Annotated in this window: 60 protein-coding genes, 1 tRNA gene and 1 pseudogene (2 of these 62 cut by a window edge); 12 read left to right on the top strand and 50 right to left on the bottom strand. The window is 40.8% G+C overall.

Features of this window, described 5'->3' with window-relative positions:
• From VXK47_RS08540 to VXK47_RS08530, 3 genes are all read right to left on the bottom strand, one after another.
• On the bottom strand, positions 1-852 hold the 5' portion of the coding sequence (locus VXK47_RS08540) for an ATP-binding protein (protein WP_435548353.1). Its footprint begins 633 nt before the window's first position; the window shows 852 of its 1,485 coding nt (coding positions 1-852); its start codon is at positions 850-852; the stop codon falls past the left edge of the window.
• Between the two features lie 10 nt (positions 853-862).
• Positions 863-1,912, bottom strand: a complete 1,050-nt coding sequence (locus VXK47_RS08535) for a GGDEF domain-containing protein (RefSeq protein ID WP_435548352.1) — start codon at positions 1,910-1,912, stop codon at positions 863-865.
• A 215-nt stretch (positions 1,913-2,127) separates the two neighbouring features.
• Positions 2,128-2,204, bottom strand: a tRNA-Pro gene (locus VXK47_RS08530).
• Positions 2,205-2,495: 291 nt separating this feature from the next.
• Between VXK47_RS08530 and VXK47_RS08525 the strand changes: the two genes are divergently transcribed.
• Positions 2,496-3,344, top strand: coding sequence for a hypothetical protein (locus VXK47_RS08525; protein ID WP_435548351.1), 849 nt, complete (start codon positions 2,496-2,498; stop codon positions 3,342-3,344).
• 149 nt (positions 3,345-3,493) lie between these two features.
• Here the strand turns inward: VXK47_RS08525 and galT are convergent, their stop codons facing one another.
• From galT to VXK47_RS08500, 5 genes are read right to left on the bottom strand one after another with little or no spacing between them, the layout of a single operon-like run.
• Positions 3,494-4,501, bottom strand: a complete 1,008-nt coding sequence (gene galT, locus VXK47_RS08520) for a galactose-1-phosphate uridylyltransferase (protein WP_435548350.1) — start codon at positions 4,499-4,501, stop codon at positions 3,494-3,496.
• 23 nt (positions 4,502-4,524) lie between these two features.
• Entirely contained in the window at positions 4,525-5,739 is a 1,215-nt protein-coding gene (locus tag VXK47_RS08515) for a glycosyl transferase (RefSeq protein ID WP_435548349.1), read from the bottom strand.
• Between the two features lies 1 nt (position 5,740).
• A complete protein-coding gene (locus VXK47_RS08510) occupies positions 5,741-6,991 on the bottom strand; it encodes a glycosyltransferase (protein ID WP_435548348.1) in 1,251 nt (416 codons plus the stop codon).
• Entirely contained in the window at positions 6,988-7,812 is an 825-nt protein-coding gene (locus VXK47_RS08505) for an HAD-IIB family hydrolase (protein ID WP_435548347.1), read from the bottom strand. Before VXK47_RS08505 ends, VXK47_RS08510 begins: the two co-directional genes overlap by 4 nt.
• A gap of 33 nt (positions 7,813-7,845) precedes the next feature.
• Positions 7,846-7,980: a hypothetical protein gene (locus VXK47_RS08500; protein WP_435548346.1), complete on the bottom strand. Its 135-nt coding sequence runs from the start codon at positions 7,978-7,980 to the stop codon at positions 7,846-7,848.
• A gap of 73 nt (positions 7,981-8,053) precedes the next feature.
• Between VXK47_RS08500 and VXK47_RS08495 the strand changes: the two genes are divergently transcribed.
• The 3 genes from VXK47_RS08495 (at position 8,054) to VXK47_RS08485 (ending at position 10,613) form a co-directional block, all read left to right on the top strand.
• Positions 8,054-9,403 carry a glycerate kinase type-2 family protein gene (locus VXK47_RS08495; RefSeq protein ID WP_435548345.1) on the top strand — a complete coding sequence of 450 codons (1,350 nt, stop codon included), beginning with the start codon at positions 8,054-8,056 and terminating at the stop codon, positions 9,401-9,403.
• 8 nt (positions 9,404-9,411) lie between these two features.
• The gene (locus tag VXK47_RS08490) at positions 9,412-9,777 is read left to right on the top strand and encodes a hypothetical protein (RefSeq protein ID WP_435548344.1); all 366 of its coding nucleotides are present in this window, start codon (positions 9,412-9,414) and stop codon (positions 9,775-9,777) included.
• Between the two features lie 245 nt (positions 9,778-10,022).
• Positions 10,023-10,613 carry a hypothetical protein gene (locus tag VXK47_RS08485; protein ID WP_435548343.1) on the top strand — a complete coding sequence of 197 codons (591 nt, stop codon included), beginning with the start codon at positions 10,023-10,025 and terminating at the stop codon, positions 10,611-10,613.
• Between the two features lie 72 nt (positions 10,614-10,685).
• Here VXK47_RS08485 and VXK47_RS08480 read toward each other — a convergent pair whose 3' ends face one another.
• The 36 genes from VXK47_RS08480 to VXK47_RS08305 form a co-directional block, all read right to left on the bottom strand.
• Positions 10,686-12,140 (bottom strand): class I adenylate-forming enzyme family protein, encoded by a 1,455-nt coding sequence (locus tag VXK47_RS08480; protein WP_435548342.1) that lies wholly within the window; start codon positions 12,138-12,140, stop codon positions 10,686-10,688.
• Complete coding sequence (locus VXK47_RS08475) at positions 12,134-13,567, bottom strand: B12-binding domain-containing radical SAM protein (protein ID WP_435548341.1); 1,434 nt, start codon at positions 13,565-13,567, stop codon at positions 12,134-12,136. Before VXK47_RS08475 ends, VXK47_RS08480 begins: the two co-directional genes overlap by 7 nt.
• Positions 13,564-14,751: an FAD-dependent oxidoreductase gene (locus VXK47_RS08470; protein WP_435548340.1), complete on the bottom strand. Its 1,188-nt coding sequence runs from the start codon at positions 14,749-14,751 to the stop codon at positions 13,564-13,566. The genes VXK47_RS08475 and VXK47_RS08470 overlap by 4 nt, the downstream gene beginning before the upstream one ends.
• Positions 14,752-14,754: 3 nt before the next feature.
• Entirely contained in the window at positions 14,755-16,074 is a 1,320-nt protein-coding gene (locus tag VXK47_RS08465; RefSeq protein ID WP_435548339.1) for a hypothetical protein, read from the bottom strand.
• Between the two features lie 5 nt (positions 16,075-16,079).
• A complete protein-coding gene (locus VXK47_RS08460) occupies positions 16,080-16,334 on the bottom strand; it encodes an acyl carrier protein (protein WP_435548338.1) in 255 nt (84 codons plus the stop codon).
• A 164-nt stretch (positions 16,335-16,498) separates the two neighbouring features.
• A complete protein-coding gene (locus VXK47_RS08455) occupies positions 16,499-17,185 on the bottom strand; it encodes a hypothetical protein (RefSeq protein ID WP_435548337.1) in 687 nt (228 codons plus the stop codon).
• 10 nt (positions 17,186-17,195) lie between these two features.
• Positions 17,196-18,239 carry a beta-ketoacyl synthase chain length factor gene (locus VXK47_RS08450; RefSeq protein ID WP_435548336.1) on the bottom strand — a complete coding sequence of 348 codons (1,044 nt, stop codon included), beginning with the start codon at positions 18,237-18,239 and terminating at the stop codon, positions 17,196-17,198.
• Between the two features lie 17 nt (positions 18,240-18,256).
• Entirely contained in the window at positions 18,257-19,423 is a 1,167-nt protein-coding gene (locus VXK47_RS08445) for a beta-ketoacyl-[acyl-carrier-protein] synthase family protein (protein WP_435548335.1), read from the bottom strand.
• Complete coding sequence (locus VXK47_RS08440) at positions 19,420-19,716, bottom strand: phosphopantetheine-binding protein (RefSeq protein WP_435548334.1); 297 nt, start codon at positions 19,714-19,716, stop codon at positions 19,420-19,422. Before VXK47_RS08440 ends, VXK47_RS08445 begins: the two co-directional genes overlap by 4 nt.
• A 24-nt stretch (positions 19,717-19,740) precedes the next feature.
• The gene (locus VXK47_RS08435) at positions 19,741-20,685 is read right to left on the bottom strand and encodes a hypothetical protein (RefSeq protein ID WP_435548333.1); all 945 of its coding nucleotides are present in this window, start codon (positions 20,683-20,685) and stop codon (positions 19,741-19,743) included.
• Positions 20,686-21,420, bottom strand: coding sequence for a glycosyltransferase family 2 protein (locus VXK47_RS08430; RefSeq protein WP_435548332.1), 735 nt, complete (start codon positions 21,418-21,420; stop codon positions 20,686-20,688).
• A complete protein-coding gene (locus VXK47_RS08425) occupies positions 21,407-22,780 on the bottom strand; it encodes a lipid biosynthesis B12-binding/radical SAM protein (protein WP_435548331.1) in 1,374 nt (457 codons plus the stop codon). The genes VXK47_RS08430 and VXK47_RS08425 overlap by 14 nt, the downstream gene beginning before the upstream one ends.
• Entirely contained in the window at positions 22,777-24,051 is a 1,275-nt protein-coding gene (locus VXK47_RS08420) for a B12-binding domain-containing radical SAM protein (protein ID WP_435548330.1), read from the bottom strand. Before VXK47_RS08420 ends, VXK47_RS08425 begins: the two co-directional genes overlap by 4 nt.
• 34 nt (positions 24,052-24,085) lie before the next feature.
• The gene (locus VXK47_RS08415) at positions 24,086-24,757 is read right to left on the bottom strand and encodes a hypothetical protein (protein ID WP_435548329.1); all 672 of its coding nucleotides are present in this window, start codon (positions 24,755-24,757) and stop codon (positions 24,086-24,088) included.
• A gap of 7 nt (positions 24,758-24,764) precedes the next feature.
• A complete protein-coding gene (locus VXK47_RS08410) occupies positions 24,765-25,889 on the bottom strand; it encodes a beta-ketoacyl synthase N-terminal-like domain-containing protein (RefSeq protein ID WP_435548328.1) in 1,125 nt (374 codons plus the stop codon).
• Entirely contained in the window at positions 25,883-26,386 is a 504-nt protein-coding gene (locus VXK47_RS08405; RefSeq protein ID WP_435548327.1) for an acyl-CoA thioesterase, read from the bottom strand. The genes VXK47_RS08410 and VXK47_RS08405 overlap by 7 nt, the downstream gene beginning before the upstream one ends.
• Position 26,387: 1 nt before the next feature.
• A complete protein-coding gene (locus VXK47_RS08400) occupies positions 26,388-26,759 on the bottom strand; it encodes a hypothetical protein (RefSeq protein ID WP_435548326.1) in 372 nt (123 codons plus the stop codon).
• Complete coding sequence (locus tag VXK47_RS08395; RefSeq protein ID WP_435548325.1) at positions 26,756-27,424, bottom strand: hypothetical protein; 669 nt, start codon at positions 27,422-27,424, stop codon at positions 26,756-26,758. The genes VXK47_RS08400 and VXK47_RS08395 overlap by 4 nt, the downstream gene beginning before the upstream one ends.
• A complete protein-coding gene (locus VXK47_RS08390; RefSeq protein WP_435548324.1) occupies positions 27,425-29,833 on the bottom strand; it encodes an MMPL family transporter in 2,409 nt (802 codons plus the stop codon).
• Complete coding sequence (locus VXK47_RS08385) at positions 29,823-30,548, bottom strand: LolA family protein (protein WP_435548323.1); 726 nt, start codon at positions 30,546-30,548, stop codon at positions 29,823-29,825. Before VXK47_RS08385 ends, VXK47_RS08390 begins: the two co-directional genes overlap by 11 nt.
• Positions 30,545-31,603 (bottom strand): SPASM domain-containing protein, encoded by a 1,059-nt coding sequence (locus tag VXK47_RS08380; RefSeq protein WP_435548322.1) that lies wholly within the window; start codon positions 31,601-31,603, stop codon positions 30,545-30,547. Before VXK47_RS08380 ends, VXK47_RS08385 begins: the two co-directional genes overlap by 4 nt.
• A gap of 58 nt (positions 31,604-31,661) precedes the next feature.
• Positions 31,662-32,294 carry a lysophospholipid acyltransferase family protein gene (locus VXK47_RS08375; protein ID WP_435548321.1) on the bottom strand — a complete coding sequence of 211 codons (633 nt, stop codon included), beginning with the start codon at positions 32,292-32,294 and terminating at the stop codon, positions 31,662-31,664.
• A gap of 291 nt (positions 32,295-32,585) precedes the next feature.
• Positions 32,586-32,840 (bottom strand): acyl carrier protein, encoded by a 255-nt coding sequence (locus VXK47_RS08370; RefSeq protein ID WP_435548320.1) that lies wholly within the window; start codon positions 32,838-32,840, stop codon positions 32,586-32,588.
• A 21-nt stretch (positions 32,841-32,861) separates the two neighbouring features.
• On the bottom strand, positions 32,862-34,085 hold the full coding sequence (locus tag VXK47_RS08365; protein ID WP_435548319.1) for a beta-ketoacyl-[acyl-carrier-protein] synthase family protein: 1,224 nt from the start codon (positions 34,083-34,085) through the stop codon (positions 32,862-32,864).
• On the bottom strand, positions 34,082-35,584 hold the full coding sequence (locus VXK47_RS08360) for a phytoene desaturase family protein (protein ID WP_435548318.1): 1,503 nt from the start codon (positions 35,582-35,584) through the stop codon (positions 34,082-34,084). The genes VXK47_RS08365 and VXK47_RS08360 overlap by 4 nt, the downstream gene beginning before the upstream one ends.
• A gap of 33 nt (positions 35,585-35,617) precedes the next feature.
• On the bottom strand, positions 35,618-36,352 hold the full coding sequence (gene fabG, locus VXK47_RS08355) for a 3-oxoacyl-ACP reductase FabG (protein ID WP_435548317.1): 735 nt from the start codon (positions 36,350-36,352) through the stop codon (positions 35,618-35,620).
• Between the two features lie 566 nt (positions 36,353-36,918).
• A complete protein-coding gene (locus VXK47_RS08350) occupies positions 36,919-39,633 on the bottom strand; it encodes a DEAD/DEAH box helicase (RefSeq protein WP_435548316.1) in 2,715 nt (904 codons plus the stop codon).
• A 51-nt stretch (positions 39,634-39,684) separates the two neighbouring features.
• Positions 39,685-39,900: a DNA-binding protein gene (locus VXK47_RS08345; protein WP_435548315.1), complete on the bottom strand. Its 216-nt coding sequence runs from the start codon at positions 39,898-39,900 to the stop codon at positions 39,685-39,687.
• On the bottom strand, positions 39,900-41,534 hold the full coding sequence (locus VXK47_RS08340; protein ID WP_435548314.1) for a site-specific DNA-methyltransferase: 1,635 nt from the start codon (positions 41,532-41,534) through the stop codon (positions 39,900-39,902). Before VXK47_RS08340 ends, VXK47_RS08345 begins: the two co-directional genes overlap by 1 nt.
• Before the next feature lie 107 nt (positions 41,535-41,641).
• Positions 41,642-43,456 (bottom strand): GmrSD restriction endonuclease domain-containing protein, encoded by a 1,815-nt coding sequence (locus VXK47_RS08335; protein WP_435548313.1) that lies wholly within the window; start codon positions 43,454-43,456, stop codon positions 41,642-41,644.
• 233 nt (positions 43,457-43,689) lie between these two features.
• Positions 43,690-44,394, bottom strand: coding sequence for a hypothetical protein (locus VXK47_RS08330; protein WP_435548312.1), 705 nt, complete (start codon positions 44,392-44,394; stop codon positions 43,690-43,692).
• A 406-nt stretch (positions 44,395-44,800) separates the two neighbouring features.
• Positions 44,801-44,995, bottom strand: coding sequence for a hypothetical protein (locus tag VXK47_RS08325; RefSeq protein ID WP_435548311.1), 195 nt, complete (start codon positions 44,993-44,995; stop codon positions 44,801-44,803).
• Positions 44,996-45,216: 221 nt separating this feature from the next.
• Positions 45,217-45,516, bottom strand: a complete 300-nt coding sequence (locus VXK47_RS08320) for a type II toxin-antitoxin system RelE/ParE family toxin (protein ID WP_435548310.1) — start codon at positions 45,514-45,516, stop codon at positions 45,217-45,219.
• Positions 45,513-45,737, bottom strand: coding sequence for an addiction module protein (locus VXK47_RS08315; RefSeq protein ID WP_435548309.1), 225 nt, complete (start codon positions 45,735-45,737; stop codon positions 45,513-45,515). Before VXK47_RS08315 ends, VXK47_RS08320 begins: the two co-directional genes overlap by 4 nt.
• Positions 45,738-45,931: 194 nt before the next feature.
• Positions 45,932-46,342 carry a PIN domain-containing protein gene (locus tag VXK47_RS08310; protein WP_435548308.1) on the bottom strand — a complete coding sequence of 137 codons (411 nt, stop codon included), beginning with the start codon at positions 46,340-46,342 and terminating at the stop codon, positions 45,932-45,934.
• Positions 46,339-46,584 carry an AbrB/MazE/SpoVT family DNA-binding domain-containing protein gene (locus tag VXK47_RS08305; protein WP_435548307.1) on the bottom strand — a complete coding sequence of 82 codons (246 nt, stop codon included), beginning with the start codon at positions 46,582-46,584 and terminating at the stop codon, positions 46,339-46,341. The genes VXK47_RS08310 and VXK47_RS08305 overlap by 4 nt, the downstream gene beginning before the upstream one ends.
• 377 nt (positions 46,585-46,961) lie before the next feature.
• Between VXK47_RS08305 and istA the strand changes: the two genes are divergently transcribed.
• The gene (gene istA / locus VXK47_RS08300) at positions 46,962-48,503 is read left to right on the top strand and encodes an IS21 family transposase (protein ID WP_435548306.1); all 1,542 of its coding nucleotides are present in this window, start codon (positions 46,962-46,964) and stop codon (positions 48,501-48,503) included.
• Complete coding sequence (istB, locus tag VXK47_RS08295) at positions 48,493-49,245, top strand: IS21-like element helper ATPase IstB (RefSeq protein WP_435548305.1); 753 nt, start codon at positions 48,493-48,495, stop codon at positions 49,243-49,245. The genes istA and istB overlap by 11 nt, the downstream gene beginning before the upstream one ends.
• 341 nt (positions 49,246-49,586) lie before the next feature.
• Here istB and VXK47_RS08290 read toward each other — a convergent pair whose 3' ends face one another.
• The 4 genes from VXK47_RS08290 to VXK47_RS08275 all read right to left on the bottom strand — a co-directional run bounded on the left by VXK47_RS08290 (position 49,587) and on the right by VXK47_RS08275 (position 50,892).
• On the bottom strand, positions 49,587-50,360 hold the full coding sequence (locus VXK47_RS08290) for a nucleotidyltransferase domain-containing protein (protein WP_435548304.1): 774 nt from the start codon (positions 50,358-50,360) through the stop codon (positions 49,587-49,589).
• 94 nt (positions 50,361-50,454) lie between these two features.
• Entirely contained in the window at positions 50,455-50,523 is a 69-nt protein-coding gene (locus VXK47_RS08285; protein ID WP_435548372.1) for a hypothetical protein, read from the bottom strand.
• Positions 50,514-50,678, bottom strand: a complete 165-nt coding sequence (locus VXK47_RS08280; RefSeq protein ID WP_435548303.1) for a type II toxin-antitoxin system HicA family toxin — start codon at positions 50,676-50,678, stop codon at positions 50,514-50,516. The genes VXK47_RS08285 and VXK47_RS08280 overlap by 10 nt, the downstream gene beginning before the upstream one ends.
• Complete coding sequence (locus VXK47_RS08275) at positions 50,671-50,892, bottom strand: type II toxin-antitoxin system HicB family antitoxin (protein WP_435548302.1); 222 nt, start codon at positions 50,890-50,892, stop codon at positions 50,671-50,673. Before VXK47_RS08275 ends, VXK47_RS08280 begins: the two co-directional genes overlap by 8 nt.
• A gap of 297 nt (positions 50,893-51,189) precedes the next feature.
• Between VXK47_RS08275 and VXK47_RS08270 the strand changes: the two genes are divergently transcribed.
• Together VXK47_RS08270 and VXK47_RS08265 are read left to right on the top strand one after the other, a co-directional pair.
• Positions 51,190-51,429: an AbrB/MazE/SpoVT family DNA-binding domain-containing protein gene (locus VXK47_RS08270; RefSeq protein WP_435548301.1), complete on the top strand. Its 240-nt coding sequence runs from the start codon at positions 51,190-51,192 to the stop codon at positions 51,427-51,429.
• Entirely contained in the window at positions 51,413-51,892 is a 480-nt protein-coding gene (locus VXK47_RS08265) for a type II toxin-antitoxin system VapC family toxin (protein ID WP_435548300.1), read from the top strand. Before VXK47_RS08270 ends, VXK47_RS08265 begins: the two co-directional genes overlap by 17 nt.
• Here the strand turns inward: VXK47_RS08265 and VXK47_RS08260 are convergent.
• Both VXK47_RS08260 and VXK47_RS08255 read right to left on the bottom strand, forming a co-directional pair.
• Positions 51,879-52,100 (bottom strand): type II toxin-antitoxin system HicB family antitoxin, encoded by a 222-nt coding sequence (locus VXK47_RS08260; protein WP_435548299.1) that lies wholly within the window; start codon positions 52,098-52,100, stop codon positions 51,879-51,881. The two genes, VXK47_RS08265 and VXK47_RS08260, sit on opposite strands and share 14 nt — an antisense overlap.
• A gap of 251 nt (positions 52,101-52,351) precedes the next feature.
• Positions 52,352-52,408: pseudogene (locus VXK47_RS08255) on the bottom strand (hypothetical protein); the annotation flags it as partial.
• Positions 52,409-52,578: 170 nt separating this feature from the next.
• Between VXK47_RS08255 and VXK47_RS08250 the strand changes: the two are divergent.
• The 4 genes from VXK47_RS08250 to mtaB form a co-directional block, all read left to right on the top strand.
• Entirely contained in the window at positions 52,579-55,242 is a 2,664-nt protein-coding gene (locus VXK47_RS08250) for a DEAD/DEAH box helicase (protein ID WP_435548298.1), read from the top strand.
• A 96-nt stretch (positions 55,243-55,338) separates the two neighbouring features.
• The gene (locus VXK47_RS08245) at positions 55,339-55,764 is read left to right on the top strand and encodes an NIL domain-containing protein (RefSeq protein WP_435548297.1); all 426 of its coding nucleotides are present in this window, start codon (positions 55,339-55,341) and stop codon (positions 55,762-55,764) included.
• Complete coding sequence (gene mnmA / locus VXK47_RS08240) at positions 55,765-56,829, top strand: MnmA/TRMU family protein (protein WP_435548296.1); 1,065 nt, start codon at positions 55,765-55,767, stop codon at positions 56,827-56,829. It begins immediately after the preceding gene.
• Positions 56,822-57,671, top strand: the 5' portion of a protein-coding gene (gene mtaB / locus VXK47_RS08235; protein ID WP_435548295.1) for a MiaB/RimO family radical SAM methylthiotransferase. Its footprint extends 452 nt past the window's final position; the window shows 850 of its 1,302 coding nt (coding positions 1-850); its start codon is at positions 56,822-56,824; the stop codon falls past the right edge of the window. Before mnmA ends, mtaB begins: the two co-directional genes overlap by 8 nt.

Raw genomic sequence — 57,671 nt, 5'->3', positions numbered from 1 at the left:
AAAGGGATTCCTGATGCTGTGCGCCATACCGGCGGCAAGTTGTCCTACAAGTGCCATCTTTTCTGTCTGCAGAAGATGCTCCCGGCTTTTTTCAAGCTCAATGTGTGTATGATCAAAATCATTTATCAACTCTCTTACATTTTTGGCAAGAACTGCAATCTCATCCTGGGAACTGCCGAGATTTGCCTGCCGGCCTGCCTCTATCGCCAAGCTGTATATAGGCCTTAAGATGCTGTTAATCAAAATAAAGCCTATTGATATAATAAGAACGGTAATCAGAAGAAGAGCGGTTATTGCAAAAAATCTTAATTGTACAGCTTCGTTATGGCTTATCTCTTTTGCACGTACAACCCTGTTTCTGTGAATGTTTTTATAATCATCACAAAGCTCGATAATTTTAAAAAACCGCTTGCGTACTTCCTTGTGAAGTTTTTCCCCGGCAACAGGTTCACCTGCCTGATAGAAAGCTATAACACGATCTTTTGATTTAACATAAAGGTCATACTCATGATCTATATTGGCTATAATTTTTTTCTGGGGCTCATTTCCCGATAACAGTTTTGCCTCTTCAAGCTTTTCTTTGAATATTTGCCTGTATTCTCCCAGTTGTTTCAGCCAGTTCGGATCCTTATCAAGAAAATAGTAAGTCACAAGTCCTTTCTGATTGATAATGGCCATTTCAAGCGATTCAGCTTTCTCTAAAGCTGCCACATCCTTTTCGATCAAATGCGACATAACGCTTTCTATTCTGAAAGTATACCAGAGCATAACAAAACCGCCCATGAGTGTTAATATAACAAGGGCAGTTAAAATCATATATATTCTGATGCGAAGGCTGAATCTGTTCTTCATTGATTTTTATTCATCCCTGCCAAACAATCCGGTTACGACCACTTTGCTTTGCCATATAAAGTCTTTTATCAGCCAGCTCAATAAGATTGCGGGCATCTACTTTTTCCAGCTCTCCGGCTGACGCAACTCCGATGGATATAGTTATATTGATACGCCGGCCATTATATACAAAATCGGTTTTTTCAACTTTTTTTCGCAATCGTTCAGCAAACTCCCGGCCATTATGGATACTTCCATGAGAAATAGCATAAAATTCCTCACCTCCATACCTGCCGATTTCATCTTCGATTCGTTTTACGGATGTAATCACTTCGGATATATTGCTGAGAACATAGTCGCCCGCCTGATGCCCATAAGTATCATTAACCGATTTAAAACGGTCTATATCAATCATTAAAAAGATAAAATCATTCAGATGGTTTCTGTTTACCTGACCAATATTGATTTCAAATATTCTTTGGAGTATTTTTCTGTTCGGAAGTTTTGTCAGCTCATCAATGTAGCCGATCTTTTCAAGCAAATCTTTTTGCTCCATCTCCTTTGTTACATCAGTAAGACATCCAATGGAAATGCAGGTGTTATCTTTTGAATATGTTTCTATATTAGCCCGGTCTTTGAGCCAGATAATATTATTATCATTCAGGGCAACCTTATATACAGCCTCAACAATACCGGACCGCTTACTTTCTTCCCTTAAACCGATCTGACAAACCAGCAATTCATCCCCTGATATGATTTCCTCTTTAATTTCCCTATTATAATCAAGATATTTATAGACCCTTCTGTCTATTATACGGTTGCGGAAAACCTCTGCTATTTCATTTAAATCACATTTAAGCAGTTTAATAAATTCTGATCCTGCAAATTCATACCAGATAATTTTATCATTTTCGTTCCATGCAGCAATGTATGGTATTACCGGAGCACCGGAATCTTCAAATGCCTTAAAAGACATAATATATCCAGCTACTTTTTCCTTAAGCTCAGCAGAGTAATCCCCCACCAATATTCTACCGTAATATTGCCAATCAGGAATATAAAATTGACCATTTCCGGCCATAGAAATGCCTCCGATAAGAAATGAAAATTGAGAATAGAAACAACGGTGTTTCATTGGGTTTGAATATCCCGGCTTGAAGCAAATTGTCAAGATCAAAGGGGAGTTATAATATATTAATCTTTATAACCAACGGATATCATAAGCAGGATTATAGCTATTAAAAAAACCCATAAAAAAAAGGGCTACGGAAAAACCGTAACCCATAATTTTCTTTCTGGTCGGGGCGAGAGGATTTGAACCTCCGACCCCTTGAACCCCATTCAAGTGCGCTACCAGTCTGCGCCACGCCCCGACAAGGGTTACTCATTTAACACTTTGAAATCGGCGTGTCAATAGGTGAATAAACCAAAATCATTGTAAACGCATTTGAATATTTATGCTCGGTGAATAAACAAAAAAATAATACAGGTGTTGAAATTTATCTAAAAATTAATGTAATAACGTCGGGAAGCTTTCTTGCCGGCAAACATTTAGCCGTATTGATTCCGGAATGAAGCAATCTGAGATAGTCCATGATTTATCTATCTGCAAATTATATCGAATAACACATATTTATTATTGAATGTATGCCAAAAGGAGCAGGATGCTTACGCTTGAAGATATGGATAAAACAGCACCGGGCGGTGTTTATCTTTGTCAGGTAAATGATAATGTGTCCTGCGGTGCATGCTGTGGCTTATATAATGTTGCTGATTTGTCCCGCGAAAAATTAAACCAAATGCTTTCGGACAGAACGGATACATTTTTAAACATAGCGCGCGAAATTGATGCTATTGTTGAATTTGGGGAAAATATACTGGCGGCACAAACCAAAACAAGGCCGTATCCTGAATTTTATCACTGCCCTTATATCGGCTTTATCGGAAAAAACGGAAAGCGCGTCGGATGCCTGTTGCACCCGGCGGCAGAGGGAAACAAAAACGTTGATTACAGGGGGCTTGGTTACTATGGAAGCATGACCTGCAATATTTATTTTTGTCCATCGTACACAAATGTTTCTGATAATTTTAAAAGGTTAATCCGTGATGCATCGCAGGACTGGTATTCTTACGGACTTCTCATAACAGAATCTGTTCTCATAAATGCCTTTCTTACAGAAGCCGAAAAACGCATTCAAAGAAAAATTGATGAAGAAAATATAAGACTCAACCCGGACTTTGCCGGTGTAGTAAGAGAATTTATAAACCTGAAGGCATCCTGGCCTTTCAGGCCGGCTTCTGATACGCCGGCAAATTATTTTTTCAAAGATAAACTTTATGCAAAAAAGGATAACGATTATTCCAAAACAAGATCCTCCTCTTTTACTTCCAGGTTTGATACAATTTTAAAGGAGCTTGGCTCATCTTTTCAAACGGATGAAGAAATCAAACAAGCTGAAGCGATGATAGAATCGCTTTTGAAAAAATTTCAGGAATCTACTGCAAACGTTTGAAAGAAACCCGGCGATCTCAAACCAACCCATATGCCCGGGGCAGGCACAACGAAGCATGAGGAGACAGGAGACAGAGTAACCATGGTATTTTTTTTCTTCTGTCTTCTGTATTCTGACGCCTGTATTCTAATATAAAATGCAACAATGGTCTATCCGTTTAGAAAGGCGGCATCATCTTCAGGAAGCGACGGGTTTATACGGATACCGGATCCCATTTCAAAACCGGCTGGGGTGGTCAGGCGCGGCTGGATATGGACATACCAGTGCAATGCTTGTGCCTCCAGCACTTCAGCAAAAGGGATAGAGTGGATGACGAAGTTGTAGTCCGGATCATTTAGCTTAAAACGAAGGCATGCAATGACCGATTGAAGACTTTCAGCCAAACCGGCCTTTTCATTTTCCGAAATATCTCCGAAATTGCCCCGGTGAGTCTTAGGCACAACCCATACCTCATAGGGAGTTTCGGCTGCATAAGGTACAAAGCCGATAAAATGGTCGTTCGCAAAAAGTATGCGCCTGCTATCTTGAATTTCATCGTCTATAAGCCTGCAAAACAGGCATCGGCCTGAAGTATTGAAGTAAGAAAGGGCTTGCCTTTTACGATCCATAATTAACCGCGGAACAAACCCTGCGGCGATAATCTGAGAGTGCGGATGAGCAAGGGACGTTCCGGCTGTGGCCCCATGGTTGCGAAAGATCAATACAGTCCTGATACCTGGACCGGCGGCCAGATCGCGATATCGCCGGTTATAGACTTTGATGAGGGATTGCGCCTCCTCTATTGATAATAAACCAATTGGGCGGTCATGGTACCGGGACTCGATGATTACCTCGTGTTTTCCGATCCCTCTCATAACCCGGTAAACCCCTATATCTGATTCGATGCTGTTTCCTTCAGGAGTCAGCGCAGGATAGCGGTTCGGTACAACCCTTACCGTCCAGTTATTGGAATTGTCTGTCACCTCAAGAAGTATTCCAGGCAACATATGTTCATTGCCCGGACAAAATGGACAGGATGGCTCATGGCTTAAGACCGGCGGTGTATGAACTCCGGTCTGAGACCTCATCTCGTCAGGTCTCGTCCGCCGGGAGGTGGCATAAATCACCCATTCGCCGATAACCGGATTGTATCGCATCTCATTGGTTGTCTTATTCATAATGCTATGATTCTGTGGCTTGCTTAATCAAAAGTATTGTCGCGCTCAACGCATTCTTTGAGCCTGTCCTGAAAATCTGGTATAGCCGCTGAAACCCTTGCCCAGGCAGGCAGCATCGGAATACCAACAGGGTCATCAACAAATTCACGTATCGCGCAGCGCAATGAATCTACAAAAGCTTCAACCGCTTCGATTTCGGTGTGCCGGTCATAGATGAGACCGTTGATTAACGATAAGGCATGATACTTTTCAATCGATATCCGAGCCTCCTGAATATAGGAAGTGAGCAAAGTTCGGAAAAAAGCGGTGCTTAGTACAACTCCATCCTGGGAAAGAACACGGAACAGGGCTTTGGCTATGTCGCTTGCCATGCGGATCAGTCCTTCAGCAGGGCGGTTTTTTTTCAGTATCTGATGTTTGTGTTCGTAGTAATCGGCAATTTCCACCTGGCAGATTCGGTTTACCGAAGCTCGCTGGTATATCTCACTCAGCAATGAAACTTCGAGTCCCCATGTAGGAGAGATTCTGATACCCATGGCAAGGCTGGCGATCATTGCAAACTCTCCGGACAGAGCATATCGAAAATTGTCCAGATAATAAAGAAATGGGGTTTTCCCTAAAATATGCTCAAGCGTATGGATCAATGGCGTGTAAAAAAGTCGCGTGACTCTGCCGTATAGTCTGTCGGTAACCCTGGCATAATACCCCTTGCTGAATTCAAAGTCAGTGCCGGGGTGGATTACAGGGTAAATCAGGCGGGCAAGCATCTCCCTGCTGTAATTAACGATATCACAGTCGTGAGTGGCAATTGCATCCACATCGCGTTCAGAAAGAATATAGCCCAGCGTCATCCAGACAGACTGCCCCTTACCGGGGTTATCGAGTCGAAAATCAGCATTTCTCAGTTCCTGATAAAGCGCCTGCATTCCAGGGCCGTCGTGCCAGATAATCCTGACCTCAAAAGGCAGGGTGGACATGAATGCGCTGGCCTGCCGGAACTGAACAGCATCCGCACAATCAAGCGAAAGGACTACCATATGCAGGTAGTTCACTTTTTTTAGCTCTTTAATGATCCCGAAAATAGCCTCAGACTCGAATTCCGAATAAAGAGCGGGCAGCAAAAGAACTATATTTTTTCGTTTTGCGATCTTCATGATTTCAGTTTCAATATCTTCAAGAGGCCGGTCTCTTAACCGCTGCAAAACAGTAATTGCGCCATGTTGCCAGAAATCCGCCATATTAAGCACCTTTCTTCCAGATATTGAGGAGATACCCTTTCATCTTTTCAAAAACGATGGCATCTTCATCGAAGTGCTTCTCGCATTCTTTCTGGTTCTTCTCCTGCAGTTCGTTTATCATGGAAGCCACACGCGCATAATACAGAGGTATCATCGTGTCAAATATCTTCATCCTCTGCCGGGGAGTTACCTGATAGGCGGCAGCATAGCGGTACACTGTCCGCACCCAGGATTCTATCGGCAAACGAAAATCATCATTCCCATTGCTTTTAACCAATGTTTTATAGACTTCCAAATCCCGCTCTTCCAGAATATTTCGCCAGATGCTTTCAAAGTTTCCGAATCCCAGCCGGAAATATTCAACCAGGCTTTCCCTGTCGATTTCGAAAGAAGGCGGTTCCTCCAAAACTACTTCCCCCAGGATGGGAACCTCATGTGATTCTTTTACTTCTTTCCAGAATGATTCATATGTATCCATTAATGTAAAGATTGTACCTACTACCTGGCGAAACATGGGCCCGAGATCCCCTGCCGGATCCTTATGGCCGTGAATCTTAGGACCAAGCCTGCTCTGGCAGATTTTATATCCATTGATAATTGCCGTTGTTGTCATGTAGATATCGATTCCGAACTTTGCCACATCCGTTTCCCATACATCCTGATCCAGATAATGCTTGGCCAGAGAAGGCGATATTCCGAAATCACCGCCTATGGGCTGGCGGATTTTCAGACCGAATAAGGCTCTGGTCAGGTTGTAGGCTATGGTGTTGGTGATCGTTCCGTCCAATTTGTAGCGACGGTAGTGAGGAGTTACGAAATCATATCCCTGGAAAACCGGTTGCAACATGCTTTTGATCCATGAAGGATTGATTGATTTCAGGTCAGAATCAAATACCGCAATTGCTTTGGCTTTCAGAAAATTAGCTGCTTCAAATACAGCTCTTAGCCCGGAACCTTTTCCGGGAAGACCGCGGTATATGGTGACAAGCTTTTCTATGTTGAAGGAGTTGATCTCCGTTCGCCGGGCAATTTCACGTGTATCATCTGTGGACCCGCCGTCCGAAACCATAATAAGCGATTTTGAATCGGGGTAGTGCATTTCGATACCTTTGGCAATCGTTTTAAGTACATGCGTCAGGAATGCGGCGCTTTGATAACATGGCACACCCACGACGATATCGACGCTACCAAGACTTTCTATTGTTTCTCTTGCGTGCTCCCTTAATGCGGATGAAAACCGTGAAGCATTCATCTGTCTATACTCCTTTCATTCAGGTTTTTTAATACATTCAGTATAGCGTCATTCCATCCTCTGCTCCCCGGCTTATCGGCTTTAATAAGGTTATGAATATCAATTTCTTCAAATGAACCGTCGATGCGCGGGAGAAGAATGGGAATATCAACACTCTCAAGCATCGTGATGTCGTTAGCGCTGTCACCCAATCCTACCGTGACTGTTTTCCCGCCGATGTTTCGTGAAAATATCTCTTTACATATTCGGACGGCGAAACCTTTGTCTTGCCGATTACTGATAAGATGGAAAAACCGACCGCCGGAAGTTATCTTTAATCCCTGTGATGCTGCGATCGGAACCAACTCTTCAATCATTGATTCATCTTCTATAAGAAATGGTTCGGTAAATTCCCGCTGCCTGGCCATTAAAGCCTGCTCAGGGGTTAACCCTGTCAGAAGTGCGATTTCCTCAACACTTAAATCGCCAAACCCTTTTAAATTGAATCGATCCTTTATGGAGCGCATAAACTGCCTGATTTCGCTATACTCAGATCCCAGTTGAACAACAGTGTAAGGAAAACGTCTAATACCGGCGTCAATTTTAAAGTTCAAATAATTGTCCGGGAAAAAAACAGCCGCTCCATTTTCAGCAATAAACGGCTCACGAATCTGCATGTAGCTTTGCAGCGCCTCGATTTCCGGACGTGTTTTACTGCTGGTAAAGATCAGTGGTATCTGCCGGCTGCGAATCTTTTCCAGCGCAGGATGAGCCGCCTCGTAAGAATAGTCTTTATGATTGAGCAGTGTTCCGTCTAAGTCTGTAAAAACCAACAAATCCAAAATACTGTGCCTCCGCTTTTATCTGCTTGTAAATTATGCCTGGCGGTCAACCGGATGTTTTTTGGCTATTGTTTGTTCTTTCAGTGCTGATCTCTTTTCAGGGTATATATCTTCAGACCAGGCAAAAATGTATTTATTTATATTATTTCTTAATGTAATATTTATCATATTGTAATGCCAATAACAACCCATAAATTATGTTTAAATAAACACTGTGGCGCCGGAGAATCTTAAAAAGGATATGAGCTTTAAAATGCAAGCAGATGCCAGATTGATATGGGAAGCCGGTTTAGGCGCTGTTGATCCAGAACGGTTGGCCACCGGTGCCGTATCGGTTGTTGCCGGTAAACTTATCATCGGTGCCCACTCATTTGAACTGGATGCGATAGAGCGTATCGCAGTAGTAGGCGCCGGCAAGGCAGGCAGAGCTATGGCGGAGGCAATAGAATCCATTTTAGGTCCGGAGCTGATCGCAGAAAAGAATCTGAGCGGAATAGTCAATGTCCTGGACAAGGATGCCGGCAAGCTGTCCCGAATCGTGCTTAACGGAAGCCGCCCGACAGCATCGGCGTTTCCTACGCCTGAGGGCCAGGCAGGTACAGAATCCATGCTGGACATAGTTAAGTCCTTGCATGATAACGATCTGGCTATCTGTCTTCTTAGCGGTGGAGGCTCTGCCATGATGCCGGCTCCTGTAACGGGTGTAAGCATAGACGCAAAACGGAAAGTTACTAAACTTCTCAGTGAAGCCGGCGCTACTATCTCACAGTTGAATACAGTGCGAAAGCACCTTTCGAGGGTAAAGGGCGGACGGCTTGCAGAGCAATGTTCGGCCGGCGCTCTCGTAAGTCTTATTATCAGCGACGTCGTAGGCGATCGGCTCGATACCATAGCATCCGGACCAACTGCTGTTGATAAGACTTCGTTCGCTGATGCATTACGTATTGTCGAAAACCCCGCCATTTTCGACAGAGTTCCCAAAGAAGTACTTAATCACATCACAAAGGGCGCGAATGGAGCGATACAGGAAACCCCGAAGTCACTGCCCCCATCGATCATAAACCTCGTGCTCGGCAACAATGTTGTTGCCCTTGCTGCTGCTGAAGAACAAGCAAGTCGGCTCGGGTACAATGTTTTGAACCTCGGTAGCCGTATCGAAGGTGAAGCCAGGGAAGTGGCAGTTGTACTTGCAGCGATTGCCTTGAGTATCAAGCATGAAAGTAAGCCGCTCCGGCCGCCTGTTTGCATCCTGGCGGGCGGTGAAACTACCGTATCGGGAGTGGCTCCCGGCGGGAAAGGAGGTCGCAACCAGGAACTGGTGCTCGCAGCGCTGGAGCATCTGTCCGGGTGGGGAATGGACGGAATACTGATCTGGTCAGCCGGTACAGATGGCGAAGATGGCCCAACCGATGCGGCCGGCGCATTTGCAGATGAGAGCATTATGAATGCTGCACACAGACAAGGCCTGATTCCTCAACACTACCTGGCTGAGAGTCGCTCCTACGATTTTTTTGGAAAAGCCGCAGGTCATATCAAAATTGGCCCCACGGGAACCAACGTCATGGATATCTGCATAATTCTAGTAAGTTGAATGGAACAATGACAGTAAATATAATAATTACAATTTGCGCTTTATTGATTTTTGCATACATTTTTGATATTACTTCTTCAAAAACAAAAATGCCTTCCGTCATATTACTATTGATATTGGGATGGTTAGTGAGGCAAGGTGTAAATTTGTTTGAATTTTCAATCCCTGATTTATCGCCTTTACTTCCTGCTTTAGGTACAATCTGTTTGATTTTAATTGTGTTAGAAGGTTCATTGGAGTTAGAGCTAAATCAATCTAAATACACAATAATAGGAAAAACTTCAATAATTGCTTTGTTGCCGATGTTATTCATGAGTTTCTGTTTAGCATATGTTTTCAATATGTTGAAGGTACTACATTCAAAATTGGATTAATAAATGCCGTTCCTTATACAATAATCAGCAGCACTATTGCTATACCGACTGCCAAATACTTAATTGCTTCAAATAAAGAATATATCACCTACGAAAGCAGTTTATCAGATATTTTTGGCGTAATATTTTTTAATTTCATTACACTTAACGATAATATCTGCACTCAGTCTGTCGGGCACTTTTTATTACAATTGCTAATTATTTTAATTATTTCAATTGGTTGTGCATTATCACTTGCATTTCTGTTGAGCAAAATCAAACACCACGTAAAATTTGTTCCGATTATTTTACTGATTATTTTAATTTATGCTATTTTAAAAACATACCATTTACCGGCATTGATTTTTATCTTGTTTTTCGGTCTGTTTATTGGAAATTTAGACGAACTGAAGCGTTTTAAATACATTGATAAATTGCACCCGGAAATATTAAATAATGAAGTAAATAAATTCAAAGAATTGACCGCCGAAATGACTTTTTTAATTCGTTCATTGTTTTTCTTGTTTTTTGGCTATTCTATAGAAACTTCTGAATTATTAAATACAGACACTTTAATTTGGTCAATAGCTATAACAGTTGGAATATTTGTTTTGAGAGCTACGTTTTTAAAACTATTCAAGTTACCTGCAAATCCATTACTATTTATAGCGCCAAGAGGGTTAATTACTATTTTATTGTTTATGTCCATACCATTGAACCACTCTTTAAAAATAGCCAATAAATCTCTTATCATTCAAGTAATAATTTCAACCGGATTTATAATGATGTATGGTTTAATTAAAACCAAAAAAGTTGAACCAAAAATTGTAGAAAATGAAAGCAACCGGTCTATTTAAAGAATATTTTACAAGCAAAAAATCAGGTGAAGTAATATCAGCAGGTCATCCTAATGGTAAAATATTTGACCGTTATGCATTGCCAACAGCTCCCCATCTTTTTAATTTACCGCTTGCTGTTTTTTCAAGTATTTTTACCGGATTAATTTCTTTTGGAACCTTGTATGAAGGAAGCATACTATAACAAAATCTGCGTATCTCGTTTGTATCAAAATCTGAATTTACCTCATCTTTAAATACAATATCTGCACAGGGAAGTTCACCATATCGCGGGTGTGAAACACCGTAAACAAAGGATTCCTTAACAGCCGGATGCCGGTTCAAAACGGATTCCACCTCTTCGGGGAATATTTTCATGCCGGTAAAATTAATGACATTTTTATCTCTTCCCGATATGTTAAGAAAGCCGTCATTATCGATACTTCCAAGATCTCCTGTTTTAAACCAGCCGTTTAACAAAACTTCTTTTCTGTTTTTCCATGGGGAGAAATAGGCATCAAACAATCCCTTGCCTTTAATAAAAAGTTCTCCTGTTCTATTTCCATCCGGGTTTTCGATTTTTATATCATAATCCGGCAGAACCTTTCCGGCAGAACCTCTTTTTGCTTTAATGCCGGAAAGGTTGACAAACGGAAGGCCGACTTCAATTATGCCGTATGCTTCACAAAGCTCAAACCCGAACCTGTCATAAAATTCCGACGCCGTTGATTGGGGCAGTTTCATGGCGGTCGATATAGCAATGCGAACCGTTGATAAAAGATCAGATGAGAGGTCATCCGAATTTGCAAGTACGTGGTAATGAAAAGGAGATGCATAAATAAATGTCGGCTTAAATATTTTTATACTATCAAAAAACGACTCAGGAAATAAAGAGCCGCAGAGAACTATTGTTGAAGCCCGCCTTAAAAAAAGAAGGATTGTTACAACAAAATGGTAGCTCATGGAAAGCACCCATATGACGATATCTTCAGAAGTCATGCAAAGCGCTTTGTCGGCAGCATCCGTTCTTTCAATTATGGATTCATGGGAAAGCACGACCCCTTTACTTTCGCCCGTTGTGCCGGATGAAAATCTTATGAAGGCAGGATTTATAGCATAGTAATCATCTGAAACATTATCTTCAGAATTTCTTCTGTGTATAAAAAACTTTTTACCATTTTTGAATCCTGAAAAAATGATCTTAGAATCTTTAATTAAATACGGCGAGTTATCAAATATCAGGTAATTAATATCTATCATTTTTAAAACAGTTTCCGTTTCATCCCATGAAAGAGATGGCGATACCGGGACAACCACTGCTCTGGCGGAAAGTATTGCAAGGCTGATAATAATATAATCAATGCTGTCATTGCAAAGCATAGCAACCCTGTCCAACGGTTTTATGCCGCAAGCTTTTATCCTTAAAGCCAGATTTTGTGCACTATTAATAAGCTCTTTATAAGATATGCTCTGATTACCTTCGATCACCGCAATTTTTGTGCGATGGCCATATGTTTCTTTTTTTATTGTTTCAAAGATATTTACCATCTCTTATCCGTCAGATAATCTTTATAAATATTATACAAGGAAAAAATATATTTTGTTCCACCAGTAATAGCTCTGTAAAGATCCTTTAACGGAATTTTTATTTTATTAACCCGTATAGGGTTTGAACGTAATGCAAGACTGTTTAATCTTCCAAAGTGCTGATAAAAACGCTTTAAAGGAAGCCGGGTAGGAAGCACGGAATGCATGCAATCATAGAACCGGTAAGGATCACAGATAAATATTTTTTTATTGTCATACCAGGATGTTGTACCTGGAGATGGCGAGAGAACTGTAAAAGTAACTTCGGCCGGACATAAGCCCTTTACTTCTTTTTCAAGCCGCTTAAAGTCATCACGGGTAAAATCAGGATGAACGATAAATGTTGCATGAAGTGTTATGCCCAATTGTTTTAAAATTTCGATTGCTTTTCCGTTTGTTTCAACATCTGTACGTTTTGAATATTCATCAAGGCGGATTTTATCCATGGATTCAAGACCCACATAGATTAATTCAAGACCGGCTTTTTTCCATATCCTAAAAACTTCGGGATATTTAACTATTGTATCGCTTCGTGCCCAGCTTATATATTTCTTTTTAATGCAACGTTCTATAAGAAGCTCTGCAATCCTGGCAACCCTTTCAGGATTTAAAAACATTTCATCATCTACAAAATATATATGCTCTTCAGAAATAGCAGCTATCTCATCTGCAACATCTATTGGACTTCGCTGCAGGTATTTGCCATGCATAAGAAAGGGAATAACACAGAATGAACAGGAAAAAGCACACCCTATGGAAGTTCTGAGACTTGCAACCCTTGGAAACATTGTGTCGAGTTTTCCCGACTGGCTTGATGTCCATACACAAAAGTACTTTGATCTTTGGACAAGATATCTTCTTGGACGCGGTATTTCCTCAACAGAAGGATAAACAGGCGGCGCAAGTTTTGTTTTTGCCTCAAAATCAGGATCTTTGGGAGAAAGAGCCCGGTTGTCGTAATGCAATGTTTCACCTTTTTTAAAACGGCGAAGCATCTCTTTAATTACTGTTCCCCCCTCCCCTCTTACTATAATATCTATCTGGTCAACAGCATAGTCTTGCGGAAGAAGTGTAGCATGAACTCCTCCGACACAAGTTATTATATACTGGTCATAATTTCTGACCATTTTTGCCAGCTTTTTTATAACATCAACATTAGTACTGTATCCTGAAAATCCAACCATATCCGGAGAAATCCGGACAAGCTCATTTAAAAAAAATTCAAGCGGATTGCTCTCAATACTCAAATCAAGAATAAATACTTCATCTTCCCGGGAAACGCCTCCTGCAACTATCTCAAGTTCAAGAGGTTCAAGATGCAAAAAACCTTCCTGGAGACGTTTTGCAACCAATAATTCAGGATAAGGTTTGACAAGCAGTATTTTCATAAAGTATTACCGGACAAACTATTCACCGCTGCAAGCCCTGCCTGTTCACCTATAGATATACAGGTTCCCATAACTCTTGTTGAACCAAGCGCCTCAGACGATACCGAAATACAACGCCCGGCTCCGTACAGGTTTTTAATGTTTACAGATTTTAAACAGCGCAAGGGAATTTCGTAAAAGTCTCCTGCTTTAATATACTGGTATGTTGGCCCTTTATCCTGATTCCACAACTCTATCGGCCAGGCATTTTTTACCACACCATCGTGAAATTTACGGGCTGAAAGCACATCTTTTTTTGTAAGAATATATTGGCCTGTCATTCGCAATCCTTCACGTTCAACAATTGCATCAGAGAACTTATCTATAAACGAATCCTTAAATGAAACAAGAGAATCAGCAAGGATTTGATGAACTATTACAGCATGTTTTCCGGCCTCTTGTATATTTTCAAAATTATTTTCAAAGGGAAGATTTATAATACAAAATCCTTCATCATCAATATTTCCCGGATAATATTTGCTAAACTTTAAGTTTGCCGGAAGCTTTTTTTCGGTAACGGCACGAAATATATAATAAGGAACACTTACAGGAAAAATGCCGGATGGATTTACGATCCCTTTTATTTTAAAACAAAAACCTGCAAGCTGACGTTCATTTGCAGGTGAAAGCTCATATGCTGCTCCACTGAGACGGATTACCGCTCCATCTCCGCTGCAATCTATAACAGAACGCGGATAAATTACCAACTGCTCATTAAGCTTTTTTGCAGACGCAGTTTTTATACTGCCTTGTTCAGTTATTACCGAATCAAGTTTGCTTTCATAGAATATTGTAAGACCGATTTGATTATCACTTAAGTTCCTTAGCACTTTCAACAAATCTTCAGTTGCAAAGGGGAAAACATAAACTTTACCCATCCGGATCGCTTTTGTCTTTGGGGCAAGACCTTTCAGCATAAGACATATTTCTTCGGCAATACCACCGTTTAGGGTATTTACCGGAGCATCTGAGTCTGAATTATAAAGACCGCAGATATAACGGTGCATAGCATGGATCGCAATTCCGCCGGGAAAGCTGTTTTTTTCGATAAGAACTGTATCTGCACCTTCACGTGCAGCTTTTACAGCAGCTGCAATACCGGCTATTCCTCCGCCCGCAACAAGAATATCGCAGAAAATATCCATTTTTTATTTTACACCAAGCCTGGATTGTAACAGACTTAATATTTCTTCAGCTTCTTCATCTTTTAACATGCCGTCCAGGTATGAAAGGATTACGTTCATTCTTTCATTGGAGCGCTGGAAGAATATGCCGATGCCCGGAGGAACGGGAACTCTGGGCATATGAAACAGGTTAAGAATATTGTTTCCCATAAAATCACCATATGTATAAACAGCTTCTCCGAGATAAGAAAAACTAAAAGATGCAACCTGTCCTTTTAAATATATTTTCATAAGTCTGCCAAGCAGTGACAGAGGCGCTATTCTCATCAACATGCTTGCTTTACATAAATCACCGGGGAAATCCGCTTTAACCTGATTATACATCTGTTCTTTAACTGAGTTGATTAAACCGGCAAAATCTTCTGCAATATCAGCTTTGATCTTGAAAATTAAAAAAGAAACATTATTAAAGAAAAACTGCTTATTTTCTTTTTCCTGCTTTTTCATATTAATTGATACAGGTATCACATAATCACCGGACGATATCAAGCGCCCGGCAAATATCTTATGAAAGCAATATACCGATGCTGCCAGAGAATAAGGCATAAGCATCAGATAGCCTGCTTCATTAAAAGCATTTTCACTTATTGTATCAGCATCTTTTTTGTCAAAAGAAAGAATTTTGAATTTAAAGCCGTTTGTCACGGCAGGAAGAGGAAATACACGCGGAGGAATTTTGTCCGCTATTTTAAGAAAAGCCCTGTTTACTCTCTGACCGGCCATAAATTTTTCCATCCACAAATTAAGATGGGCAGGCTCAGGCGCAATTTTACAACCAGATTGAGTCTTTTCTTTCCATTCTTTTTGAAACAAATTAAGGAAAGCCTCGGCATTTGCCGCATCGAAGATAAGATGATCGAATCTCATAGCGATAAAACTTTTATCGCCTGAATTGATCAGGAAAAAGGCCAGATGATGTCTTTTATTATTAAAAGCAGTATTAATCTTATTTTCAAGATGTTTTATAATAACTTCAAAAGAAGCGCCGTTTTCAACTTTCATGTAATCAAACAGCACATCTGTTTTCCCGGCAGGCGGAACTTTCCAGTAAGGAGCAAGGTTAATATCTCTTGAGGCATATCCATATAAGACCGGATATTTATTTATAAAAGAATTAAGGCGACCAAAAAGCTCACCGGCATTAACTGTGCCAAAAACCTCTATTACTATCTGAGACATAAAGTCTGCACCGGTTTCTTGAATTGTCATGTAATTTAATACATGAATAATCCAGTCGATTCCGGTAAGATAACGCCTGGTTTTAGAATATGGCAAAGAAAGCATTTAAACTAAATCAAATCGTTAATTTTTAAAGACAGGGATCTGATCGTTTTAAAATCATTCCTGGTTAAGCCTGATTCCATCAGCTTTATATTAAATTTCTTTTCCATAATAACCAGAAGTTCAACAAAACCAAGAGAATCAATACCCATTTCATGCAGAGCAACTTTGGGATCAATTGCAGCTTTATCTTTTGATAAAATTGCGGCAACCTCTTGTATCAGAGCCTCTTCAATAACTTTATTATTGCTTTCTTTGTCCATATAATTAATTCTTTCTTGACCATTAAAATAAAAGTCAAAAATCGATTTTTATTAAGTTTTAGCCATAAGATGTCAGCTAATTAATCTCAAAAACCTGATTTGCTGAATAATCAATACGCAAAACCTTACACTTAACACATAACACCTAACACTATTTATCCGGCTTATAACTCATCTTCATAATTTTCTTCTATTTTCAGTTTTTTTTCTTTTATTTTATCTTTTTTTGTTCCGCCTGTTTCATCAACATCAGACCTTAGAATTCCGGGATATGGAGCAGGTCCTATAGTTTCAATTTTAAAAACCTTGTCTTTTTTAAAATATACATTAACTTTGTGCAAACGTGCATACCAGTAATACCAGATATCGCTTGAGAGGCGGGGTGTTTTATGAGCAGGGGGATAACCGTAAGCCATTATCACAGCCTTCTTGCTCATTCCCACGGCAATAACTCCTTTTTTGATATTTTCAAGGTCAGCTTCAGTTGCCTGATAGTAATCCCCGTCGCCTGGCTTTACTTCTTCAGTAGAAAAATAACGGTTAAAAAGCCTGTCGGTGCTTATTATACTGGTTTTTTTATGATTTATAATCGTAAACATTTCTCCGCTTCCTACCGGAGTAAAATGAATTTTACGGTCTTCTATGCTATGAATTATTACTTTTGTTCCTATAGGTAAAATATTGCCTCTATGGTAATTTGTGGATAAGATATCGTTAGTCTTTTCATACCAGATATTTGTCTTTGTATAATATGTTTTTCCGGGAAAACCGGATGCAAAAACGGAGGAAAAAGTAAAAATTATAAGAACCATCAGAACAGTACAAATTAGATTTATGTTTTTTACTTTCATAGCAACTCCTTTATTTTTGTAAGTTAATAATTGATATTTTATCAGACCTGCAAATTCTGACACAATTTATTCCTGTTATATTTGCTTCTTTTGTTGAGGGACATAGGTTAACCTGTATTCGGTTATCCAAAACAGGACTTTTGTAAATATGCTGATTTTTCAACATAAGACAGGCAGCCGCAAAATTAAACGCACTTCCTATCTTCATGCTGCCAAAAACAGGTGAATATCCGGCTACAGGCAAACCATTAGCTGTTATATTTTCATAGCCTGATTCATCCCCTGCCATACCGTCGGCATCGATAATTGTTATATCATAATTATTCTTTATTTCTCCAATAAAAGAAATTTCCGTTACTTCAGCATAATTATTATTGCATTTTTCATCAGATAACACAAAAAATACTCCGCCTTCACCTAAAACGGAAACAGGACAATCTGAAAACATGAAAGGCCTTATTTTTCCATCCTCAGCTGTTTTCATTTTAATCTTACAGGCATATTCCATTACTGTGCTTAATTCATCAACGCATCCGAATAAAACATGCTTGCATCGTTTTTCTTTAAGCCATGATTCTGCAAGAAGCAAAGCATTTTGAAACGGATATGAAAAGTCAGTAAGAGTTACTGTTGGGCCACAGCTGCCAAGAACAGTTGATATATATGATGCAGCAGCATTGTGAACGGAGTTTGAGAATTTTGTCGGCGATACACCGGCATCTCCATAATCGAGTATATCATCAATAAAGCTAAAAGTTGTTGTGTGCGGACCAAAAGCTGTAGAAAGTATTATTCCCAACGTTTCATTATTATTTAATGTTATGCCGCTGTCTTTGAAAGCATCAAAAGCAGAATAAACAGCCATTTTGCTAAACTTGTCCGCTCTTCTTATTTTTTTTGACAAAGCTGCATCAGATAATACTTCTTTAGCTACCCGGTATGCCGGAAATGAATCTGTCCAAAAAGGATCAGTCCAACCCTGCTTTAAGGCATTTTCAAAACGATCAATGCCCCGTCCGCGTGTAAATATAATTCCAATTCCGGAAATAAACATAATTAAATAAGTTCTTTCTAAGCCTTTTCCATAACAATCACAGCATTGTTTCCCCCAAAAGCAAGTGAAGTTGATACTGCATAAGATCCGCTTATGCCTGTATTGGCCGTAACAGGGCTTACAGGAATTTCATCTCCTTTGGAAACAAACCCGGCGCTTGCAGGTATCCATCCATGTTTTAGCGCTGCCGCAGAAAAAACAGCCTCAATCCCTCCCGCACCACCAAGAGTATGGCCTGTATATCCTTTTGTTGAAAAATATCTTACATTTTCACCAAAAACTCTTGATAAAACAGTACTCTCCACTTTATCATTATCAAAAGTTCCTGTACCATGAGCATTTACAAAGCATACATCATCCGGAGATATCATGGAATCGGACAAAGCTTTTTTTATGGCTGATTCAAGCCCTTTTCCTTCAGGATGCGGTGCAGTAAGGTGATAGGAATCCGCAGCGGATCCATACCCTGAAAGATACAATAGCGGGGTTTTTCCTCTTTTAATATAAAATTCTTCCCTTTCAAGTATAAGTATTCCCGCCCCTTCACCCAGGTTAAGGCCTGTCCTGTCTTTATCAAAGGGAGCACACAAAAAATTGCTTAAAATTCCCAAAGATCCGAACCCGCAAAGAGGAACGCGATTGAGTTCATCTGCTCCTCCGGCAATAACCATATCACAATCACCTGACCTTAACCAGGAAAGAGCTATTCCGATTGCATCGGTACCGGAAGAACAGGCGTTTACAACTGTAACAGACGGTCCGGTTGCTTTTATCTGATAAGCAAGCGCTTCAGAAATATTTCCACGCAGATAACGGTCAACCGGCTTTAAATCAACATTTCCGTATTTTTTAAAAGCGCTGTAAAATTCAATATCATTAAGCTGGCTTGCTACTGTAGTGCCTAAACAAACGCCTGCTTTAATATTTGAAGAAAGAGGCAGCAAAAGCCCTGCATCCTTAAAAGCTTCATCAGCCGCAGCAGCAGCAAGACAGAAAGTGCGCAAGCCTTCCATCCCGGCTTTTTCATATAGATGTTTTACTTCAAATACAGGATAGGGCAATACATTTGGAAAAAGAGAAACCGGTCCTGCGTTTCTTTTTCCGTTTTTCATGGAACTAAGGCTTTCTTTAAGATTTAAGCCTGCAGCTGAAATTGTTCCTATCCCGGATATTACCACCTTCATGATGCAGTATTGGGTATTCCGGTATTTTCAAATACATACCGTGCAAGAGTTTCTATGGAATAAAATATCTCTTTTCCCTGCTTCATATCTTTTACTTCAAGACCGAAATTTCTCTGGAGCAGCACTACAATTTCCACCGCATCCAGAGAATCAAGGCCAAGACCTTCCCCAAAAAGGATTTCATCGTCTGCGATCTCATCCGGCTGTATATCTTCCAGTGAAAGACTTTCAATCAGCAGCTCTTTAAGAAGCTTCCTGATACCAGCCGGATTCATTTTATTAACTTCTTCCATCAACTATTCTCCTTCATTACCTCTTTATTTTTCATCTTTCCATATGTCATGAAAAAGAAAACACTGATACGGATTTATGTTTACAAAATCCTCCAGTATGTGTGCGTATTTCTGTATCCACGGCACAAGCTTTATTTCTTTTTTCCTGCCGCTGCCTTCAGGATAAAGAATGTTGGTAACATCAACCACATATTCATAAGCTGAAACCTTTGCCGCAAGCAAAACCACAACCGGGCACTGCGCCGACGCCGCTATTGCAAAAGCGCTTAAAGGAAAATATGCATAATCGCCTAAAAACCTTACTTTAGAAGCTTTGGCGCCATATCTCCTGTCTCCCATTATCGAAACGATATGCCCTTTTCCAAGTGCGTTCATGATTTCAATCACTCCGCCAAAATCCTGCTCGGGTGATATGATATTTATATCTCCTTTTTCATATCCTACATTTAAAAAATCCCGTACGGCTTCATTATCTTCTTTACGCATCAGAAGAAAAACTTTTTTGCCCAGTTTATTAAGAGCAGTAAGCGCTATCTGCCAGTTTCCAAAATGAGATGTAAGCAAAATTACGCCGCGATCAGAATCATTCAAAATATTTTGAAGCTGATCAAAACCGTTAAGTTTTATATCAAAAACATCTTTTTCCGTACAGACAACGGAAAAACGGTCTATAAGTTGTCTTCCCTGACTTACAAAAAGTCTGTAAATATGAAAATATTGTTTAAAATTCCCACTTTCAGGAAATCTCTTTTCTATATATGACCGGGCAGAAGATACGGCTTCTTTGTCAAAAAAAAGATAATAAAGAGATACAAAATGCAACAGGCCATATGCTCCATAAAGTCCGGAAACACGGATAAATATCTCAAAAAACCAGAAACCGGGCCTGTTTCCTCTTTTACGTGAAACCGGCTTTTTATCGGCATCTTCCTTTTGCTGATCCGGTTTTTCATCATCCGCCAAAAGCAATCACATCTCCTTTTTAAATAAAATCAATTGTAAAAGACGTCTGCCGACAAGCCTTGTATGCATAAGAGAAATACGGACATTATCTGTTACCGGTTTGAAAGCCGAAACCCTTTCATGAGGTTTTGGGTACCAAACATCTATATCCACTGTCTTTATTTTAAGTCCTGCCCAAACTGCCCTTGCCAGAATTTCAGCTTCAAAATCATAGTGCGAACCATAAAACTTCATCTTTGAAATAAATCTTACCGGATACGCCCTAAAACCGCTCTGGCAGTCATTTATGGTAATGCCGGTTTCAATGCGCAGCCAGAAAGAAGCAAATTTTCTTCCAAACCGGCTTGATTTCGATACATTTTCAATATTAAAATTTCTGCATCCAACAACAATGGCGGATTCATCATCTTGTAAAAGTGGTATAAATTTTTTCAGATCTTTTGGATAATGCTGGCCGTCCGCATCTATTGTTATCATAAAAAGGCCGCCTTTTTCTGCTATATAATTCATAGCAGTATTTATAGCCTTTCCTTTTCCCATGTTTTTTCCATGACTTATTACTTTAATTTCCGTTCCTGCAAACACTTGGGCAATATCTGCATCCGTGCTTCCATCATCTACAACAATAATATTTTTCAAGTACAAACTGCATTTATCGGCAACACCTTTTACCGCAGCGCAATTGTTATAAACCGGAATAACACACCAGATCCGGTCTGTTATAACATCACTTTCCGGCATTTGTTCTATGCTTTCTTGTTTTTTTTCCGCCAGGAACAAGCATATCCCAAAGAGATCCTGAATAACCAAGTTTGTGCAAAAACTGCAAGCTTCCATCCATGGCATCAGGAGGAAAAACACAATTTCTTATACCGCTAAATCCGTCTGTAAGAGTTTTTTCAAGCCATTGCCTTTCAATTCCGGGAGCAATATAATATATTGATTCAAGAAGAGAATCATCCGGTAAAACAAGGCCTTCATCAACTGCTATCCTGTGAAGGATAGTATTCGGAAGTATCCTGATACCCATAAAAATAAATGATACCGTATTTTTAAGACTTTTTATGTTTTCAAGCCCTTCTATCACCGTATCTCTCGTTTCACCCGGACAGCCAAACATATAAAAATGTGCCGTTGCCACCTGGTGCCTTGCAAAAAGATCATTACATAAAGCAATATCTTTGAATCTGAATGGTTTCCCAAGCCTTTTTAAGGTAGTATCAGTGGATGCATCTGCGCCTATTTCAACCGCTTTTAGCCCGGTTTCTTTCATAAGAGCAATATGCTCGTCTTTTAATCCTTCGGGTTTAAAAAAAGCTGTCCAGGGTATATTTATATTTCTGTTTTTCATTTCGGAAACAACTTCAAGGTAAGCCTCATCATCGTCATTAAACACCGAATCAGTAAAAAATATATAGCCAACCTTGTGATCGTTTATCAAAGACTCTATATCGTTTACCACCGATGCCGGATCACGCAAACGAACAGCAGCCCCTTCCAGAAGAGGATAAGAACAGTAAATACATTTATGATTGCAACCGCGTTTTGTCTGAACGGAAGCTATGTTTCCGCTTTTTAGATAAAACTGCATGATATCCGGATCGTAACAGGCAGATGGTATTTGTTTTCCTTGCAGAAAATTTGATGACCGGATGCAGCGCTTTTCCGGATATATTCCTTTTTGCGCATCATCGGCGAATTGAACCATCAGGGATTCACCTTCTCCTGCAATCCCGTAATCTGCTCCGATTTTGTCTAAGACAGCTTCAGGCATAATCGAAAATCCCGATCCACCCATAACAACAGGCACGCTGCTTACCTGGCGGACTCTTTTAACAATCTCTCCGACGGCATCTATATAACGCTGCTCGTTTAAAAGGTTAACATTATCTATGTTTCTCATCGATATGCCGATAATATCCGGAGAAAAGGATCTTATTTCATTTTCAATCGATTCTAAGGACATATTGTTTTGAAGAAAATCGATTTGGCGCACCGTATGACCTGCATTCTTTAATGTACTGGAAACCATTGCTATTCCCAGCGGATAAACATAATATGGCGTGCTGGCAACATTTGCGCCAATCAATAATATCTTCATATTTTTTCGGCCCCGCTTTTTGAAAGTTTTCTTTTTCGTCCGCCTGCAACAGAATATTTTTTATATGTTCCGTCGAGTTTTTCTTTTTCAATTACTTTGATAAACAGCTTTGCCATCTGGATTTCCTTGCACATCTTTGAATAAAAGGTATCCCAGGCGTATTCATACATTTTCTGAAGTGAATCAACACTCATCTTTGCGGGTTTGAAGACAACTTCATCAGCGGTATAACGAATCCAGTCATTATGAAGAATCCTGTTTTCTTTTTCAAGTTTTGCTCTTATCGGTGTGTGAGGAAACGGGGTAAGGATCGTAAATTCAGCAAGATCAAGATCAATATCAAACAGAAAATCAACGAGTCTTTTTATATAATCTTCGTCATGATCGTCTGTTCCAAGGATTATAGTGCCTTCAACGCCGATGCCCCTTTCTTTTAAGCGCTTTACTCTGTTTCTGATGTGATCGGAGGTGTCGACAATCGCCTGATAAACATACCAGCAGCCGGCTTTGGCGGCAAGATCGAGAATTTCATCATCATCTTTTATAGGATGTGATATCCATTTCTTTTTTAATGGAGTTATGGCTTTAAACAGGGCTTTTTCCCACTCATCATCCTGGGCCAAAGAATTATCAACAATAAACAAACGATTATTTTCTATGCTTTCAATTTCTGCAACTACTGCATCAAAAGGCCGCGGTCTGAATTTTCTTCCCCCAAGATATGGCGTACAGCAGGGAAAGCAGTTAAACCGGCAGCCGCGGGATGCATGTATAAGATCAACCATCTGAACGCCGCGGAAATTATATTTTTCCCGGTTAAGTATGCTTCTTCTTGCATTTCCTATAAGAGATGTTTCAGGAAAATCATGATAAAAATCATATAATTTTTTAAGTTTTCCGTTTTCAAAATCACTTATAACATTATCAAAATGACCTTCGGCTTCTCCCACAAACACTGAATCTGCATGAAGCATAGTCTCATCAACATGCAGCATTGTTGCTATCCCGCCAAATATCACTTTTTTACCTCGTGCCCTGTATTCATCAGCTATTTCCCAGGCACGGGGTATCTGGCATGTAAGCATAACAGAAAGAGCAATCAAGTCTGCATTTTCATTAAAATCAAGTTGATCAATATTTTCATCGCAGAATGAAATTTCTATATCATCTCTTACAGCCGCTGCAAAAACCACCGGTCCATGAGGAGGAAGGTTAAATTCCGGCTGGTTTTTTAATTTGGGCCATTTAGGATAAATCAGTTTTATTTTCACAAAATTCCTCTTATTAATATGCAGATACTAAAATCTATCTCAAATCTGTCAGAGCTGATATCATTTCATCAAATGATGATTTTTCTGCTGCAGAAATTACATTTTCAAGTGTTATGCTCTTTTTGTTTGAAATATCATCTTTATTTTCCAGAACAAAAGATATGGCATCGGATTCTTCGGCTTTAACCGCAAGCATAGCTGTGGCTTCTTTCTCAATAATGCTTCTTTTGGCAAAACCAAGAAGAGATGATATTTTTTTTTCCTTAAAAGACATATGAAGCAATGGGCCGCTTAAGCCAAAATGAATCGCAGCTTCTGCCAGAGGTGTTGATGGCAGCGTATATACAAAAAGGTTTCCCCTTGCAACTATTCTCCCGCTGCCGATATAATCCTTATAGTAATTAATATTTGATTTCAGACAGCCTTCTTCATTGGTGCCCATAACTCCCATATCCCTTTTATCGGCATGTTTATGATCATTGGAATAGGATATCCCGGCGTCTTTTAAGGCAAGGGCTGTACAAAAGCAGGTGGTCCTTGATATCATATCGAATCTGCCAAAGTTTTTTACAGGGTACAAAAAAATTGATTCATTTTTGAAACAGGAATGCAAAGAATCAAAGCCTTCATGAGATTTTTTATCTTTTCCTATTATACATCCATATTCTTTATGGTTAACCCAGCCTATGCCGGTTACAACAATCATGATCTCCCTATATCTTAAGAATAAGGGCAGAATTAACTCCCCCAAAACCTGAGTTGGTTGATAGCGTATAAGAGCTTTCAAAAGTTTGCGGATATGGAAAAACCCAGCCTTCGGCTTCTTCATCTATATCAGATAAATTTACAGTAGGCGGCGTAACTTTTTTATCCAGAGACTTAAATGAAATTATTATTTCAAGAAGGCCGGCAGCACCCAACGTATGCCCTATCCCGCCTTTAACGGAATATACCGGTAATATGCTTTCAGCAAAAACTTTTTTGATCGCTTTCATTTCCATCGAGTCATTATATACAGTCCCTGTTCCATGTGCGGATATAGATCCGATCTTGTTTTCTGCGATACCGGCAGATTTCAATGCACTATAAATCGCCTGGTAAAGGCCGCTTCCATCTCTTGAAGGACCGGTTATATGGTTTGCATCGTTAGTCAAACCCCAGCCTGCCACTTCTCCCATTACTGCTATGTTGCCTTTTGCAGCCCTTTCTTCGCTCATAAGAAGCATGTAGCCTGCTGCTTCACCAAGGCTTAAACCCTGCCTGTTTTTATCAAAAGGTTTAGCAACATCAGGATCAAGAGCCATAAGAGAAGAAAAACCGGCTGTTACAAATTCCGAAACACAGTCGCAACCGATAACGAGAACACAATCATAAACCTTGTTTCGTATCAGTGATGCAGCTCTTGAAACTGCTATGCTTGATGAGGCACATGCTGAGGAAACAACTATTCCCTTACCACAGGTTCCGGTAAGAAGCATTATCTTATCAAGAAGACAGTCCGGCAGACTTTTTTCCGGATTGTTTTCTTCACCTGAAACAAACCGTTGCACAAATTCTATATCGCCACTTGTTGTGGCAAGAATTACAAAAGTATCATGCGGTATTTCAATTGAACCCTTATCAAGAAGCGGCCTTAACATCTGCATGACAAGCGACTCGTCCGGTTTCATTGTTAAACCGGGAATAGTTGCGGCATTGCCGGTTTGCAGGTTATGAGTTGAAAAACGTTCGATAGGACGTATGGCTGTTATTCCTGAAAAAAGACCTTCCCAGCACAGATCTGTTCCCCAGCCATAGGAAGTAACCATATCAGCTGCTACTGCAACAGTTTTTAGCATTTAAACTCTCCGGCCAGCCATTTTTCCCGGCATCTTTCAAGAAGTTCCGGTGATGCTATAATAACCTCCCCGCTTAAGGCATCAGTAAACATCTGTATGGTATAACCTGCCGCTGAAATTCTCTGATCCTGCTTTGTAATTAAAAATTCGGTATTAAGCCTTGCGCCTTCATCCCAGATCAGAAACGCCGTAACAGTAAATTCTTCATCCAGCATCAGCGGAAGATAATAATCTATATGAAACTGTACTATGGGAGCCCTTAGATTCGATTCATAAAAAGCTTTATAGGTAAGACCGCATTTTCTTCCAAGGACAGCTGATGCTTCTTCGAAAAATTCGGGATATCTTCCATACCATGAAATTCCCATAACATCTGCTTCGCTGAATCTGACACGTCGTGTTATAAGGGCTGAAACAGGCTCCGGAACTCCTTTCACACGTTCAAAATAACCGTTTTTCCGTCTCCGTAATAATTGAAATTTTTTATTGCTGTTCATGTCAAATTACCATCAGCTTTAATTGCATTTCGGCAATCTTTTTATCACCACTTGTTACTGATGCCTTTACTTTTATTTCGTTTGATATTTGACCCGGTTTTGTACAGATAATAATGATTTCCTGATTGGCAGATACGGGAGCAATAAACTTTGCCAGCAAAATCTGTGTTAAGTATATTTTATTTCCATAAAAATTTTCAAGCATTGCAATTACCGCCTGAATTTTACATACTCCGGGCAAAATCGGTTTGTCCGGAAAATGGCCTTTAAAACCTGCAAATTCAGGAAAAAATATAAATCTTGCTTTAATACCTTCTTCACTTTCCATAAGGTCTTGCATAGATTCGTTAATCTGTTGCATCAGTATGCTCACGATCTGACCTCTTTTAATCTCAGTATTAATCTATAACCATATTTATAATTTTTCAGTATTATTCCCAAAGGATGTAATTTACCGTTTTTAACGGTGTATTCATAATAGTTGACGCTCCAGATACTTTTATTATCAACCAGGCAGCGTTTTTCAACAAGGAGATTGTCTTGTCCTGCAAAAACATACTCAATAATTGCATCACCTTCATTTTGAGTAAAAACTATTTCATTTTTATTCTTATACACCTTTGCTCCGGTTTCAGGCAGACGGTCAAAAAAGATTTTTCTTATATCACCTCCAACAGCTTCTGTAAAATTTCCTTTTTTTGTAAAATCCCCGATTGCAAATTTTAAAACTGTTTTATCCTTTTCTCCGGTAAGTTCAAAGAGTTTGACTCCTACAGGGTTTATGCCTGCTACAGTAAATATTTTTTCTTTGGTATCAACATCAGAATATCCTATAAATGAAAAGGCTTGACCCTTATATTCAAAAACAATCGTATTTATTATCCGGAACTTATCAGCTATTTTCAGTGCAAATTGCTCTTTTACACTTTCAGGATCAGCATTTTCCACTGAAACAGGAATAGCTTTCTTAAACGGAATAGCGGAACAGCCGTTAAGGCATAAAAGAATAATTCCTGTAATAGCAAAATATTTTAACATTTAATAATATCCTTTATTGTCTTTAATCCAAAGCCTGTAAATGGATGGAACGGCAATAACAGATGATAGAAATCCAGCCAACAGTCCGGTAAAAAGTGTTACACCGATTGAAAATAACAGGGGATGTTTTGCAAAAAGAAGGACGCCTGTTCCTATTAATGTTGTTAAGGCTGCTAGAAAAACCGCTGTTACAGTGCCTGTATTATATCCATAACGGCATTTATAAACCATGAATATCCCATAGTCACTGCAAAGGCCTACAAGAATCATGATAGCAAGTATACCGGGAGCATTAAGAGCCAGACCTGTAACCGGAAGAATTCCTAATGCTGCCGCCACACTGATGAAAACGGGTACAAGCGCAACAACGGTAAGCCTGATATCTTTAAGCAATATCATGGTTAATACAGGAAGCAACAGTGCTGCAATTACCGAAAGATATATAATTTCATGTGAAATTGCTTTTGAAAGAGCTTTTGATATGCTTTTCCGGGATACCAAAAATGTTTCGGGATGGGCTTTGCTTATTCTGGCAAACTCTGTAATATAGGATTCTTCATCCGGAAAAAAAGTTATAACCTGCCAGCCTTTTTCATTTTTTAACACAAACCTTTCTTTAATCCTTTTTAAAAATTCATTCTTGTTTACATCAACTGAAACATCAGTGCCTTCATAAAGGTGCTCAAAAAAAGGTTCAAAAGCATTCTCTGCAAAATTATAAGCCTTACCTTCCTTAGAAAGCAGCTTTCTTAATTTCGACACTTTTTCTTTAGTCCAGAAATTATTCCATCTAAGGGCATTGTCCGATCTTGTTTTTTCCGAAGGCCATAATGACGCAAAACCTGAAATATTTTCATTTCCCAGTTTTTTAACCGCCTCATTGTATATAAGTTCATTTTCCCGGAGCGCTTCTTCAAGATTTTTTTGCGAAACGACTAATATGGCAGGATTTTCTTTTCTTCCCCATGCTTTCTGAAACGACTCTTCCGCTTTAAATATCTGAGAATTGCTTCCGTCAAATTGTTTTATATCGCTGTCAAATACAGTTTTGGATGAGAAAAAAAGCGCTGTAATCATCAAAATTGTCCAAAAGAAAATCCATACTTTATCCTGTGCAGTTTCAGAAACAGATTTTGGAAAAATTGAAAAGCTTTCAAAAAGGCCGTTTATCTTATACTCATTTTTTCTTTCAATAAAAACCGGCAAAAAATATAGTGAGCAAAGAAGCGAAAAAATAATACTGATGATGGAAAAAAGTGCAAGCTGCCTGTATCCTGAAACATCAGAAAAGAAAAATGCCGCAAAAATACCTATTGTTGTTAAAGATCCTGCTATAATCGGTTTTGCAACCTGTTTAACTGCATCGGCCTTATTACTGCAGCATCTTATGGCTGTATATACATGTATTCCGTAATCAATTGAAATTCCTGCTATAGTTGCTCCCATGCCAATTATAAAATATGAGAGTTTATCTAAAAAAACGGAAGACAGGCTAATAGCAACAGCAATTGAAGCAAGAGGAATCATAAAAACCAGAATTGCCTTTATGTCACGGAAAAAAAACAAAAATACGAGAAAAAAAGCAATTGAAGCAATAATCGTTGTGAGCTTTATATCGTTTTTTATAACATCCTCATTGCTTAAAGTATGAAGATGGGCGGAAATCATATCCACACTAATATAAGGCGGGAGGGATTCAAGTTTTTTATCAAGATATGCTATAAGATTACGCGAGCCGAAACCATCGCTTACGGGCACGGAAGTTTTGAGTATCATCAAGGCATGTTTTCCGTCCCGGCTCAGAAAGTGGCCGTTTTTTATCACAACCTCATAACCTGTGGAAGAAGAAAATTTTTGCAGTTTGCCAAGCAAACCGGTTTTTAAGCCAAGAGGATCGGTTCTTATAAGCGGTGTCGTAAACATGCCGGAAGGAGAAAGGATCTGCCTGTAATTTTTTTGCAGTACCGATTTTATTCCCTCAGTATTTATTAATGAATCTATATTTTCCAAAGCGCCTTTACCGGTCAACTGGGGTAAATATTTTAAAAAAGCAAACATATCTTTTGCTGATTCGTTTTCTGAAACACTGCAAAATACATCTGTGATAAAAGGTGGTTTTAATGTTGATGAAAGCTGGTCAACTTCTTTAATAAGATCAATTTCGGAATGGACAGAGTCATTGAGCTTTACTGAAAGTATTATCTTGTCCGAAAAATCCGATTCCCGCAAAAATCTCATGCTTCTTGTAATTTCACCGTTTTCAGGAAGCATCATCTCCATATTGTTGTCAAAGGAAACAAAAAACATACCGGCCACGGAAATTGCAATAACAATGAAAAAAATGCAGATGGTAAGCAATTTTTTCATTTTGTTATTCTTTTCGGATTTTATAGATAAGTTATCTGACAATTGGAGCAAGTCTCCATACAGCAGGATCAATCGGAATATTTAAATGCGTGTCCACAAACAGCAGAGAGGTTGTATCTCCGCTTTTTTCTTCGATAAATATTTTGTTAATATATTGTTCATCTTTTCTGAAATCAACCGTTACACTTTTAATGACATTAGCTGCAAAGCTTGCAGGTTTGGGAACAAACTTAAGAGATACCGGTTTATCACTAAGCAGCAGAACATTATATTCTTTCATAAGCTGGGTATATGTGCCTGAAAACCATTCCCGCATCTGACCGATTACAGCTTCAAAAGCCGGATTTTTTGACAGAGAAATCTTCTGAACCTTGTTTGTATCTTCATCCCACTGGCTGATTGTATCTTCCGACATAACCATGCTATATTTCAAAGGCTTATCCACAAGCCAGGCCAGACGATATGGCTTTTCGATATAAACCGTTCCCTTTAATACAATCTTATTGTTAAACACAGCCAGCTCTTTTTCCTGAATAAAACCGGTTTTTAAGGTTTTTATCCCTGACATCTTTTTTTCAAGCCTGCTTAAAACCGTGTCTAAACCGATCTTGTTATTAGCCCCGGCAGCAGGTTCCTGCGCAATTGCAGATATAGACATCAGGATAATCAGCAAGACGGTAAATATTTGTGATAACTTAATCATTATTTTTCCTTTCCCTGTTCCCCATCCCCCGATTCCTGATTCCTGTTCATTCATTGATCACCGGCCCCCGATTCCTGATCATTATTGTGCCAGATCTTAATCTCTCCTAAAGCAAGCACTTCGTTATCTCTTTTTACAATTCCTTTTACTATGCCGAAACCACCAAACTTGGCATATTTAAAAACAAAGACGGAAAGCTTTTCTCCGATTCTTGCTTTTGATTTTATTATGAGTTTTTTTGCGCCCAGAAGATATCCTTCAGGAGCAGTGTCCGATGTTTCCATATTCCTGAAACCATTAAGTGCTGCAATAGCTTGAGCCATCATTTCAAGGTAAGCAACATTATCGATGCTGCCGTCTTTTTCCGCAAAAGGCACCCCTTCCCTGATCAATACCGAACATCCGGCACTGCGTTCTCCTAATATTTCTATTGTATCAATAAGTTTCATAGGAGGCATCTGCGGTATTATTCCGTCAAGCGGCAGCGGAAGAGAAATTATATCTTTTCTGTGTTTTTCATTTCTTTCACATATTGGATCCGAAGCAAGATAGTCTCCTGTAACAAGATATGATCTGCCGCGGCATCCATAACAAATCCCGGCTTTTTCACATATGCCGCATGGCCCTTTAATCTTATTTTTATAGTTTCTCAAATCGCTGTAAATTTCACTGTCTTTTATAATGTCGGATATCTTCTGAAAGCGAATGTTTCCCAAAGGAATTTGAAGTCCGGGACAGGGCAAAACATAACCATACGATGTAATGACACAGGAAAATCCATGGCGCATGCAAAACACCGGATTATTTTTTTCTGAATAAGCATTACAAGAATATTCTTTATTCAGGATAGTTGTCTCAATATATAGACTTTTTGCAAACAACAGAATTTTTTGCATATCAGCAAAATATGCAGCCTCACTTCCTGAAAAAACAATCTTTTGTACGCCAAGAGCTTTTGCCTGTTTAATTATATCGCAGATTTCTTCATCTGAAAGTTTGTTTTCAGGCAAATTTTCAGGATTAATAAAAGCGGTTGAAAACCCGAAATCAACAGGATCACCTGTATGTATTTCAAGAGCATAAAGACTATCTGATCTGTGCTGATCCATATATTTATCATGATATTTATCATAGAAAAATTCAGAACCGAATATTTGACTGCAAGACTCAGGCATCTCTTTTACTTTCCATTATTTTAATATGATCAATCATTATCGAGCGAATTTGGTTCTTTAACTTATAAGGGCTAAAGTCCTTATATTTATCATATGTTATAGAATGAAGCTTATGTATTTTAATAACTCCGGGCTTAAGAAGAAGCGTTCCTCTCGCAGGAATATTCTCATTTCCGGTAATGCATATAGGCACAATCGGGTATCCCGATTTAAGAGCCACTCTGAAAATTGAACTATGAAACTGCCCCACAGAGCCATCTGCGGAACGGGTTCCTTCAGGAAAAGCGGCAATTGAAATACCATCGTTTAAATGCCCGATAGTTTTTTTAACAAAATCTTCAAACGCCATTTCCCTTACACTCAGATATCCGGCACACTTTGCCGCAAAACCAAGTACCGGAATTTTAAAGGGCCAGATATTTACAGCCTGTATAACTTCATCATAAGGGAGATAAGCCATCAGAAAGGGATCCGAAGCGGATCTGTGATTACAGATAAAAATAAAAGGTCCCGGATGATTAATTGATGTCTCATAGTCCTTATAAGATATCCGCACGAAAGGAAAAGGGAGTATCCTGCAAACACCAATACCATACCACGCAATCGCCCTTCGAAATTTTTTCATTGCTTTCCGGTGGGATATAAAAGGCGCCTGAAAAGCTATAATAAGAGCAAGAAAAGGAATCCCAAAAGCTGAAAAAGTAATAAAGAATGAATAAAATATTAAATTAAATATAAATAGTTTGAAAAAATCTTTCATTATCAGTTAAGTTGCTTATCAAGACCGGACAGAAGAAAGAGTTTATGGAATCAATCGAACAAAGGATATTTTTATATTGCAGGAGCAAATCCGTAAGGCTGCAATAAATCGCAAAGATTATATATTCATATTTATCTGTTGAATAAATATGTTATATTATTTATGCTCTTCTTTTAGTTTAAAGATAAAATTATATATATCCCCAAGCGATCGTATAGTCTTTATTCTCTCGTCGTTTCGAATCTTTACGCCGAACTTCTCCTGCAAAGCCACAACAAGATCTACCACATCCAGGCTGTCAAGTCCCAAATCCTCAAATATATTAGTTTCCGGTTTCAATAATTCCTTTTCTATTTCAAACGATTCTTCGAAAACCTGATTTGTCAGTTGTATTATCTCTTGTTCAGTCATCTGATATCCTGTTTTATAACATTATACAATTTTTTTACATACTATCGAGGCATTGATCCCACCAAAAGCAAAGCAGTTTTTAACTATTATATTAATTTTTTTTGTTAATTTTTCAGTTACATGAAAAATACCTTCGCATTCAGGACTAACCGATTCAAGATTCAAAGTAGGATATATATATCCTTTTTGCATCATTATAAGGGATGCTATCAACTCAATAGATCCGGATGCTCCCAAAGTGTGGCCCATATATCCTTTAAGGCTGCTTACAGGTACCTGATCTCCGAATACCTCCTTTATGGCTTCGGCTTCCTCCTTGTCTCCATGTATGGTTGCTGTGGCATGAGCATTAATATAATCTACCTGGTTTGCCTGTATATTTGCATCAGCCAGAGCCTGCCGGAAACACGCCACCATCGAATCCTTGTTGGACTGGCTTACATGAACTCCGCTTCCGCATGTATGATAGCCGATAATTTCAGCATAAATTTTGGCATTTCGCTTTAATGCATGTTCATATTCTTCAATAAGAAGAATGCCGCTTCCTTCCCCGCAAACCAGACCGTCTCTTTTTGCATCAAAGGGGCGGGGTGTTTTTTCAGGTTCATTATTGTAACCTGCTGATGTAGCAAAAAGTATATCAAAAGAACCGGTGACGGTCGGGTGAAGATCTTCGGCTCCGCCGCAAAGCACCGCATCCTGCTTTCCAAGTCTTATAAGATCATAACCGGCACCAATAGCCTGAAGTCCCGAAGCGCATGCAGCCGATGTTGCAAGAACATAGCCTGTAATACCCAGATGCTGGGCTGTATTCATCACAGCAGTATGGGATATACACTGAAAGAACTTCATGGAGGAAAGCCTTGTCAGATCTTTATGAGGAATCATAATTTCAAAAGTATCATTAATGCTTTTCGCACTTCCCATGGTAGAGCCAATGATGCATCCTAAGCGTCCCGATGCAAGCAATCCGCGATCTATGCCCGAATCCAGGATAGCCTGCTCAGCAGCCTGTACCGAAAATATGCTCATTCTTCCCATGGATCTTCTGCTTGAACGCGCAATAGCCTTTTCATTTACAATCTTGGCAGGCGCTCCCACAAGGCTTCGCAAACCTATATACTGATCCCATCCATCCATATACCTGACAGCGCTTTTTCCTGCCTCAATACCACAGATCATGGCTGGCACATCAGCGCCAAGAGGGGAAACAGCTCCTGCACCGGTAATAACAACTCTTTTCAACTTCCAAGCCTCTTTTTAATAAAATCAATATACAAATCTTTCCCAACAACAACACGTCCTGTTATAAACGACGAAAGCATGGCTCCGACAATTCCGGGAAGCACCGCGCTTTGCCCTGCCGCGTATACGTTTCTTATCGGAAGCTTTCCGAAAAGATTAAACTGCCCGATTTTCTGTTTTATTCCGTATGCAGAACCATCGGGAGAATTAAGATACCCCTTAAAAGTCAGCATCGATGCAGCATCTATCAATTTAAAAGAATCTTTATATTCGGGGTAAGCCGCAAAGATTCTTTTCATTATATTTTCAATGCGCTCTTTCTTGTATTTCTGATATGATTCAGGACGTTTGCCAGGTTCGGAATCTATCCATTGGCTGACATGCTCCAAAAAAGAAACCTCAAGAGCAGTAATAACCATATGCTTTTCCCAGTTTACCAGATCCTGATTTTTTAAGATAACAAGAGCGGGTTTGCCGGTATAAGAGGGATCCATAGCCCGGTTCATATCAGTGTTGGGAAAAAGCGATAATATGGTAGGTTCCAAGTCTTCATCTTTAGGAATATAATTTCGGACTATTCCGAAAAGAGCAAAAAAACCGACAGACGGCTCAAAGGCGCTCACCCTGTTTACAAATGCTTTCGTAAGATATTTTGCGGGCAGAACATCTAAGATTGCCTTTGGATGTATTGTAAAAACACAACGATCTGCAAGAACCTCTTCCCCGGTGTTTAATACAAATCTCCCAACAATATTGCTGTTTATATCTGCACATTCTGTAATGAAGCTTTCAGTCCGGATATCAATATCAAAACCGGCAAGCTGCTTTTTAAAAGCCCTGATAAAAGCATCTCCGCCATCTTTTACCCTTGCTACAGATTCATAAAGCCCGAAACTCACCCTGCTGTGATTGGCAAAAGATATTTCCGAAGGTTTCACTCCATAGCACATGCTGTATTTTGAAAGTAGGCCTTTAAGCCTGCTGTTATCCGTAAGCTTATTTAATACTTCGTCAAGGCTGACATAATCTTCATCGATCCAGTGATGGGAAAGTGAAATATTGCGCAAATCAAGTGATACCGTTTTGTTGCAAACATCTGAGACCATGTCAAAATATTGATCAATGGCTTTTTTTTCGTTGGGAAAATATTCTAACATTTTTGCTTTTGTTTCAACATAACCGAAGGGAAAATCATAAGATGAGTTGTCTTCTTCAAATATTACCTTGTTTTCGGATTCCCGTATGAATATAGGCTGAATCTGATCGCTTATTCCAAGGACAGTAAGCATGTCAGCAAGGATTCCGTTTTTATAAAATCCTCCCGTAAAGTGAAAGCCCGTATCAAGCGGTATTCCCTGTTTGTAAAACCTGGCCATTGAACCGCCGATATTTTTGTTTTTTTCAAGAAGCAATACCCGGTGGCCGTTCATCCCAAGCAAAAGGGCAAGGGTCATCCCGCTTATTCCGCTTCCAACAACAATATCGTCATATTTTTTCATTAAATATTTTTCCGTTATTGACTCATAAAATCTTTATATCGCGAGTCCGCCATTAATACCTATAACCTGGCCGTGTATATACATATTTTCTTCCGTACATAAAAAATTCACAACAGATGCCACATCTTCCGGATTTCCGAACCTGTTAATGGGAATAAGGGGCAAAAATTTTTTCTTATCCAGAGATTCAACCATATCGGTTAAAATAAGTCCCGGAGCCACAGCATTGACAAAAATATTTTTTCTCCCGATTTCTCTTGCAAGCGCTTTAACAGCTCCTATTAGTCCTGCTTTTGAAGCCGAGTAATTAACCTGGCCTGCCTGTCCGATCTGTCCTGAAGTTGATGATACGACAACAATACGTCCCCGCTTTTCCCGCAGCATTGGAAACAGCACCGTATTTATAACATTATAAAATCCATTGAGATTTACCGAAATTACGGAATTCCATTCTTCTTTTGTCATCCAGACCATCAGATTATCTTTTGCAATTCCCGAGTTAAATACAACTACATGGGGAGGATGCTCATCCGATATTTTTTCAAGAGCAGCTCTTGTTGCATCATTGTCTGAGATATCAAACGCCATAATTTCACATTTCTTGCCAATCTCTTCTATCTCAGACTTTACCTTATAGGCTGCTTCATGATTGCTCTGATAAGTTAACCGGATATCAAAACCCGAGCGCGCCAGACGAAGAGCAATTGCACGCCCTATTCCTCTGCTGCCGCCTACAACAAGAGCCGTTTTTTCAGTATATTCTTTCATATAACGGATTTGTCTCCCGAATATGCCAACCTCTGTTAATCTGTGAAATATACAATGATAACATTTTGTTCCGATTCATCACAGTAAATATTTTAAATATTCTGTCAAGCAGATTTACATTATAATAAAAGCTTTTTTTAATATAAGTTATTATAGATATCGTCAATAAAATAGTTTGGATCAAAATCCGCATTCGTCACTTCAAGCTTGAAATACAGCATGGATTATTTGTACGGATTTAATGAAGATGGACTCGTAAAAAGTCCCCAAACCGTCATTCCGGCGAAAGCCGGTATCCAGACCCTATTGAAATTGTTGGATACCTGATCGTGTCCGGCATGACGAAACGGGGGTTTTCGGACTTTTTACGAGACCATCACAACATATGATAACAGGTGAATTACGAAATCAGGTAGATAAGCTCCGGACGGAATTCTGGACAGGCGGTATCACAAACCCACTTATGATATCCGTGCTGCAAAACATTCTTCTTATCAAAGGTTTGAGTACAGTTGTGATATACAGAAAGTATCTCAACTGGGTATATAAATCGGTACATTATGATTTCATTCACCAAATCTGGCCGCCAAAGCATCCAGCGTCATGTTTGTTGCAATTTCATTGTGAGGGATTAAAACATATCGCCAGAGCTTACCATTGTAAGTTTGCGCGTGACCCGAAGCATTGGCGCACCATTTAACGGCAGCTTCTTTCTTGGCAAGTACAATAGGGTCATCCATCTGGTTGCTGGCCTTGGGCTCAAGCATGAAAATCATATCCATGGTTTCAGCTACAAAATCCGGCTGATATTCATGATACTCAGCGCCTTGCCGGTAAAAGATTTGAAACTGATCTTTAGCGGGCTTAAACCATTTTATCGCGTCCCGTTCAAGTATCATGGCAAGTTTACGTTCAGCTTCCGAGCCGAATTTTTGTACAGGGTAAAGGCAATGTTTGAATCCCCCGAACATATATCGGGCCATATTGCTTTTGTCATCAGGGGATATGCGATAATCGGAGGGAGGTTCTGCTACTAAATAAGAATAGGCGCTTTCCTTCAATTCAGTGAAGCCTTTGCTGACTATTACCTCGTAATCGACTGTCTCCTCCCAGTAGTGATCCTGCATCTGCGAGTGGATGAACCGGGCGATATCCCGTTGGTAGCAGCGCAGCACTTTGTGAATATCTTCTTCGGATAAGTAAGATTTAAAATGCCGTACTGTCTGACCGGCGAGATCATAGAGCAGATCGGCATGGTCGTCGTATGAAATATCATCAAAATCCATCAGACCGCTGACCACGTAATCTTCCAACCGCGCTTCCTCAATTCCGCCTCGCCCTAACGCTAATACTTCTAACTGACTGGTGCGCAAATGCTGAATCCATAGCTCGTCGGAAATCGCAGGATAATTCAGAGCCTTTAAGTCCAGGGTAAAAGGCTTGAATCCTGTTTTTACATCCCCTTTAGGTACTACCTGGATGCGTGGGATATCAATAGTCTGCTGTGTAATAATCTCAATAGTTTTAGCTACCACAGCGGCAACATCCGGTTTTTCCGTAAAACCATCCAGCGTCATCTGCTCGGCAGACGGCTGTAGCTCTTCCACAGCCTTGACAATAGCTGCCTGAATTTCCGGTTTCTGCAAATGCGTCACAGAGGGAAGCTTTTGGGGCTGATTTTCCAGTTTGCGGATAACCTCCCAGGCTATTTGCGCCACCTGCTGCTCTTCGGGTTTGGCAAATACCCTGGGTTCATCCTGTCCTGCCAACCGTGTGTTGCTTGTCATCTTCTCCGGTTTCATTCCCAACTTTTCCAAAAGTATTGGCCGTGAAACCAGGGAAGCTGTCTTTTGGCTAAGATCTTCATCATCCAGTACAACTGCCTGCAAGCGGATAGTGGAATCCGGCCTGTTGGCTTCATCAATAATTTCCTGGAATTTATCGTGGGCCACTATGTTCAGACGATCCACAGCCATTACTCCTGTGCGTCTGCCATACGGAAGGCGCAGGCCGCGGCCTATGGACTGTTCTATAAGAATACGCGCATTGGCCGCCCGCAGCGGTACGATAGTGTATAGGTTGGTAACATCCCAGCCTTCCTTCAGCATATTGACATGGATTACGATTTCAGTGGGTTCATCAGTTTGTTCCACCTTGAGCAATCGTTCTATCATTTCCTCTTCATCTTTTCCGGTCCGGCTGGAATCCACCTGAATTACCTTGTCTTTGTAGCAACCTCCAAAAAAATTATCAGATTGGATCAACTGCAATAACCGGGCGGCATGGGTGGTATCCCTGGCAATTACAAGCAGAAACGGCTTTACAATAGGATTTCCGCTTTCTCTGGCGTAAGTCTCCAGTTCCACTTTAACGCTTTCGTGGAGGCGCATGCCATCTTCCAGCTTCATGCGCTCAATTGCCTCGGCTGACATACCGGCTGGCTTGAAATTTTTACGTGTCACTACGGCAGGCTCTTTTACAAAACCATCGGCCATGGCCTTTCCCAGAGGATAATCATAAATCACATTTTTAAACGGCACTGCTCCGCGATTAGTTTCTATAAATGGAGTTGCGGTAAGCTCCAGACCTAAAATGGGTTTGAGTTCGTTGATAGCCCTCACTCCTGCACTGGCCCGGTAGCGGTGGGATTCGTCCATGAGAAGCACAAGATCCGGCAGTCCGGCAAGGTAGTCGAAATAACTCTCGCCGATGTATTCGGACAGTCGTTTGATGCGAGGCGATTTGCCTCCGCGCACTTCGGAGTTGATCTTTGAGATGTTGAAAATATTGATATGAACGCCTTCTAACTTGGGGAATATTGAATATTGTGTGCGCCACGCCTCACGCACGCCGATACCGCTTTCATATGTATCCCCGGTAATAATCGTAGGAGGATGGACGGCAAACTCTGCAATACCCTTGAATATATATTTGGGAGTGTTGGGGGTAAAATCAGCTATCAACTTGTTATAAATAGTCAGGTTGGGCGCCAATACAAAATAGTTGCTAATGCCGTGGGCAAGATACAGGTAGCTGATAAAAGCGCCCATCAGACGCGTTTTGCCCACACCGGTGGCCAGGGCAAAGCACAGGGAAGGAAATTCGCGCTCGAAATCAATCACCGATGGAAACTCGCTTTGGATCGCTGCAAGCTGCATAGCCGTATCAGCTCCCTTGCCGGGCGGAGCGATTTCAGTAATTCTATCGAGAATTCCCAGTGATAGACGCTGAGGCGGGCGCAGACTCAGACGGCCAGAAATGGCATTAACATGTCGATTCATTCAAATACTCCGGATTATATGTTGGCACGGTTGATCAGACTCACAATTACTTTAACAATGGTTTTGAACTACCGAGGATTCCTCGGTAGTTCCCTTGCGGGACAACTCACCTTCCTTATATATATTGCGAATATGCAGACCGATTGTATCCGTGTCCTTATCAAACAGATTTGCCATCTGATTCTGGGTGAGCCAGACCGTTTCGCGATCCAGCTTTACCTCAAGCTGCGCTTTGCCATCGTCGGTCTTGTAAAGAACGACATCCATCAGTCAGCCTCCTCATCGAATAGCTCCATCTGACCCTTGGGAGCAGGCGCTTTAGGCAGGTTTTCCACCCTTAGGCTGTAGTCGTCATGGCCCCATTCACAGCGGGTGAGAACAGCTTTGGGAATCTTTTTCACAGTCAGGTTTGGATATTGATCTGCTTTGGCGCGAAAAGCAGTACAGAGCACAAGCAGGGTGCGTTCAGGCCCCACCTCATCGGAGAGTTGCTGGAGCTGGTCGTGGTTCAGGTTTGCCGTGGTCATGTAGATGAAATCCTGCTCCGTGGAATAGCCATGCTGCCAGTAAATCGAATCGCTGGGCGCATAGGTAAACCCCTCCAACTTACACAGAGCCTCAGCCAGCATGGCGGCGTTATAGGTTTTGTTGATGACCCAGTTATCCCACTTGTCTTTTTCCAGCAACGACGGCGCGAGGCGATAATAGCGGAAGCCGCCACCACTTTTCCAGTTCACCGCCTTAGTGATACCGCCGGAATCTTCACCATCAATAACCTTCTTTAGTCGCGGAATAATATGAGTATGGCAATGCTCACCCAACTCCACCATAATCCAGCGCCGACCCATTTTGTGGGCCACCGCGCCAGTGGTGCCGGAACCGGCGAAGGAGTCGAGGACAAGGTCACCGGGGTTTGTTGCGATGTGGATGAGTCGCTCAAGAAAACCCTCCGGCTTAGGGTTATCAAATACTTGCACATGGGGAAGTAGTTGAAGCAACCCCTTTTTCGCATCATCATTCGTGCCTACTTCACTTGCTGGCCAAATAGTTTCCGGGGTGAGCCCCTTGTCTTGATTGTTGCTTAAGAATTTTTTTACACGAGGTGTATTGTCTCCATTAGCACCAAACCAAATGTTACCTGCCGCAATTTCCTGCTCTATTCGATCTTTCGTGTAGAGCCAACACCTTCCTTTCGGCGGATCTATCTCACGCCCTGATGGAAGCCTTAGTTTGTAAAACTGCGAGGGCGTTGCGTGTCCTGCCTGTGCATTGGCAGACACTGATTGCCAAGGCCCGCGAGGATCATTGTCAGGATTTTTATAACGGCCAAGAATCTCTTGATTTAAGCTAAGCGGATTTCTTGTTAGTTCGAATTTTTGTTTCTGTTTGGCATAAACCAGCACAAAATCGTGATTGAAAGAGAAGACGCGGCGGTTTTCACGTGATGTGCGCTTTTCCCAAACCATGGTTGCCACAAAATTCCCCCGTCCAAACACCTCATCACACAAAACCTTCAAATAATGCGCTTCGTTGTCATCAATTGTAATCCACATGGAACCGTCATCGGAAAGCAACCGCTGGATGATCTCTAACCTGTCGCGCATCAGGCTCAACCAAACGGAGTGTTCAATACCGTCATCGTAGTGTTCAAAAGCACTGCCTGTGTTGTATGGCGGATCGATATATACGCATTTAACCTTCCCCGCAAACTCCCACTCCAGCGCCTTCAACGCCAGCAGGTTGTCCCCAAATATCAGCCGGTTGTCGAAGATATCCTTATCTGTTACCCTGTGCTTTGCATGATAGGACTTTTCCGGGTCTTCCAGCAGAATGCGCGGCTCCAGCTTAGGCCGATTCTCTTTTCCAATCCAGGTGAGTTCCAGTTTTTGTTTCTTGTTCATATAAGTCTCTCATGCGAAGTTATGAGGCAGCGAAAATTTTCTGCAACCAACAGTTGGGTTCTATGTCTGTTCAGTCCATTCAACGCATTTTATTTGAAGTTATCTTTTCACGACGCTGTATGCTTTGTTTGATCTTCTATGCCAAACATCTTATGCTCTAACTCAGAACGTAGAGAAAGAATTTCATCATTAATTATCGCCATCACTTTTTTCCCACGATCATCTATGAAGATTTCGTAGCAGTCATCGTAATCGCCGTCGAGTAACTCAGGAGGAATTAGGTGTGCCTCAAGAGCACTTCGCAAGTCCTTATTGTCTCCTAACAATTGTTGCAAGTAATTGCTGGGTTTTCTCCCACCAATCTTTATATTTGTTATCTTTGGCACAAGAGTCCTATTGAGCACGCAGTCGATTCGGCTATATTCTATGTCCGGTAATTGGGTACGCAGAAATTTAACCGGGAATACATGATGATCATCCAAATTCTGACTGTTGAAGGAAACTCTATCGTTATTTTTCCAGTCTCGAATTCCCTTTGCGTAATAATTTATGAGATTCAGCACACCGCGGTAGATAGCGTTGTTTTTCTTTGAAACTGAGAAAAAATCCTCATAGTTTGTTATCGCATACTGAAAACAACGTAAATATTTTGGATCAAAGCCGTAATCCCTTTGCGCAACTAATCGCAGTATTTTAGCATCCGTCAAAATGATTTCTTGTGAAGAACTCGAATACCGTTGAGAGAAGATAACCGACCAGTACCAGAATTTGAGAAAATTTGATTGTAGCTGATCGATCTGCGAAAAATCATTGTGCGGAATTTCACGCAAAAAAATGACTAAAGGAATGAGGATACTATTGTAAGGAAGCCACTCTTGGGATATAAGAAAGTGATTGCCGTACAAATAGTCAAGGCACTTCCGATATAGGGTACACAGCTTATCCCAGTATTCATTGAAGTGAACATGATTTAACGTCGATAGTATGTACTGACGACTAATATCTTTGCCGTCACTTGCCACAAATGCGACCGCACGAACAATTTCATTTCGTTCAAGCTTATAACCTGAGTTTTCATCCTTAAATTCATCAACTTTGGCACGAAGATTAAAGCCTGAATACAGCTTCGCCGCTAAAATATCGATGAAATTAAGTTGAATGCCTTTGCTATTGCTACGTTCGAAGAATAACGAGAACTTTTCCTCATCTGTATCCAGCAAGTAATATGAGAGTAGTTTTTCCGCTCTAAATAAGTTCTGTAACTGGGTAGTGTATGTCAGGTATGCTTCAAATAAATCGCAAGCTTGTACGTCTTTAATACCCTGGGATTTGCAGTAATCGGTTTCAGCAAATAGAGTGGCCTTATCCTTCTCTCGAACGATTTTGCCCTTTAACATTTTATAAACATCGCTAATCCGAATGGACATTCGCTCAGCCGATTCTTTCCCGGCAACTTCAAACAGAATTTCCTCTAGCGAACGATCAGCCGGTATCTTATTTCTTGTTTTCGGCTGCAAATCATCATTTGTTCGAACAATTATCCAGACATTGTCAACCCCGTTAACTGCACGATAGAGAGAAGTGGCTCGTTGCTGTCCATCCAGTAAAAGTCGGAATTGACCAGTTTTAACACGCTGATTAATATCTGCCTTTGTAAAAGGAATTATATGTAAGTTTTTGCGGCTACCGGGACCTTTGCGAGGTCTTATATCCAACTCACGTACAGTCAATTCGAATGAAGGTATCCCGAATATAAGGGAGCCGATAAAGATGTCTCTGATTATGGAATCAAAAAGATCATAAGTTTTTGTTTCTTCCCAGACAAAATCCCGCTGGAACTCCGGCAAAACAACATCCCCGTTATCTATGCTTGCAACAAGTTGTTCTATTGATTCTGTCTTCTGGCTTGTATCTCCAGTCATCGCTAATCACCCTTTTCAGTATTTGTTTGAAATGCTGTTCTTCGACTTGTAACGAAGCGGCACTGATCGGTGGCGCGGGTTGCGGGGGACGCGAAGCGTCACATGTAACCCGTGATAACCATTCGAGCGCCTTGTTAAACGATTTTATGTACCAATATTATAACCGCCTTAACTTGAATAAGCCAGATTTCCAACAAGAATCCGGTCATACATATAGAGTATTTTCTACCAATCTACGGCATCCACCAGTTGGATGGTTGAGCTATGTTTAGTTTTTCAAATATTTGCATGCCCTGTTTCAGGCGTTGCTCATCCAACCATTGGGCAACATTTTTTGCTAGTTGACTAATCCAAGAGATCGGAAAATGGATTCTCTTTCTCGTTGAGTTATTGATGTCAATGCTGTTTGTGTATGATACCGCATTGGCGTTAACCTTACCTATATTCCTCAGTGCATCAAAGGAGGTTGCATTTTGTCCAATCATGTATTCATGAGCAAATCCACACCTAACTTGATTGTATAAAAGAAATCCGTATGAGTATTTCTTTATTGTTTTCTGTTGTGCATTATCGATTGCAATTCCTTTCAGGCTTAAGCAATCGATTAGTTCTGAATAATCTTTGTCAATCTCTTCCGTTTGATAGAATGATATATTTGAGGGAAGTAATATGCTTTTAAAATACTGATCTTCTTGGCATAACAATGGTGTGCTGATTTTTAAAGGATTTGGATTTGCAGTGCCGGCCACAACTTGTGCAAGAATTTCGACAAAACGCTTCTTGTCTATACGATCTCCTGGCCATGATAGTGCAGCCATAGCGCTTATTGATGCGCATAGAATCAATGCGCCCTCATCATAGCCACCACCGCAACATCCGCTGCCGATAGCCCGTGCTATTTTTATTTTCTCGTCCACCCATGACGTGTATGTTAACATTTATGACATTCCAATTTTAGTTTAATAATAACAATATATTAAATAGTTTCCTCTCAATACCGAAAAATTCCAAAACTGACGATATCCAAATTTAAGTTATAATGACAAATATAATTGGTGTAATTATATTATCAAACTTGTGAGCCACTTTCAAAACGTTTCAGTTTGGTCAAGGTCAAGGCGGGCGAAAATTTTAACCACAGGAATACATTGAGTATTTCGAGGATTAAAATTTGAGCCCAACGCAGAGATTGGCCAAAATGGGGCGTTTTGAAACTGGCTCTTGTTCAATATCCATTTTTACTTCTCAGAAGGTTAACTGTTCAATAACGGTGGTTTCTTTTTAGATTAGCTTCGGATTTTTTTTATCATGATTTACGTTAGAAATCTACTCGTTTCATTAAAATTACCTTAAATTCCAACGAATCTCAAATAGCTGAACGGTTTCTGTTCGCTGCTGCAACTTCCCTTCAATCATCGCAATCAACTCATCCCGCTGACGATCAACTTCATCCTGGGCATCGAAAAGAGAACGTCGTTTCTGATTACGTTGCGCTTCCAGTGCTTTAATCTGTTTCTGTCCCGCCAGCTTTTCTTCCAATGTAGGTGCGGCAGTGGCGGCTCGACGGACTTCTTTAATCTGCCGGTCCAGCTCTTTGATTTCGCAAATGAATGACGGCTGAGCAAATCTTCCTTATGGGTATTTATTGGTTGGTCTGCTCTAAACATAGTTGATTAACCTGTTGTGATTTTTATTTTAGGAATATAATACGCAGTTCCGCCGTCCTTATCGGCTGAAGCTACTTCCAAGTTTGCTTGCTGTCAAACTCTGTCTTGCCAAACTCGCGGGTTCCGCTTCGCGTGGGCCACCCTAATAACGGAGATACTTCGCTCCCCTTCGACAAAAAACACTCCATAGGGAAACCGTCGCGTCAGAGCGCGCCGAATGACAGCTTTGTGGACAACCGGAAAAAGCTGAGGATTCCTTTCGATTGACGCCATCACAGCATCCACACACAAGAGAAATTGCGCACCCAAACCATGAACTTGTTGTTCATACCACTGGTATGCCTCGGCCAGATCGACTTCTGCTTCTGGTCTGACTATCAGGGGCTTTTTCATGATCCGGACCAGTTGCGGATTCGTTCTCTAACTTCGATCCAAGGAGTCCCAGCGTCAGGATTTAGATGATATGCTTCCAGCCTGCGATCAAGTTCCAGTTTTTGATCTTCGCTGAGCAAAACGGTCTCCGGGACGGCTGCGATGCTGTCCCATATGTCTTCAACCATTTGAATCCGCTCGGCAACGCTCAGTTCAAAAATATCTGCTGTTTTAATACTCATAACTCCTCCTCCCATCATCATCATATTGATGCACTTACAATGCTTGCCTTATTTCCACCGCCAATCGCGGCACTGACCGGCACGGCAGCCGGCACAAGCCTGGTTGTGATGTAAATCTGAAAATGGGGAGCTTAAATTGTACATTTGCTTAATTGTACATTTGCTTAATTGATAAAAGTTGTTCTCTCCTGAACTCAGGGCTCTTTTCTCTGAATAGATTCAATCCTTGAGAGATGCTTCTTATCATAAGAAAAGATTTCCTTGATATTTTTTCGGCTCATTACCGCAGCTATATATCCGTCAATAAAATCAATATCGTATGACAGATAATATTCAAGAGCCCTTTCAACCAAGGGGCCGTTTATCACTTCAAGACCGGGCGTTGCCAATATGGCTTTTATCATTTTGCCGATCTCAAGGTTCTTCAGCCCATAGTATGATTCAAGGACCCAGACGACTTCCGCCATTACCATTTCAGCGCTGACGAGTTTGATCTTCCCGGCTGCTGCTTCATTCAGAAGTTTTTCCACCCGGTCTGCTTTTTCCGGATCATCGTTGGTAAGATAGCGTATAAAAAGATTTGTATCGACAAAATAGGTTTTCATTCCATTTCCTCAACCACTCTTTTACCGACTTGAGATTTGGCCATACGCCTTTCCGCGTCCGGCGAGCCTTTTTTGCTACCGCCAACACTTCCTCGAAGATCCTTTAAAGTCTTCAAAGGCACGAGAACAACGCGGTCTCCTTCCTGAGTAAAATCTACTTTATCGTTGGGTCGAATATTCAAAATATTGCGAATTTCTTTCGGAATTGTGACCTGCCCTTTACTGGTTACTGTCGATTGCATTTCTACCTCCTTGTAATAAATCCTACCAAATTATATTTGTAAGAATTATCTTTGTCAATAAGAAGTATGAAAGATATATTACTGTTTTACAAAAGAAATAGGAAATAGAGGAAATAGTGTCAACCCGTTGATTAGTGATTTAGTGCCAATATTCACAAATCAAGGTTTGATTCCAAGTGCTCCAAGTGCTCGAACGCGGCGTTGACCCGTGGCACGGAGCTTGCTGGGCCGAAGGTGTTTATGGCAATGTAAAACTATGAGTTCCGGAAATGTAAAATTATGAATCCATTTTGAGTTGTTTAACGGTCTTTCGTTCTAATATTGGTAATAGTTTATAAGCCAAGTAAATTAGGATGGAGGACAGAAAGGTGGTCAGAATGGATGAGACAAATAAAATCAGGAAATTATATTTTTCAGATGGGATAACCCGGAATGAAATTGCCAAAAAGTTCAACAGGTCATGGAATACAATAGACAATATTATCAAATTACCAAGAGAACAATTGGTTATCAGGGGAAAAAGGCCTGGCAGGAAGAAGACAGTGGCTACCGCTGATGTAATTATGGCAGTTGAAGGCATATTAAATAAACAGGATTTGTTGCATGTTAAGAAGAAACAACGATACACAGCGGCATTTATTTTCAAGGAGTTAGGCAGGCAGGGGATTTATAGCGGAACTGAACGGAGCATGCGGGCAATAGTTAAAGAAATCAGGAAGCGACGGAAGACAGATAATCAGCAAAGCTTTCTTCCGCTTTCTTTTGTGCCCGGATCGAGCATACAGATTGATCACGGTGAAGCGGATTGTGTAATAGGAGGTCATCGTGTAACAGGCTATCTTTTTGTGGGCAGTCTGCCCGGGTTGGCGATTCGATATTGTCAGATGTATCCTATAAAATCTCAGGAGGCCTGGGGTGAATTTCATGAACGTGTATTTCGGTTTTTCAATGGCGTATTTTCAACAGTTACGTATGACAACGATACGGTACTGATCAAAGAAGTTTTGGGCGATGAACACCGGCAGACGAATTTTTCATTGGGACTTGAGGAACATTATCTTTTTGACAGTATATTTTGCAACATAGGGAAAGGCAATGAAAAAGGCGCAGTTGAAAATGCTGTCGGATATTGCCGCAGAAATTATCTGGCTGGATTACCTGAGTATAAGACATGGGCGGAGTTAAACAGCGATCTTGAGAATAGATGCCGTAAATCAATAGAAAATGGCAGGCATTATCGAACCGATGTTTGTCTTAAAGAACTGTTAAATCAGGCAGCAGAAAATATGATGCCTTTGCAGCCTGAGAAACGCTGGGTCAAATGGGACATCGGCAAGGTCAATTCCTATCAGGTTGTTATTTTTGATAAGCATTGGTATTCGGTTCCGGAAAGATTTGTTGGATCTGCAGTGGATATTGCCGCCGGTGTTTTTACAATTGATATTTATCATGATAACCAATTGATAGCCTCTCATAGCAGAAAATATTTAAAAGGGGAAGACTCGCTTCATTTGGATCACTATCTGGATCAGTTATTCAGAAAACCGGGTGCGTTATGGGATTGCGCCGCTGTTTTAAAACATAGCTTTGAATCGGATCTGATCTCTTTGTGGAACCGCTTGTATTCCAGGATGGAAAAAAGACAGGCCAATCTGGAGTTTATTCAGATTTTGCTGCTTCGCCGGAAATATAGCCGGGATGATTATATAACGGCAATCAGGCTGGCTCTGGCATATGGCGCTGTGGAATATGCAGCGGTGGTGAACATATTGCATCAGTTAAAAACAGACGCAAGCCCATCTTATAATAAATCCTGGTTTGAAAAGCATCATCCCGAATTGGCTGGTAATATGTTCAATTGCGTATTCGATCTGAGCGTCTATGCCGATCTGGTTAAGGAGGTGGAAAATGTTAAATAACCTCCTTTTGGAACTCAATATGCAAGGTGCGGTTGCAGCCTATGAAAAGCTGAATCAGACGACAACAGACAAAGAGTTGTTGATGATCCAATTGCTTGAGGCTGAACTGCAACACCGCAAAGACAAGTCCATGAAAAGACGTTTGCAGCAGGCCAGATTTCCTGTTGAAAAAGAATGGGTGGAAATTGATCCGGCTCTTAACCCTAAAATTGATTTCAGACGTATAGAGAAGCTCTTTGACGGTAACTTCTTGGAAATAAAACAAAACCTCTGTTTTGCCGGACTCCAGGGAACCGGGAAAACTCATTCTCTGATCGCACTTGGCAGACAGTTGTGCCGAAAGGGAAAGACAGTCCGTTTCTATACGGCATGCGGACTGGTAAATGCGCTGGAGGAAGCAAAACACTCGCTTACTCTCGGAAAACTCATGAACACCCTGCTGATACCAAAATTGCTTATCATTGATGAGCTTGGCTTCGTTCCCTTTTCAGAAAACGGCTCCAGGCTGCTTTTCGATGTGTTTGCAAGCAGATACGAAAGAGGCTCAATTGCGGTCTCTACCAACCTGTCTTTTGAAAAATGGGTGCAAGTGTTCGGCTCGGTTGAACTCACAGCAGCCCTTGTTGATAGATTTACACACAAAGCGGAAATTATGCTTTTCGAAGGTGATTCAGTAAGATTGATGCAAACTAAAAACAAAAAATCCTGCTTAATTAATGCCATAAAGAACCCTGCTTGCTGAAAAAACAAGCAAATTCGAAATGTAAAAATGGCAGTAATTATTTTTAACTCAAAATGGTTGTTAAAAAAATAACCCGGAAATTTATGTTATGGAAACGCTTTTATTCCATAATATAAATTTCCGGGAAAAGAGATGATAATTGAACTTATCTTTAACTTAACTCAACTGTGGAAACTCATAATTATAAATTTCCGAATGTCATAAAAATAGATTGCCGAAAACAGCCGAAGGCCATGCAAGCAAGTGACATCGGTGGCCAATGTCCTGGTTGGCAGAGCCTGCGGCAGCGCCAACTAGGGCATGGCACAGATAGGAGCAAAGCAACGTTGGGCGATTTTTTTTTACCATATCTCTTCCAACGCCCAGCGAAATACCTTATCCAGCCTTTCTATATCGGGATTGCCATTATTACCATCAAAACTCTTAGTTCTAAGTCTCTCCAACTCTGCCTCAATGAACTCACTGATAATAGGTATTCTCGGTTCTCTGTATAACTCCTGGCCTTCTCTCTTACGCCTTAATAATTCGTGAATCGAAGCTTTTAACTCATCATCCGCTACCTGTCGTTGGATAAGTAGCGCAAACTCCATAGGCACAACACCATACCCCGCTTCTATCCACTTACAAGCTAATATCGGACGTAAAACATAAAAATATTTCTTAACCCAAACAATTTCACCTTTCAGATATTCCCTGAAATTACCCTCAGCCATGTGCAGATAATGGTACAGACAAGACTTTGGTGAATAATAATCCGGCATCAATTGCCTTATCTTTTCTACAATATCAGTCCGATGTTGATAGACGATAGGCGAATTGAGCCATTCCAACAAAGGAGGATTGGATTTCCGTAGGAGTTTGAGAGTTTTTCGGATGTCCCAGCCGCTTATGTCTATCAACTCACTGATTTTGCGTTCAATTATGTCTCGTTTATCATCAATAGAGAGATACCAATTGGGGGGATGGATATATACAAAACGCACATCATAATCACTGTCCGCCGAAGGAAAGCCCCAGGCTCTACTGCCGGACTCACAAGCATATAAAATGCAAACTCCTTCCTCCTGCTCAAGTTTTTGTAGTCTCGATCGAATCTCCTGTCTTATCTTGTCCATTTATCTCTAAATTACGCTTCTTTTGTTTGCAACCAACATTGCTTTTCAGCAGGTGCGGCTTTTTGCGATCCGCTGAAAAAGCCTTGTTGGGCAATTATGATTCAAACTCATTTCTTGAAATGCCGGATTGACGGATAATGGATTGTAATGTTCCTATCCGCAATTCTTCGTGGTTAGGAACCGGTGTACGGTAATCGTGGTATCAGGAAGTTGCTTCTGCATCACGATATGGCTGCCACGTTGCCGAATTTCTTCGAACCCATGCCGCGAAAGAACAGCGCAGACCTGTTTTCCGGAGAGGATACGAAGCTTACCCAATGGCAACCTCCACTTGGGTCACATATACTTCCTCATGAAAGCGTGTCCGAATTTCTGAGGGCGAGGCTGTTTCAAAAAATAGCTCAAGTGCCTCCCGAAGATTCTTACGAGCCTCTTCTATTGTATCTCCCTGGCTAGCAATATCGAATTCCGGGCAGAGAGAAACATAACTATCGCCCTCACGTTCGATAATTGCAGTAAGTTGTTTTTGCATGGTATCTAACTCTTTTACTTCTTAGAAGGTTAACTGTTCAATAACGGTGGTTTCTTTTTAGATTAGCTTCGGATTTTTTTTATCATGATTTACGTTAGAAATCTACTCGTTTCATTAAAATGGGTGTAATTAAAAGTTATAACGCAAACAGCATCGAACCGGCGAATGTTCTGCAATCCATGAAGCTCAATACCAACACTTTTAATTACACCCGGTTTCTGCATAGTTATTGACAAAGGGCGGTTTTTTACCTTACACTATAAGTAAGGAAAAATAATCCTTACCAAGAGGTGTATTATGATTATTGCCAAAGTAACATCCAAAGGACAGGTTACAATTCCCAAAGAAGTCCGTGAAAGGTTGGGAGTCCATCCGGGAGAGGATGTTGGTTTTGAGGAAAAAGATGGATTGTTAGTTGTCTGCAAAGTGGTCACGAAATCCCCTTTCGACAAATGGGTGGGGAAATTGAAGCATCTGAAGGGGCAACGAAGCGACGATATAGTTCGGGAGGCGCGCGGGCATGATAACGGCACTTGACACGAACATCATCCTTGATGTCCTGATCCCGGGAGAACCCTTCGGCGAATCATCCAAAGATCTTCTGGACCTACATTTATCCAAGGGAAAGCTTATCATATGTGAGGTGGTTTTCGCTGAACTGGCAGCCATGTTTCCTTCCGAGGAGGAGATTGCATCGTTTCTTGCCGATACAAGGACTACCCTTGTCTATTCCGATGAAAAATCGCTCTATATGGCTGGTTCGAGATGGGCGAAGTATGCGAGAAAAAGCGTAAAGAACCGTTTAACCTGCGGCAAATGCGGCCATCCTTTTGAAGTGATATGTCCCCGATGCAGAGCAGCCCTGACGAAGCGGCTTCATGTTCTGGCTGATTTTCTTATCGGTGCCCATGCCCTTGTCGAAGCCGACTGCATCCTTTCACGGGATATGGGCATATACAAAACATATTTCAGTGATCTGAAGGTCATCAATTCGGTATAAACGATCCGTTGATTTCAATTCCATCCATTAAACCCCTAAGAACATCAGCCTTCCGATCCTCCAGAATCAACTCAATAGCCTGACGCAAACTACTCTTGGTTTCGTCGATTGTCTCACCTTGTCCATTGGCACCAGATACCTCAGGGCAGATGTCCCAGAAGCCACCCTCAGGAGCGGCCTCTATTATTGCTGTAAATTCTGCTTTCATTTTAATCTCCCTGATATTTTGATCGTTGATCGAACGACCCGCATAAGCCGCGCCGCCAATGACCTTGCCGCGTAGCGCCGCCGAGAACGTTGCTTTTCAGCAGGTGCGGCTTTTTGCGATCCGCTGAAAAAGCCTTGTTGGGCAATTATGATTCAAACTCACTTCTTGAAATGCCGGATTGACGGATAATGGATTATAATGTTCCTATCCGCAATCCTTCGTGGTTAGGAACCGGTACGGTAATCGTGGTATCAGGAAAGTTGCTTCTGCATCACGATATGGCTGCCACGTTGCCGAATTTCTTCGAACCCATGCCGCGAAAGAACAGCGCAGACCTGTTTCCCGGAGAGAAATTTATGTTTTTTTAGTTGATGTTTTCATTAAGCCCAGCTAAAAAATATCCCATCTTTCGATCTGATTCCAATCATTTTCAAGATAAGCTTGTTACACAATCACTGGATATTAAGGAGCGCACAACATGTTGGATATAAAAGACATACTCTCCCATTTGTCATACAAGCAGGCATGCAAACTATTAGGGCCTGAAGGAGAAAAATTTATCAGGACCGGAGGCCAGTTCGAAATCAGCCTCGAGGATCAAGTCATTTTAAACCGGGACTTTTTTCAACTGGATATGGAAGAGGCTGTTGTCACCATCAGTCTGGATCCAATGAAAGAAAAAGAACTCAATTGTGTGTGCAGCGTATGCAACACTGCATGCAACCATAAAGGCGCAGCCCTGTCTCTTATCCTTGAAGAAAAGCTGGCGCTCGGGCTTTCTGCGCCACCGCCGGAGCGTGTTCCCATTGAGAGCCTGAGTGAGCAGGAACTGGTGGAACAGGAATTAAAAGACAGAATAGAGCGGGCCAATACCCAAAAGATGCGGATTCAGCCATTTGGAAAAAACGAGTTGTGGACCGACTATTCCGTCACAAACCTTGCTTCCGGCAAGTCCTATAGAGTTGCTTTGCGGGGATGGGAAAGGGGCGAATCATATTGCACATGTCCGGATTTTCGTAAAAACACCCTTGGAACATGCAAACATATTCTGCACGTGATAAATAATGTGCGCAAACGATTCAGGAAAAACATTCGGGAAACTCCATTTCAAATAAAAAATATTTGCGTATATCTGCGTTACGGCACGGATTTGGAACTACGACTCCTGATACCTGAAAGCCTTGACAGTAAATCCACGGAAACCGTCCGCCCGTTTATAAACCGGCCCATTAAAGATGTCCATAAATTGCTGAAACAGGTCAACATCCTTGAAAAAGAAGGACATGACGTGATTATCTACCCGGATGCAGAAGAATTCATCAGCCGGATGCTCTATTGTGAGCAGGTCAAGCTCAAAGTGGAAGGCATCCGCAAAGACCCTGCAAGGCATCCGTTGCGAAAAAGTCTTCTGAAAACGGAATTGCTCCCTTATCAGCTTGACGGCATTGCATTTGCCGTTGGACTGGGAAGAGCCGTTATTGCCGATGATATGGGTCTGGGGAAAACCATCCAGGGAGTCGGGGTAGCTGAATTGCTGGCTCAGGACGCCAATATAGCCAAGGTTCTGATCATTTGTCCCACGTCCTTAAAGTCACAGTGGCGATTGGAAATAGAGCGCTTTACCGACCGATCCTGCCGGCTTATCATAGGAAATGCTGAGGAAAGGGCAGCTCAATATGACAGCCATTCATTCTATACAGTCTGCAACTATGAACAGGTTCTCAGGGATATTCAAAACATTGAGAAAATAAAGTGGGACCTGATTATTCTTGATGAAGGCCAGAGAATCAAAAACTGGGAGACTAAGACCAGCCAGGTCGTAAAGGCGTTAAAATCCCCCTTTGCATTGGTTCTTACGGGAACACCGCTCGAAAATAGACTCGAAGAACTCTTTTCCATAGTTGAATTTATTGATGACCGGCATCTGGGGCCGGCCTTTCGGTTTTACAATACCTATCGAGTCACCGATGAAAAAGGAAAACTGCTTGGCTACAAAAATCTGGACAACCTGAGAAAAGCGCTCAAACCGGTACTTATACGGCGCACACGTGCCGAAGTCATAAAGGAACTGCCGCCCCGAACCACTGAAATAATACGGATAACCCCCACCGAAGAGCAACTGATTGTTCATAATCAAAACAAACGCATAGTGAGTCAGATCCTTTCCAAAAGATATATCTCGGAGATGGATCTTTTGCGTTTACAAAAGGCATTATTGATTTGCAGGATGGCCGCCAACAGCACATTTCTGGTGGACAAACAACCTCCGGGTTATTCCAGTAAGCTGGAAGAGATCGACATGCTTTTGGAAAATCTCAAGGCTGAAAAAGATCGCAAGATTATTTTATTTTCAGAGTGGACCACAATGCTCAACCTTATCGAGCCGGTATTGGAAAAACATAAGCTGGATTATGTGCGGCTGGATGGCTCTGTTCCTCAAAAAATGAGGCTGAGTTTGATAAACCGGTTTCAAAAAGACCCTGAGTGCAAGGTATTCATATCCACAAATGCAGGATCAACTGGGCTGAATCTTCAAGCAGCTGATACGGTTATTAATGTGGATCTGCCCTGGAATCCCGCAGTCCTGGAGCAGCGTATCGGCAGAGCGCATAGAATGGGTCAGAAAAGACCGGTCCAGGTATTTCTTATGGTAACAAAAGATACTCTGGAAGAAAGTTTGCTGGAAACCCTGTCCTCCAAGCATGCCCTTTTCCTTGCGGCGCTTGATCCGAACTCTGAGGATGCATCCATTGATCTGGCGAGCGGCATGGATGAACTTAAAAGACGACTGGAGATCCTTATAGGTAAAAAGCCTGTTGAACCTGAAGATAAAAGCATGCTTGCGCAAGTTGAAGATGAAGCACAAATGCTTGCAAAAAAACAACGAATTGAAAATGCAGGCGGACAGCTCCTTAGCGCAGCCTTTAATTTTATCGACGAGATGTTTCCAAAACAGGAAGATACGGAAGAAATCAATCAAATGACCGGGACTTTTGAAAAATATCTGGCAGGTTGTATGAACAGGGATGAGAACGGTCAATTAAAAATGACCTTCACCTTGCCTGATGAATCGGCCCTTCATTCCCTTGCAAAATCACTCGCAAAGATGGTTAATATAGGGGCTCAGAAATCATCGCATTAAACGGTTCAACATGATATGAACTGTCGCCGCTCTTGACATTACCTACAGAAACGGTAATATCAAAAAAAAATAAAATCATATACCGGAGGATTAAAAGTGTATTCGAGAATACTGATTCTCAGATTTCCTGAAACGGAAGTGCAAAAACCCTTAGTGTGCTCTCTTGTAAAAAACTATGATCTTATGTTTAATATCTTAAACGCAACCATCCTGCCTAAAAAAGAAGGAATCATGGTTCTTGAGCTTTTCGGTACAAGGAAAAACTTTAATGAGGGAGTCCAATACCTGAAAAATCAGGGAGTAAGCGTTCAAAACGCTTCCCAGGAAGTTAAGCGTGATAATGATAAATGCACTCACTGTGGTGCATGCACGGCAGTGTGCCCTACCGGTGCTCTTTCAATTCAGCGCCCGGAAATGACTGTGGTTTTTGATCAAAGCAAATGCAGTGTCTGTGAACTCTGCGTTCCGGCCTGCCCGCCTCGTGCAATGAAAATCCGACCTGTAAATAATAACTTATTTTAAATGAAAGAAAAAATTGCCATTGCCTTAAGCGGCGGAGTAGATTCGCTTGTTGCAGCTTATCTTCTTAAAAATCAAGGTTATGACGTTACAGGAATACATTTTATAACCGGTTATGAACACGGCAAAGTTCAGGATTCAGGCAAAAATAATCCTGAACTTCAGAAAATAACTCAGCTTGCAAAACAGATTGAAATTAATATTGAATTTTTTGACTGCCGCACTCAATTTAAACAAATTGTCATAAACTATTTCACACAAACTTATAAAGCCGGAAAAACTCCCAATCCCTGCATAATTTGTAACCAGTCAATAAAATTTGGAGTGGTTCTTGAGTTTGCCAAAAAGATAGGATGCACTTTTCTTGCAACAGGACACTATGCAGGAAAAATGACCGGCAGGGACGGCATGTTTCATCTTCTTAAAGGCGCAGACACAAAAAAAGACCAGTCTTATTTTCTTTCAATGCTTTCTCAGAAACAACTTTCATGCGCTATTTTTCCTTTATACGGGTTTACCAAAAAAGAAGTAATCAGGCTATCGGAAGAAAAAGGTCTGCATCCTGCTGTTCAGAAAGAAAGTCAGGATATATGCTTTATCAAAGACAATGACTACGCAGATTTTCTTATACGGGAAACCGGATTTAGCCCCAATGATGGCATAATTGTTGATATAAACGGGAAACGAATAGGAAACCACAAAGGGATTCATCAGTTTACTGTTGGTCAGAGGCGTGGAATCAACTGCCCTGCCCCGGAACCCTATTATGTGATCAGCATAGATGCCGATGCCAATAGTGTTGTGGTCGGATCAAAAAACGATCTTTTAACAAAGCATTGCAAAGCAGCAAACATAAACTGGATAGCAAAATCATACACAACTGAGCTTAAAGTCTGCACCCGCATAAGATATCGCAATAAAGAGGTTCCATCCGTTCTCTTTCCTGAACCGGGCAATTGTGCAACAATAGAATTTGAAAGCCCTCAGTCTGCAGTAACTCCCGGACAATGCGCCGTTTTTTATATAGGGGATGAAGTTATAGGCGGAGGCTTTATCGAAAATGCCTAAGTTTATTAGCACAACTCTCGGATGTAAAGTAAATCAGTGCGAATCCGAATCCATTTCAAAACATCTTGTTTTATCAGGATGGTTATCAGCAGAAGACGGAACTGGAGCTGATGTCTGCATCATCAATACATGTACCGTAACCGCAAAAGCATCAATGCAGTCAAGACAGGCCATAAGAAAGGCGATCCGATTAAATCCTGAAGCAAAAATTATTGTAACCGGCTGTTATGCCGAAACCGAGTCTGATGAATTAAAAAAGATAAACGGGGTTCATCATATAATAGGGCAAAAGGAAAAACATAAAATATTATCCCTGGCAAATAACTGTTTTTCAGATGGCAATCCAATGCCCTGTAATGATGAGTTATTTGATGAAAATGGATTTATGCGGCTTCCTGCTCTTCATTCCGAAAACAGAACAAGGGCTTTTTTAAAAATCCAGGATGGCTGCGAAGCTTTCTGCACTTATTGCATAGTTCCTTACGCACGCGGGAAAAGCCGAAGTATGCCGTTTGAAACTGTTATTGAAAGCATAAAAAATATTAAAAAAGCAGGACACAGAGAAGTTGTTTTATCAGGAATTCACATCGGAAAATACGGCCTGGATCTTTCTCCGAAAACATCCTTATTGTCATTACTTAACTTATTAGACTCTTTAGATATAATTGATCGTATCCGCATAAGCTCGATAGAACCGAATGAACTTGTTCCTGAAATTATCAGCCTTGCAGCAAAATCAGACATAATATGCCCTCATTTTCATATTCCGCTTCAAAGCGGGGATAATGAGATACTGAAAAAAATGCGAAGGCCATATACCAGTGAATTTTTCAAAGACCTTA

Origin of the sequence: Desulfobacterium sp. N47, assembly GCF_051233685.1 — a bacterium.
Lineage (GTDB): Bacteria > Desulfobacterota > Desulfobacteria > Desulfobacterales > RPRI01 > RPRI01.
This window is presented reverse-complemented; position numbering and strand designations above follow the sequence as displayed.

What these genes read in the sequence shown, in the direction of transcription:
- VXK47_RS08380 (WP_435548322.1), bottom strand. Translation starts at nt 31,603, where the DNA reads ATGGATCAGCACAGATCAGATAGTCTTTATGCTCTTGAAATACATACA.
- VXK47_RS08275 (WP_435548302.1), bottom strand. Translation starts at nt 50,892, where the DNA reads ATGCAAAAACAACTTACTGCAATTATCGAACGTGAGGGCGATAGTTAT.
- VXK47_RS08270 (WP_435548301.1), top strand. Translation starts at nt 51,190, where the DNA reads ATGATTATTGCCAAAGTAACATCCAAAGGACAGGTTACAATTCCCAAA.
- VXK47_RS08290 (WP_435548304.1), bottom strand. Translation starts at nt 50,360, where the DNA reads ATGGACAAGATAAGACAGGAGATTCGATCGAGACTACAAAAACTTGAG.
- mnmA (WP_435548296.1), top strand. Translation starts at nt 55,765, where the DNA reads ATGAAAGAAAAAATTGCCATTGCCTTAAGCGGCGGAGTAGATTCGCTT.
- VXK47_RS08340 (WP_435548314.1), bottom strand. Translation starts at nt 41,534, where the DNA reads ATGAACAAGAAACAAAAACTGGAACTCACCTGGATTGGAAAAGAGAAT.
- VXK47_RS08415 (WP_435548329.1), bottom strand. Translation starts at nt 24,757, where the DNA reads ATGATTGTTGTAACCGGCATAGGCTGGGTTAACCATAAAGAATATGGA.
- VXK47_RS08330 (WP_435548312.1), bottom strand. Translation starts at nt 44,394, where the DNA reads ATGTTAACATACACGTCATGGGTGGACGAGAAAATAAAAATAGCACGG.
- VXK47_RS08315 (WP_435548309.1), bottom strand. Translation starts at nt 45,737, where the DNA reads ATGAGTATTAAAACAGCAGATATTTTTGAACTGAGCGTTGCCGAGCGG.
- VXK47_RS08495 (WP_435548345.1), top strand. Translation starts at nt 8,054, where the DNA reads ATGAGCTTTAAAATGCAAGCAGATGCCAGATTGATATGGGAAGCCGGT.
- VXK47_RS08515 (WP_435548349.1), bottom strand. Translation starts at nt 5,739, where the DNA reads ATGGCGGATTTCTGGCAACATGGCGCAATTACTGTTTTGCAGCGGTTA.
- VXK47_RS08350 (WP_435548316.1), bottom strand. Translation starts at nt 39,633, where the DNA reads ATGAATCGACATGTTAATGCCATTTCTGGCCGTCTGAGTCTGCGCCCG.
- VXK47_RS08375 (WP_435548321.1), bottom strand. Translation starts at nt 32,294, where the DNA reads ATGAAAAAATTTCGAAGGGCGATTGCGTGGTATGGTATTGGTGTTTGC.
- VXK47_RS08335 (WP_435548313.1), bottom strand. Translation starts at nt 43,456, where the DNA reads ATGACTGGAGATACAAGCCAGAAGACAGAATCAATAGAACAACTTGTT.
- fabG (WP_435548317.1), bottom strand. Translation starts at nt 36,352, where the DNA reads ATGAAAGAATATACTGAAAAAACGGCTCTTGTTGTAGGCGGCAGCAGA.
- VXK47_RS08430 (WP_435548332.1), bottom strand. Translation starts at nt 21,420, where the DNA reads ATGCCGGAAAGTGATGTTATAACAGACCGGATCTGGTGTGTTATTCCG.
- VXK47_RS08305 (WP_435548307.1), bottom strand. Translation starts at nt 46,584, where the DNA reads ATGCAATCGACAGTAACCAGTAAAGGGCAGGTCACAATTCCGAAAGAA.
- VXK47_RS08320 (WP_435548310.1), bottom strand. Translation starts at nt 45,516, where the DNA reads ATGAAAAAGCCCCTGATAGTCAGACCAGAAGCAGAAGTCGATCTGGCC.
- VXK47_RS08360 (WP_435548318.1), bottom strand. Translation starts at nt 35,584, where the DNA reads ATGAAAAAATATGACGATATTGTTGTTGGAAGCGGAATAAGCGGGATG.
- VXK47_RS08310 (WP_435548308.1), bottom strand. Translation starts at nt 46,342, where the DNA reads ATGAAAACCTATTTTGTCGATACAAATCTTTTTATACGCTATCTTACC.
- VXK47_RS08445 (WP_435548335.1), bottom strand. Translation starts at nt 19,423, where the DNA reads ATGAAGGTGGTAATATCCGGGATAGGAACAATTTCAGCTGCAGGCTTA.
- VXK47_RS08500 (WP_435548346.1), bottom strand. Translation starts at nt 7,980, where the DNA reads ATGATAAATATTACATTAAGAAATAATATAAATAAATACATTTTTGCC.
- VXK47_RS08465 (WP_435548339.1), bottom strand. Translation starts at nt 16,074, where the DNA reads ATGCTTTCTTTGCCATATTCTAAAACCAGGCGTTATCTTACCGGAATC.
- VXK47_RS08265 (WP_435548300.1), top strand. Translation starts at nt 51,413, where the DNA reads ATGATAACGGCACTTGACACGAACATCATCCTTGATGTCCTGATCCCG.
- VXK47_RS08395 (WP_435548325.1), bottom strand. Translation starts at nt 27,424, where the DNA reads ATGTTAAAATATTTTGCTATTACAGGAATTATTCTTTTATGCCTTAAC.
- VXK47_RS08440 (WP_435548334.1), bottom strand. Translation starts at nt 19,716, where the DNA reads ATGGAAGAAGTTAATAAAATGAATCCGGCTGGTATCAGGAAGCTTCTT.
- VXK47_RS08470 (WP_435548340.1), bottom strand. Translation starts at nt 14,751, where the DNA reads ATGGATATTTTCTGCGATATTCTTGTTGCGGGCGGAGGAATAGCCGGT.
- galT (WP_435548350.1), bottom strand. Translation starts at nt 4,501, where the DNA reads ATGAATAAGACAACCAATGAGATGCGATACAATCCGGTTATCGGCGAA.
- VXK47_RS08480 (WP_435548342.1), bottom strand. Translation starts at nt 12,140, where the DNA reads ATGGTAAATATCTTTGAAACAATAAAAAAAGAAACATATGGCCATCGC.
- VXK47_RS08535 (WP_435548352.1), bottom strand. Translation starts at nt 1,912, where the DNA reads ATGGCCGGAAATGGTCAATTTTATATTCCTGATTGGCAATATTACGGT.
- VXK47_RS08450 (WP_435548336.1), bottom strand. Translation starts at nt 18,239, where the DNA reads ATGTTTATTTCCGGAATTGGAATTATATTTACACGCGGACGGGGCATT.
- VXK47_RS08250 (WP_435548298.1), top strand. Translation starts at nt 52,579, where the DNA reads ATGTTGGATATAAAAGACATACTCTCCCATTTGTCATACAAGCAGGCA.
- VXK47_RS08510 (WP_435548348.1), bottom strand. Translation starts at nt 6,991, where the DNA reads ATGAATGCTTCACGGTTTTCATCCGCATTAAGGGAGCACGCAAGAGAA.
- VXK47_RS08475 (WP_435548341.1), bottom strand. Translation starts at nt 13,567, where the DNA reads ATGAAAATACTGCTTGTCAAACCTTATCCTGAATTATTGGTTGCAAAA.
- VXK47_RS08405 (WP_435548327.1), bottom strand. Translation starts at nt 26,386, where the DNA reads ATGAACAGCAATAAAAAATTTCAATTATTACGGAGACGGAAAAACGGT.
- VXK47_RS08410 (WP_435548328.1), bottom strand. Translation starts at nt 25,889, where the DNA reads ATGCTAAAAACTGTTGCAGTAGCAGCTGATATGGTTACTTCCTATGGC.
- VXK47_RS08260 (WP_435548299.1), bottom strand. Translation starts at nt 52,100, where the DNA reads ATGAAAGCAGAATTTACAGCAATAATAGAGGCCGCTCCTGAGGGTGGC.
- VXK47_RS08385 (WP_435548323.1), bottom strand. Translation starts at nt 30,548, where the DNA reads ATGAATGAACAGGAATCAGGAATCGGGGGATGGGGAACAGGGAAAGGA.
- VXK47_RS08370 (WP_435548320.1), bottom strand. Translation starts at nt 32,840, where the DNA reads ATGACTGAACAAGAGATAATACAACTGACAAATCAGGTTTTCGAAGAA.
- istB (WP_435548305.1), top strand. Translation starts at nt 48,493, where the DNA reads ATGTTAAATAACCTCCTTTTGGAACTCAATATGCAAGGTGCGGTTGCA.
- VXK47_RS08455 (WP_435548337.1), bottom strand. Translation starts at nt 17,185, where the DNA reads ATGAAAGTAAAAAACATAAATCTAATTTGTACTGTTCTGATGGTTCTT.
- VXK47_RS08490 (WP_435548344.1), top strand. Translation starts at nt 9,412, where the DNA reads ATGACAGTAAATATAATAATTACAATTTGCGCTTTATTGATTTTTGCA.
- VXK47_RS08460 (WP_435548338.1), bottom strand. Translation starts at nt 16,334, where the DNA reads ATGGACAAAGAAAGCAATAATAAAGTTATTGAAGAGGCTCTGATACAA.
- VXK47_RS08525 (WP_435548351.1), top strand. Translation starts at nt 2,496, where the DNA reads ATGCTTACGCTTGAAGATATGGATAAAACAGCACCGGGCGGTGTTTAT.
- istA (WP_435548306.1), top strand. Translation starts at nt 46,962, where the DNA reads ATGGATGAGACAAATAAAATCAGGAAATTATATTTTTCAGATGGGATA.
- VXK47_RS08425 (WP_435548331.1), bottom strand. Translation starts at nt 22,780, where the DNA reads ATGAAGATATTATTGATTGGCGCAAATGTTGCCAGCACGCCATATTAT.
- VXK47_RS08345 (WP_435548315.1), bottom strand. Translation starts at nt 39,900, where the DNA reads ATGGATGTCGTTCTTTACAAGACCGACGATGGCAAAGCGCAGCTTGAG.